Below are 56,358 nucleotides of genomic sequence, written 5' to 3' on the forward strand. Positions count from 1 at the left end.
CGGATGGCGCTGCCTGAACGCGAGGCAATGGAGTTCGACGTGGTCATCGTGGGCGCCGGTCCGGCCGGGCTCGCGACGGCCATCCGCCTCAAGCAACTGGCGCCTGACGTCAGCATCGTGGTGGTCGAGAAGGGCTCCGAGGTGGGCGCCCACATCCTGTCCGGTGCTGTGATCGATCCCTCGGGGCTCGACGGCCTGCTCCCCGGCTGGCGCCAGGACGAGGCGCGCCCGCTGAAGACCGCGGTCGAGCGCGACGAGTTCATGTTCCTGACCAAGAACAGCGGCGTGACCATGCCGAACGTGTTCTTCCCCAAGCTGATGTCGAACCACGGCAACTTCGTCGGTTCGCTCTCCAACGTGACGAAGTACCTCGGCGCCAAGGCCGAGGAACTCGGCGTCGAGATCTATCCGGGCTTTCCGGCCGCGGAAGTGCTTTACGACGCGGCCGGCGCCGTGGTCGGCGTGGCCACGGGCGATCTCGGCATCGGCAAATCCGGCGAGCCGCGCGACGACTACACCCGCGGCATGGAGCTTCGGGCCAAGTACACGGTCTTAGGCGAGGGCGCGCGCGGGTCGCTGACCAAGACGCTGATCGACCGGTTCAAGCTCAACGCCCACAGCGACCACCAGAAATACGGTCTCGGCGTCAAGGAACTCTGGCAGCTCGCCCCCGACAAGTTCCAGGCCGGCCTTGTACAGCACACCATGGGCTGGCCGCTGCCGAACAAGGCCGGCGGTGGCTCCTGGCTCTATCACTTCGACGACGGCCTGCTCTCGGTCGGTTTCGTGACGCACCTGAACTATGAGAACCCGACCCTGTCGCCGTTCGAAGAGTTCCAGCGCTTCAAGACCCACCCGATGATCCGCGAGACCTTCGACGGGGCCAAGCGCATCGGCTACGGCGCGCGCGCCATCATGGAGGGCGGCTGGCAGTCGGTCCCGAAGCTGGTCTTCCCAGGCGGGTGCCTCGTCGGCGATTCCGCCGGCTTCGTGAACGTGCCGCGCATCAAGGGCTCGCACAATGCGGTCCTCTCCGGCATGCAGGCGGCCGAGGCCCTGGCGCAGGCGCTCGAAGCCGGTCGGCACGGTGACGAGCTCGTCAGCTACGAGAACGGCTGGCGCGACAGCGCCATCGGCCAGGATCTGAAGCGCGTGCGGAACGTCAAGCCGCTCTGGTCGAAGTACGGCACCCTGATCGGCGTCGGCCTCGGCGGGCTCGACATGTGGTCGAACACGATCCTGGATGCCTCGCCCTTCGGAACGCTGCGCCACGGCAAGCCGGATCACGCCACGCTGAAGCCGCTCAGCGAGGTGAAGCCGATCGTCTATCCGAAGCCGGACGGCAAGCTGACCTTCGACCGGCTCTCCTCGGTCTACCTCTCGAACACCAACCACGAGGAGGACCAGCCGGCCCACCTCAAGGTTCGGAACCTGGAGCTGCAGAAGGCCTCCGAGCACGACGTCTACGGCGGGCCGTCGGCACGCTACTGCCCGGCCGGCGTCTACGAATGGGTGGAGGATGCCGGCGCCAGCGACGGCGTCCGCTACCAGATCAACGCCCAGAACTGCGTCCACTGCAAGACGTGCGACATCAAGGATCCGAACCAGAACATCAACTGGGAGACCCCGGAGGGACCGGGCGGACCGAACTACCCGAACATGTGAGGGGGGCCGCTTCGCGGCGCGATCACGGTCGGATGAGGGGGGATGGCGGGCGCAGGCGCCGCCATCCTTATGCCTTGCGAGGATGGCGGTAAGAGTCCAGTGTCCCGCCCCAATCGAGCCCGGCTGCCGAGATGGCCGGTGCGCAGGAGCCGTGATCGGTGCCCATGAACGGAACAGCCAAAACCAGTCGGACCGGCCGCCGGGTCCTCTCGGCGCTCGCCGTCTGCCTCGCGGCCTCGCCGGCGGCCTACGCGGCCCAACCCCGGGAATCCGCTCCGATCTCCGAGTACGAGCCGGCAGAATCGTTGGAGGGCAACTTCCTCTCGGCCTACATCGCCGGTGCCTCCAAGGACACCGCCGCGGCCGCGAGCTATTATCGCGAGGCGGTGAAGGCCGATCCGCGCAACGCCGAGCTCCTGGAGCGCGCCTTCGTGTCGCTGCTCGCCGACGGCTCCCTGCCGGACGCCTTCCGGGCCGCCGAGCGCCTGACCAGCCGCGACGGCACGAACGGCCTCGCCCAGCTCGCGCTCGGTGTGCGCCAGATCAAGGCCGGGCAGTTCGCCCAGGCGCGCCAGAACTTCGCGCGCAGCGGCCGGGGGGCCGCAGCCGACCTGACCGGAACGCTGCTCACCGCCTGGGCCTTCGCCGGGGCCAATGACGGCAAGCGCGCGCTGGAGACCATCAACAAGCTCAAGGGCGAGCGCTACTACAACACCTTCCGCGACTTCCATGCCGGGCTGATCGCCAGCCTCGTCGGCGATCAGGCAGAGGCCGAGCGTCGCCTGAAGGCCGCCTACGATGCCGATCGCAACACCCTGCGCATCGTCGATGCCTATGCGCGCTTCGAGGCCCAGGCCGGCCGTACCGACCTCGCGATCCAGGCCTACACCGAATTCGACAAGCTGCTGCCGCGCCATCCCATCGTGCGCGATGCGCTGACCAAGCTGAAGGAGGGCAAGCCTCTCAGCCGCCTCGTCAACTCGGCGCAGGAGGGTGCGGGCGAGGTTCTGTACGGCCTCGGCTCGGCCGGCTCGACCCAGGGTGACGAGCTTCCGGCAGTGGTCTACCTGCGTCTCGCCCTCTACCTCGCTCCCGAGCACGCCCTCGCGCGGCTCACCCTCGCCGACATCCTCGACCGGATGAAGCAGACCGAGCGGGCCAACGAGGCCTATTCGCAGATCCCCACCACCTCGCCCCTGCGCCTCAATGCCGACGTCCAGGTCGGACTGAACCTGGAGCAGATGGGCAAGGGCGACGAGGCCATCGCCCATCTCGATGCCGCGATGAAAGCGCATCCGGACGACATCGACATCGTCACGGCGCTCGGCAACGTTCAGCGCTCGCGCAAGAAGTACGAAGAGGCGGCGGAGACCTACAGCCGCGCCATCGCGCTGATCGGCGACAAGCCGGCGTCGAACTACTGGACGACGTTCTACTTCCGCGGCACCGCCTACGAGCGTGCCAAGCAATGGTCGAAGGCCGAGGCGGACCTGAAGAAGGCCCTGGAGCTGGTGCCCGCGAGCCAGCCCGGTGCCCGGGCCCAGGTGCTGAACTACCTGGCCTATTCCTGGGTCGACCAGAACATGAACATCGACGAGGCCTTCACGATGCTGAAGCAGGCCGTCGATGCGGCCCCGCGCGACGGCATGATCATCGACAGTCTGGGCTGGGCCTATTTCCGCCTCGGCCGCTGGGACGATGCGGTGCGTGAGCTGGAGAAGGCGATCGAGCTGAAGCCCGGCGACCCGACCATCAACGATCACCTCGGTGACGCCTACTGGCGCGCCGGACGTCGCCTGGAGGGCAAGTTCCAGTGGCAGCATGCCAAGGACCTGAACCCTGAGCCGGACGATCTCGAAAAGATCAATGCCAAGCTCAAGGACGGCCTGCTGGAACTCGACAAGCCTGCGGCCACCGCCGAGAACCCGCCCGAGAGCAAGGTGAACCCGGAACTGCCGAAGGGCGCGCCGGCTCCGAACGAGCCCCCGGGCGCTGCCGACAAGAAGAGCGGCGGCTGACGAGCCCGAAGGCTTGACGGACCGCGCGTCGCGGGGCCAGACCGGCCCCGCGATTGCCCGATCCGTGAGCCCCGAGTGTCCATGCCCCTCCTCGTCACCCGCGCTCCGGCGAAGATCAACCTCACCCTCCACGTCCTCGGCCGCAGGACCGGCGACGGCTACCACGAGCTCGAAAGTCTCGTGGTCTTCACCGGCGCCGGCGACACGCTCAGCCTGGAGCCCGGTCCCGACCTGGCGCTGACCGTATCGGGGCCGACCGCCGGCCCGGCCGGCCCCCTCGACGACAACCTTGTCATTCGGGCGGCGCGGAACCTCGCGCGCCTGCGGCCGGGTCTGCGCCATGGCACCTTCCATCTGGTGAAGCGCCTGCCCGTCGCCGCAGGCATCGGCGGCGGCTCCTCCGACGCTGCCGCGGCCCTGCGCCTTCTCGGGCGCCTGAACGCCATGCCCCCCGACGATCCGCAACTGATCGCGGCCGCCCGTGCCACCGGTGCCGATGTCCCGGTCTGTCTCGTCCCCCGCGCCCGCATGATGTCGGGCGCCGGCGAAGCCGTCGGACCCGTCCTCGATCTGACCCCGCTGCCGGCGGTCCTCATCAATCCGGGCGTCCCGGTCGAGACCGCGCCGGTGTTTCGCGCGCTCGGGCTCGCGGTCGGCGATCGCCACGGCACCGGCGCTCATCCCGTCATCGCCCCCGGTCTCGGGGCGGAGGCGCTCCTGCGCGCGATCACGCCCGCGCGCAACGACCTCGAGGCCCCGGCGCGCAGCATCGCCCCGGTGATCGACGGGGCGCTCGAGGCCTTGCGGGCCGCACCCGGATGCCGTCTGGCGCGGATGTCGGGGTCCGGCGCGACCGTGTTCGGACTTTTCGGGCATCGATCCGAGGCGGCTCGTGCCGCTCGTAGCATCGCGACAGTTCACCCGGACTGGTGGGTCAGCGCAGCAATGCTTCGCTAAGCATTCGCTCAATCGGTGGAATAGCAACTTTCCGTGCATCAAGGCCGACTTGAGCTGTCAGCTTTACGCTCGCTCAAGGTTTGAGTCTGCAGGATCGGCATGCGCGAGGAGCGGTGCATGCCCGACCAGAAAAACAACTCATGGGGAGAGGGTGAACTCCGAGAACTCCTGTGCCTGATGATGATCGGCTCCTGCATCTGGATCCTCGGCACCCAGCTCGGCTTCTTCACGGTTCTCATCGACGCGACCCGGACGCATCAGCTTCAGGACCTGCTGATGCTGACCCTCTGCATGAGCCTGGGCGTGGTCGTCGCGGCCATCCGCAAGTCCTTCAAGCTGCGCAAGGCGATGCAGGATCGCGACGGAGCCGAGGCCCATGCCGAGGCCGTCGCACGCCACGATGCGATGACGGGCCTCGCCAATCGGCGCCTGTTCCGGGAAACCCTCGAAGCCCGCATCCGCGTGGCCACCGGTCTGCCGCGGGTCGCCGTGATGCTGATCGACCTCGACCGCTTCAAGCCGGTGAACGACGTCCATGGCCACGCCGCGGGCGATGCGGTCCTCTGCGTCATTGCCGATCGTCTGCGGGCCCTCGCCCCGCCTCAGAGCCTCGTCGCGCGCCTCGGCGGCGATGAGTTCGCGCTCCTCCTCGATGACGGCAGCGACCCGGAAGTTCTGGCGCGCCTCGCACAGGGCGTCATCGCCGCGCTCTCCCAACCGATCGCCTGGACCCAGAGCCGTCTCGAGATCGGCGCCACCATCGGGATCGCGACGGCGACGGAGGAGAGCCGCACCGCGGAGGCGCTGCTGCACGCTGCCGACGTCGCCATGTACCAGGGCAAGCGGGATGGTCGCGGGACCTACCGGTTCTTCCATCTCGACATGGGCCAGGCCCTGAAGGCACGGGCCCGGCTCGAGGGCGAGTTGCGGATTGGCATCGAGAAGGGCGAGATCGAACCGTTCTACCAGCCGGTGGTGTCACTGCCTGGCCGCGACCTCATCGGGTTCGAGGTGCTGGCCCGCTGGAATCATCCCCGGTTGGGCATTCTGACCCCCGCCGATTTCATCGGCCTGGCCGAGGAGACCGGCCTGATCGCCGACCTCACCTGGTCGCTGATGCGCCGGGCCTGCCGGGACGCCCGGCTCTGGCCAGCCCATCTCCAGCTGGCGATCAACATATCGCCGCTTCAACTCCGCGATCCGCACCTGCCGGAACACATCCTCGGCATCCTGACCGAGATCGGATTCGCGCCGGAACGCCTGGAGATCGAGATCACGGAGACGGCCCTGGTCAACGATCTCGAAGCGGCGCGGACCGCCCTGAAGTCGCTCCAGAGCTTCGGCGTGCGCATCGCCCTCGACGATTTCGGGACCGGATATTCCAGCCTGTACCATCTGCGCGAGCTGCAGTTCGACAAGCTGAAGATCGACCGCAGCTACGTGGAATCGATGCGGCTGAGCAGCGAGCGCGCCAAGCTCGTCGATGCGATCATCGCCCTGGGCTCGAGCCTCGGCCTTCTCACCACGGCGGAGGGCATCGAGAGCGGGACCAGCGTCGATTGGCTGGCGGGCCAGGGCTGCACCTATGGTCAGGGCTACCTCTTCGGCCGGCCCATGAACAAGGCCACCACCGACGGTCTTCTCACACAATGGTCCGACGATGAGGGCCGGATCGTGATCGCGCCGTCTCTGTCCGAAACGTCGGAGCTCGCCGAGCGCGAACTCGTGGCCCTTGCTCCGCCGCCGGCCCTCCGCCAAGCGGCAGCCTGACCGTCCGCCGCGCCCGGAAGCTCAGTGCGCCCGGGCGATGCAGAAGTCGACGACCTGCAACAGCGCGTGTTTCATCGGGCTCGCCGGGAACGCCTTCAGGGAATCCCGGGCCCGGTCGCCGTACAGGCGTGCACGCGCCATGGTCTCCTCCAAGGCACCGTGACGCCGGAGGATGGCGCGCGCCGTCTCGAGATCGTTGTCGGTGACCTCGCCCAGTTCGAGCGTCCGCTTCCAGAAGGCGCGTTCGCTACCCGTGGCACGGCGCACCGCGAGGACGATGGGAAGCGTGATCTTGCCCTCGCGAAAATCGTCGCCGACATTCTTGCCCAGGGTATCGCTGGTGCCGCCGTAATCGAGCACGTCGTCGATGAGCTGGAAGGCGATCCCGAGGTTCATGCCGTAGGCGCGGCAGGCCGCCTGCTCGGCGGTGTCGCGCTCGGCCAGGACCGGTCCGACCTCGCAGGCGGCGGCGAACAGCTCCGCCGTCTTGGCACTGATCACCGCGAGATACTCGGCCTCGCTCGTCTCGGTGTTCTTCGCCGCCGTGAGCTGCATCACCTCGCCCTCGGCGATGATGGTGGCCGCCGCGGACAGGATATCGAGGGCCTTCAGCGATCCGACCTCGACCATCATGCGAAAGGCCTGGCCGAGCAGGAAATCGCCCACCAGGACGCTGGCCTCGTTCCCCCACTTGATGCGGGCCGCGACCTTGCCGCGACGCATGTCGCTGCCGTCGACCACATCGTCGTGCAGGAGAGTCGCGGTGTGCATGAACTCGACGCTGGCGGCGAGCTTCACCGCGCCGTCGCCGGCATAGTGGCAGAGATCAGCGGTCGCGAGGGTGAGGATCGGCCGGAGGCGCTTGCCGCCCGAGGAGATCAGGTGGTTGGCGACCTCGGGAATCATCTGGACGTCGGATCCGGTGCGGGACAGGATCGTCGCGTTGACGCGCTCCATCCCGCCTGACACCAGGGCGACGAGGTCGGCCAGGCTCGCCTCGGGATCGGGGCTTCTCTCTTCGATCGGAACTACGACGCCCAAGACCTCGAGGCCTCCCGCTTCCCTACGCCAACGCGGCGCGATCCAATCGACCACGTCCGTGACACCCCATCGCATGCGCTCGGAGGCGCTGCAACACGCACCATGCCGCAAGGTATAGATCCGCGGTCGGTGTCCGGTATGGCACCGGGGAGAGGATGTATGACCGAACTCATTCGCAGCAACGACGTCGTTCTGATCGGCTTTGCCCAGTCGATCCTGGAGGCCGCTGCCATTCCGGCCCTGGTGGCCGACCAGCACATGAGCCTTCTCGAAGGCTCCATCGGTGCCTTCGCACGGCGTCTGCTGGTGCCGCAGGATCAGGCGATGCAGGCGCGCCGCCTCCTCACCGATGCGGGTCTCGCCCACGAGCTGCGGGATGCCTGAGGCCGGTGCCGATCTCTGGCTCGGCGGGCGGCTTCGGCTGACCCAGCCGCCGCGCGGCGCGCACCGGGCCGGTACGGATGCGGTGCTCCTGGCGGCTCTCCTCCCGCCCGAACCCGGTGCCGTCGTCTGCGACGTCGGAGCGTCCAGCGGCGCCGTCGGCCTCGCGGTCGCCCTGCGCAGCCCCCGCTGTCGCGTGGTGCTGGTGGAGCGCGATCCGGAGCTGGCCGCCTACGCCCGCTGCAACGCGGAGGCGAACAGCTTGTCCGACCGGACAACGGTGATCGAGGCGGACGTGCTGGCGCCCGGGCTGCGTCGCCATGCCGATGGCCTGACGCCCGGCCTTGCCGACCTCCTCCTGACGAACCCGCCCTATTTCGAGCCCGGACGGCACCGGCCCTCCCCCGTGGCCGCCAAGGCCGGCGCGCACACGTTCTCGGACGGCGGGCTCGAAGACTGGATGCGCTGCTGCGTCGATCTTCTTCGCCCACAGGGTCGGATCGGCCTGATCCATCGGGCGGATCACCTCTCCGCCTGCCTCGATGCCCTCCGCGGCCGCTTCGGCGCGCTGGCGATCCGGCCGGTCCACGCCAAGCCGGATCAGCCGGCGATCCGCATCCTCGTCAGCGGCGTGAAGGGCAGCCGCGCACCACTCCGGCTCCTGCCGCCCGTCATCCTTCACAGCGATGACGGCAAGTTCACCCCGCACGCCGCGGCCCTCAACGAGGGCCGCGGCTGGGTCGATACCTCCGGCGAGTCCGCCTGAGGGCGGCCCTCAGTAGAACGTCCGGACCCGATACGGCCGATGCCAGCCGTGATGGCGGTGGCCCCAGCCGTGGTGCCAGCGCCAATGATGGCGGTGATGCCAGTGGCGACGGTGATGCCAGTGACGGCGATGGTGCCAGTGCCGGCGGTGATGCCAATGGCGCCGATGCCCATGCCACCGGGCCTGCGCCACCAGGGGCGCCTGCGCGCCGGCCTCGATACCTGCCACGGGCATCGGTGCAGCGCTCACCGTCGCTCCAAATCCTATCGCACCGGCCAACATGCCGAGTGCCAGGGCCATCCAACGCATCGCGCGCATGGTTGCGTCTCCTTCGCTGCTGCGCGGCCCCCTTCGGGAGGCTCGCCCGCCGCCACGATCCGGCGGCGTGAGGCGACAACGGCGACGCTGGCAAAAGGGTTCGTCCCGCCCCACCTCAGCGCTCAAGCCGCCCGGCCACCCGTGGTCGACGCGGGACACCTTGCCTGCCCTCCTGTTCGAGTCGAGATCGCATGCCTGTTTCCCTGCCGGGTCCCCTGCGCGCGCTGCTTCCCCGGCGCTGGCGCCGTGAAGGCTCCCGCGTCGCCGTCCTGCGCCTCAGCGGGGCGATCGGCGCCGTGTCGCCGTTCCGCGCCGGGTTGTCGATCGGCGGTCTCGCGAGCAGCCTCGAACGCGCCTTTGCGACGCCCGGCATCGCGGCCGTCGCGCTGGTCATCAATTCGCCGGGCGGTTCTCCGGCGCAGTCGCACCTGATCCATCAGCGCATCCGAGCCCTGGCGGCCGAGAAGAAACTCCCGGTCCTGGCCTTCGTGGAGGATGTCGCGGCGTCCGGCGGCTACATGATCGCCTGCGCGGCGGATGAGATTATCGCCGATCCCATGTCCCTGGTCGGATCGATCGGTGTCGTCTCGGCTGGGTTCGGTTTCGACCGACTGATCGAGCGAATCGGCATCGATCGCCGCGTGCACACCCAGGGCGAGGCCAAGGGCATGCTCGACCCGTTCCGTCCGGAGGATCCTGCCGACGTCGCGCGTCTCAAGGCGATTCAGGCGGATGTGCAGGCGCTGTTCACGGCGCTCGTCAGTGCCCGCCGTCCGAAGCTCGCGTCGAGCGGAGAGAACCTGTTCACCGGGGCGGTCTGGACCGGGCAGCAGGCCCTGCCGTTGGGCCTTGTCGACGGCCTGGGAGATGCCCGCTCGACCCTGCGGGCCCGCTATGGGGAGACGGTCGACCTCGTTTTCATCGCGGAGAAGAAGGGCTCTCTCGTGGCCCGCCTGTTGCGGCGCTCGGCACCCGGGAGCAGCGTCGCGGGCGAAGTCATGGCGGCGATTGAGGATCGCGCCGCCTTCGCCCGCTACGGCTTGTAGACACTCAATGCTTGCAGGCTTCGGTGCCGTAACCGGCATAGACCACCCGAACCTTGCGGGTGCAGGTCTCGGCCAGGGTGGGGGCCGGCACGGCCGCGACTTCGATCGGCGTCACGGCGGCGGGCATCGTGACCGCGTCCGAATACTCGGCCGTGGCGAGCGCGTTCGACGCGGTGATCACCAGCGGAGTGGCGACCAGGGATGCTGCGACGAGGGCGGCGAAGACTGTGACGGACGAGCGCATGACGCGATGTTCCAAATTGTCGACCGCCCTTGAGGACGGTGAGAACCCCTTGATTGCCTGATAAACTTGGCAGCAAGCGAGACCGTTCCACCGCTAAAACGAAACGTGGCCGAATTGTGTGTGCCGACGCACGCCCGGCCTGCCGTGCCGTCGCTTGACACGACCGGGCCGCCTCTTAAACGCTGGCCGCCCCTCCACGGACCGGAAAACCCATGTCGAGCGCCGTCGATCTCGCGCCCAAAACCTCGTTCCAGGGCCTGATCCTGACCCTGCAGCGATTCTGGGCGGCGCAGGGCTGCGTGATCCTGCAGCCCTACGACATGGAAGTCGGCGCCGGCACCTTCCATCCGGCCACGACTCTGCGGGCGCTCGGCCCGAAGCCCTGGAAGGCCGCCTACGTCCAGCCCTCGCGGCGTCCGAAGGACGGTCGCTACGGCGAGAACCCGAACCGGCTGCAGCACTACTACCAGTTCCAGGTCATCCTGAAGCCGAACCCGCCCAACCTGCAGGAGCTCTACCTCGCCTCCCTCGACGCCATCGGCGTCGACCTGACGCTGCACGACATCCGCTTCGTCGAGGACGACTGGGAGAGCCCGACCCTCGGGGCCTGGGGCCTCGGCTGGGAGTGCTGGTGCGACGGCATGGAGGTGAGCCAGTTCACCTATTTCCAGCAGGTCGCCGGCTTCGAATGCGCCCCCGTGGCGGGCGAGCTGACCTATGGGCTTGAGCGCCTGGCGATGTACGTCCAGGGCGTCGAGAACGTCTACGACCTGAACTTCAACGGCGGGACCGGCGAGGATCGGGTGTCGTACGGCGACGTCTTCCTCCAGTCCGAGCAGGAATATTCGCGCCACAACTTCGAGGCGGCGGACACCGCGATGCTGTTCCGCCAGTTCACCGACGCGGAGAAGGCCTGCCGCACCTACCTCGACGCCGGGGCGCCGGAGGACGAGACCGGCCGACACCGGATGGCGCAGCCGGCCTACGACCAGTGCATCAAGGCGAGCCACGTCTTCAACCTGCTCGACGCCCGCGGCGTCATCTCGGTGACCGAGCGCCAGAGCTACATCCTGCGGGTACGTGAACTCGCGAAGGCCTGTGGGGCGGCGTACCTGCGCACGGCGGGGGGCGGCGCGGCCTGATCCGCGTCACTGACCGCGCCCCACGACCCCGAACACCATCACCTGGACGCCGCCTGATCCCATGCCCGACCTCCTCCTCGAACTTCGCTCCGAAGAGATTCCCGCCCGCATGCAGCGGAAGGCGGCCGACGACCTGAAAAAGCTCGTCACCGACGCCCTCGTGGAGCGCGGCTTCCTCTACGAGGGGGCCAAGGCCTTCGCCACGCCGCGCCGCTTGGCGCTGCACGTGGCCGGCCTGCCGCCGCGCGGGCAGGACGTGCGCGAGGAGCGTAAAGGGCCCCGGGTCGGGGCACCGGAGGGTGCCGTCCAGGGCTTCCTGAAGAGCACGGGGCTCGCGAGCCTCGACCAGGCGACCGTCGTCACGGATCCGAAGAAGGGCGCGTTCTACGTCGCGTTGCTCGAGCGGCCCGGCCGCGAGACCCTCGACGTCCTTGCCGAGATCCTGCCGCAGATCATCCGCAGCTTCCCGTGGCCGAAATCGATGCGCTGGGGCCAGGCCTCGGCGCAGCCGGGCGCCCTGCGCTGGGTGCGTCCGCTGCAATCCATCGTCGCCACCTTCGGGCCGGAGACCGAGACGCCGGACGTGGTGCCGTTCGCGGTGGACGGCATCGTCGCCGGCACCACCACCTACGGCCACCGCTTCCTGGCGCCCGAGGCCATCGAGGTCCGGCGCTTCGACGACTACGTCCGGTCCCTGGAGCGCGCAAAGGTCGTGCTCGACATGGAGCGGCGCAAGGACATCATCCTGCACGATGCCCGCGACCTCGCCTTCGCGCGCGGCCTCGAACTCGTCGAGGACGAGGGGCTGCTGGAGGAGGTCGCCGGTCTCGTCGAGTGGCCCGTGGTGCTGCTGGGCTCCTTCGACGAAGCCTTTCTCGACATCCCGGCCGAGGCCATCCGCGCCACCATCCGAGCGAACCAGAAGTGCTTCGTGCTGCGTCAGGCCGGCACCGACATCCTTGCGCCGGCCTTCGTCCTGACGTCGAATCTGGTCGCCAGCGACGGCGGCCTCGCCATCACCGCCGGCAACGAGCGCGTGGTGCGCGCACGCCTGTCGGATGCCAAGTTCTTCTGGGAGACCGACAAGGCGACCCGCCTCGCGGACCGGCTTCCGAAGCTCGACACCATCGTGTTCCATGAGAAGCTGGGCACGCAGGGAGAGCGCGTTCAGCGCATCGCCGCCCTGGCCCGCGAGCTGGCGCCCCTGGTCGGCGCCGACCCGGATCAGGCCGAGCGTGCGGCGACCCTGGCCAAGGCCGACCTCGTCACCGAGATGGTCGGCGAGTTTCCCGAGCTGCAGGGCCTGATGGGTCGCAAATACGCGGCGCTCCAGGGAGAGACCGGGAGTGTCGCGGCGGCGATCGAGGACCACTACAAGCCGGTCGGTCCCTCCGACCGGGTGCCGACCGATCCCGTGGCTGTGGCCGTGGCGCTTGCCGACAAGTTCGACACCCTGGTCGGGTTCTGGTCCATCGACGAGAAGCCGACGGGCAGCAAGGACCCCTACGCCCTGCGCCGCGCGGCCCTCGGGGTGATCCGGCTGCTCATCGAGAACACCGTGAATCTGTCCCTCCTGCGTGACGGCTACCAGGCCGCCGCCGACGGCCATGCGAATTACGGCACTCCGCCGAAGACCGCCGCGCCTGCCAGCGCCGCGGACGCGGATGGCGCGAGCCTCCTCGCCTTCTTCGCCGATCGCCTGAAGGTCTACCTGCGCGACAAGGGTGCCCGCCACGACCTGATCGATGCGGTCTTCGCCCTGCCCGGCCAGGATGATCTGCTGATGGTGGTCCGCCGCATCGAGGCTCTGGGCACCTTCCTCGAAACCGACGACGGCCGGAACCTGCTGGCCGGCTACAAGCGCGCTGCCAACATCCTGCGCATCGAAGAGAAGAAGGACGGTCGCGCCTACGACGCGGCCCCGGATGCAGCCCTCGCCGCCCGCGGCGAGCCGGAGGAACGGGCCCTCGCCGAGGCCCTGGCGGCGGCGCGCGAGACGGCGTCGGCGGCCGTGGCTGCGGAGGATTTCGCCGGGGCCATGCAGGCGCTCTCGACCCTGCGCGTGCCGGTCGACGCGTTCTTCGAGCGGGTCACGGTGAATGCCGAGGATCCCGCCCTGCGCCAGAACCGCCTCGCGCTTCTCAACGCCCTGCGGGCTGCGACCCGCGAAGTCGCGGATTTCTCGCGCATCGAGGGCTGAGCGACGGCCTCTCGTTTCGGCCCTGGTCTACGTCCCGACCGCCCGGCTGACGGGATGATACCGCTCCACCCCGTCAACCTGTTTGGCGAGGGACCCGAGCCGCGAAACCCCGACCAAATGGCCGGGCGCGTCGATGCGCTCGCGGGAGACGAGGCCTAAACCCCCTACCCGTTTTCGCGGACGAGGGCGGGAGTCCGGTCGGCCGCTCCGCGAACGGATCCGTCGCCCGCGGCCGACGATCTGGCCCACATCACCCGACTCCGGCGCTCTCGCCGGGGCTCATGTGCAAGGTCTCAGGTGGACGTCGCAGGACATCGTCAACCGAAGATTCGCAATGCGGCAGATTTCGGTTGGGCGGCCTTCGAACAAGCGGAACGGTTTCTCGATGATCGCCGTTGGGGCTGCAGATTTTCCTGAAGGGAGATGTAGATGCGCAACCCCATCATCGCCGCCCTGACCCTGGCAACGCTGTTCGGCGCTTCGGCCGTTCAGGCCGAGACCACGGTCATCCGCCGCGACGCGCCCGACACCGTCGTGGTCGATCGCCCCTCCACCGAGAGCCGCACGGTCGAGCGCCGGGAGTCCGGCGACGGCTGCTCCTCCAAGACCGTGACCAAGGAGAACGATCTCGGCGACCGCAAGACGGTCACCAAGGAGAGCTGCGACTGAACCAGCCGTCCGGTTTCGGAGGCCTGCCGCGCCCGCTCCGGTCCCACCGGGGCGGGCTTTCGCGTCTCAGAGAGACTTCTCGTAGCGCCAGGCTTCCATGCCGTCCTCGTAGTAATCGGGGATGACGGCGAAGCGCAGGTAACCCCGGCGTTCGTAGAGCCGGATCCCGGCACCGTTGTCGGCGCGGACTTCGAGGCGCAGACGCGCGCAGCCATGGGCGCGCGCATCCGCTTCGGCGGCGTCGAGAACGAGGCTGCCGAGCCCGAGACCGGACCGCGCCGGGGAGACGGCGATGGAGGAGAGTCGGGCGCTGCGGCTGCCGCGCCGGCGCTCCAGCGTGGCCGACCCGACGAGGGTCGCCTGTCCCGCCTCGTCGCGGATGATCGCCGCCAGGAGCGACATGCTGGGCGAGCGGATGGCGTGGCGGATTGCACGCCGCTCGGCGCGGTCGCTGGCGAAGGCGGCGTGTTCAAGGGCCACCAGGGCGTCGAGATCGGCCAGCGTCGCCGGGCGGATCTCCACCCGCGGCGCCGTTTCAGACTTGATCGAGGACGCGCTCACCGGGCCGTCCAGGGATAGACCCAGGTTTCCGACAGGGCACGCCCCGAGGCCCGCAGGAACACGCGCAGGTCGGTCGCCTGACCCGGGGCCTCCAGGGTCACGTCGAAGGCCGCGCGCAGGCCCTGGATATGAGGGTTCGGCGCCACCGAGCTGTGCGTGATACGGCCCAGGGCGGTGCTTGCCACCACCTCCACCCGGCTCGGATCGGCGCGGTAGTAGTCGAGATCGCCGCCGGCGAAATCGACGAGGAAGCGCCGCGTCAGGCCGCCCTTCTCCTCCTCCGCCTTGGCGGTGCCACTGGCCAACGGGGCGACGCTGAAGGTGTTGATCACGCGCCCGCCCGGATGGAGCGGAGCCCCGCCGACGGCGCGAACCCGGTAGGACAGCGTGACCGGCGTGCCGGCCGGATAGGGGCTCGCCGGCCGCCAGCACGCGACGATGTTGTCGTTGGTCTCGGTGTCGGTGGGCAGCTCCATCAGCATCACCGCACCCTCGCCCCACGGGCCGTCCGGCTCGACGAAGTAGCCGGGCCGGCGGTCGTAAGAGGCTTCCAGGTCCTGGTAGGTCTCGAAGTTCCGATCGCGCTGCATCAGCCCGAAGCCCTTCGGGTCGCGGTCGACGAAGCTAGAGATGCGCCGGTCGCGCGGATTGTGGAGCGGACGCCACAGCCACTCCCCGCTGCCCGCCGCGATCTGGAGCCCGTCGGAATCGTGGAGCTCCGGCCGGTAGTCGTCGGCGTGGCGACGATCGTTCTCGCCGATGAAGAACATCGAGGTAAGCGGAGCAAGGCCCACCGTCGCGAGGTCGACCCGTGGGATCAGGGTGGCGCGCACCGCCACGCTGGTCGCGTCACCCGGCGTCACGGTGAACTGATAGGCACCGGTGAGCGACGGGCTGTCGAGGAGCGCGTAGATCGTCAGCGCGTCGTCGGCCTTGTCCGGTACGCCGACCCAGAACTCGCGGAAAACCGGAAATTCCTCGGGGCCGCCCTGCCCCTCGACGTTGACTGCCAGTCCCCGGGCCGAGAGGCCGTAGAGCTGATCGCGCCCGAGGAAGCGATAGTAGCTCGCCCCGAGGAAGACGATGAGCTCATCGAGCAGGTTCGGCTTGTTCAGCGGCGCATGGATGCGCAGGCCGGCGAAGCCGAGATCGACCGGCAAGGCCTTGTCCAGCTTCGTGCGCCCCATGTCGTAGAGGCTCGACTGGTAGGGAATCGGCGTCGCCACGCCACCGCGGACGAGGTTCACCGTCACCGGACGGGTGTAGAGGAAGCCGAGATGGAAGAGCTGGAGCCGGAACGGGCTCCCGTCGCCGAGAAACGCCTTGTCCGGCTTGAAGCGGATGTCGCGCCAGGCGTCGTAGTCGAGCTTGGCGATCGGCGCCGGCAGGGTCGGGACGCGGGCCTCGTAGGCAACCTTGGCAAGGTCCTGCGCCCGGCGCTCCACGTCGGCGAAGCCGAAGGGGGTCTCCGGACGCCCTTCGCGGCGTTGCGCCCGCGCCTCCACGGTCGCCGCGAGGAGGGTCGTGGCCGCGAGTCCCTGGACGATTCTGCGCCGGTTGGGTTCTGACATCGTCCTGCGATCCGGTGCGCCTTGAGAGAAAACCGTGCGCTTGATGGCCCGTCCGCACGACCTTGGGAAGGGCCCATCGTCTGCTGGGCGTCGGTGTCCGCGGCGTTTCTGCAACAGCCCGGGAAGACAACCCGGTTTCGGGTGAAAAATCGCGGTTTTCCCTTGTGGCGAGAACACCCTGACCGTATATGCGCCTTGCCCAATTTCGCACGTGCCTGTGGCCGCGTGTCGGTTGGTGGGCATCCGGCCAACTGCCGGACAGCCGCCAGGGGTCTTAAAGGATCGATGGTCGACAGGGTGGATTCCCTCCGGCCGGCATCCAGGTGGCAACACCGGACCCCGACAACAACCGGCAGCCGGAGGCGAAACCGGCGAACCCCGCTCTCCACGGGGGACGCAGCTTAAAGCAACGACGAACGGGCTTTTTTGGTCTCGTCGGCCCTCCAAAGGCCGGCACCGAAGAGGCTTGTTTCTCTTTGCCCGGCGTGCGGTGGGGACCCCCCTTCCAATCCAAGGCAGCTTCCGGGTGCTCTTGCGCCCGCGATGCCCTCGCGTGTCTCCAAAGCACGTGGCGCGTCGCGTCGCAGCGCCCCCAGACGCCGGACGGCATCCTGTCGTCCTGACATTCGACAGCGCGCCCCGCGAGGGCGCTCGCGAACCTGTGGGTTGGAACGAGCATGACCGATCGTATCCGCGATTTCCTGCGCGCACGCCGTGACATGGGCCAGGACGAGGGCCCGGTGATGGTGCTCGACCTCGATGTCGTGCGCGACAACTACACCGCCTTCGCCCGTGCGCTGCCCGACACCCGCGTGTTCTACGCGGTGAAGGCGAACCCGGCGCCGGAGGTGCTGCGGCTGCTCGCCGAGATGGGCTCCTGCTTCGACACCGCCTCGGTGGTCGAGGTCGAGATGGCGCTCGCCGCCGGGGCCACCGCCGACCGCGTCTCCTTCGGCAACACCATCAAGAAGGAGCGCTGCATCACCCGCGCGCTCAAGCTCGGCGTGCGTCTCTTCGCCGTCGACTGCCAGGCCGAGGTCGAGAAGATCGCCCGGGCCGCCGATTCGGCGGGCGTCGAGGCCGGCGACGTGCAGGTGTTCTGCCGCATCCTCTGCGACGGGGCCGGCGCCGAGTGGCCGCTGTCGCGCAAGTTCGGCTGCGTGCCGGAAATGGCCGTCGACGTGCTGGAGCACGCCTACCGCCAGGGCCTCACCGCCTACGGCGTCTCGTTCCATGTCGGTTCGCAGCAGGGCAATACCGGTGCCTGGGACGGCGCCCTCGCCTCCGCCGCCACGATCTTCGAGGACTGCGCCCAGCGCGGCATCACCCTGTCGATGGTCAACCTCGGCGGCGGCTTCCCGACCAAGTACCTCAAGGCGGTGCCGGGCGTGGAATCCTACGGCGACGCGATCTTCCGCGCCCTGACCAAGCACTTCGGCAACCACATGCCGGAGACGATCATCGAGCCCGGTCGCGGCATGGTCGGCAATGCCGGCGTGATCGAGGCCGAGGTGGTGCTGGTGTCGAAGAAGTCCGACGCCGAGGACGAGGTGCGCTGGGTCTACCTCGACATCGGCAAGTTCGGTGGGCTCGCCGAGACCATGGACGAGTCGATCCGCTACGCGATCCGCACCGAGCACGACGAGGACCGCATGGCCCCCTGCGTGCTCGCCGGCCCGACCTGCGACTCCGCGGACGTGCTGTACGAGAAGGTACCCTACCCGCTGCCCGTATCGCTCTCCATCGGCGACAAGGTGCTGATCGAGGGGGCCGGCGCCTACACCACCACCTACGCGGCGGTCGCCTTCAACGGCTTCCCGCCCCTGCAGCAATACGTGATCTAAACCTCTTCACGGTCATGACGCGAACGCCGGGCGTTTCCCTGAGGGACGCCCGGCGGTGGAACCCCACAGTCCCGCCCCGTGCAGGTCGACGGCCTCGGTCGCAGCCTGAACGGACTCGTCCTGTCGCCTGCCCAACGTTCGGGAAGGGTGCGGCCTTGGTCCAGATTCGTGATGAAGTGGCCGGCGACGTCGTCGCCCGCGAGCAGCTCCTTGACGCCTGCTTCGGCGAGGCTCGCCGCCTGAAGACGTCCGAGCGCCTGCGCGAAGGCCGGCTTCCGGCGGAGGGCCTCGCCCTCACCGCCGAGAAGGACGGTCGCGTCGTCGGCACCTGCCGTCTGTGGCATGTCGAGGCCGGCGCCCGGCGCCCGGCCCTGCTGCTGGGGCCGCTGGCGGTCGACCCGACGATCCAGGGGCTCGGCCTCGGATCGATCCTGATGCGGGCTGCCCTGCGTCGTGCGGACATCCTCGGCCACGGCGCTGTGCTGCTGATGGGCGATGCGCCCTACTATGCGCGCTTCGGCTTTTCGGCGGAACGCGCGGAGGGGCTGTTCATGCCCGGCCCGTTCGAGCGCGAGCGCTTCCTCGGGCTCGAGTTGCGTCGCGGTGCCCTGGCCGGAGCACGGGGTATCCTGCGGGCATCGGGTGCCTGGGATCAGGCGGCACCCATCCCCCTTGTGCCGGCGGTGGCCGAGAGCGGCGCAGGCTCCCGACGACGGGTCGCCTGACGGCCGTTCCGGCGAAACCGCGGGTCAGACGGCCGTGTGATGCTCGGTCTTGGTGGCGAGATCGCAGCGGCGCTGGAAGGCGGCATCATGGCGGCGCGTCACCGCGCGAAGCAGCGAGGCCGCCAGGGTGATGATGCCCGGATCGCGGTCGATGGGCTCGTCGACCGGAGCGGCGAGGCGCGAGGTGATGAGTGCGAGCATGGTAGAAGTCCGTGGCGTTGAGGGGACGGACTTTTCCGCGTCGGTGTTCGCTGTTGTTCTGTTGCAGTGCAATATCGGTGTGCGGGGCCGTCGTCGCAATGCGCTGCGGTGGGACCTCGCCCTGCGTACAGGGCATGCGCCGCTTCAAACTTCCGTAAGACTCGGTGCATGGCGCATGAGTCGATTGCCCCGGGGCGGTTGACCGCCGGAGCCGCAAACGCCACTGAGCCCGTCGCTTGTTCGTCATTTGCGCCGCCTAAGGCATGCGGTCGCCGTACGACCACCGACAACGACACGCGTATGAGAAGGACCCGACGCCCATGACCGAAGCCGCCACCGCCTGGCCCGTCCACGGCCGCATCACAGGCCCCATCGTAATGATCGGCTTCGGCTCCATCGGGCGCGGCACGCTCCCGCTGATCGAGCGCCACTTCGAATACGACAAGGCGCGCTTCACCGTCGTCGAGCCCTCCGACGCGCACAAGTCCCTGGCCGATCAGCACGGCCTGCGCTTCGAGCAGGTCGCTCTGACCAAGGAGAACTATCGCGAGGTGCTGACGCCGCTGCTCACCGAGGGCGGCGGCCAGGGCTTCTGCGTGAATCTCTCGGTCGACACCTCGTCGCGGGCGATCATGGAGCTCTGCCGCGAGCTCGGCGCCTTCTACATCGACACCGTCGCGGAGCCCTGGCCGGGCTTCTACTTCGACAAGAACAAGAGCCAGGGCGACCGCACCAACTACGCCCTGCGCCAGGAGATCCTGGACGCCCGTACCGCGAGCCCCGGCGGCACCACCGCCGTGTCGTGCTGCGGCGCCAATCCCGGCATGGTGTCGTGGTTCGTCAAGCAGGCGCTGCTGAACATCGCCGGCGATCTCGGCCTGAAGACCCCTGAGCCGAAGGACCGCGCCGGCTGGGCCGCCCTCATGCGCGAGGTCGGCGTGAAGGGCGTGCACATCGCCGAGCGCGACACCCAGCGTGCCAAGTCGGCCAAGCCCATGGGCGTCTTCGTCAACACCTGGTCGGTGGAAGGCTTCGTCTCCGAGGGCAACCAGCCGGCCGAGCTCGGCTGGGGCACCCACGAGACCTGGATGCCGGAGAACGGCCGCGAACAGGAGAAGGGCTCGCGCTGCGCGATCTACCTGCTCCAGCCCGGCGCCGACACCCGCGTGCGCTCGTGGACGCCGACGGCCCAGTCGCAATACGCCTTCCTCGTGACCCACAACGAGGCCGTCTCGATCTCCGACTACTATACCGTGCTGGAGGGCGAGCGCGCCGCCTACCGGCCGACCTGCCACTACGCCTATCACCCCGCGAACGACGCGGTGCTCTCGCTGCACGAGATGTTCGGCAACGGCGGCAAGGTCCAGGAGACGATCCACATCCTCGACGAGACCGAGATCGTCGACGGCATCGACGAGCTCGGCGTGCTTCTCTACGGCCATGCCAAGAACGCCTACTGGTACGGCTCGCAGCTCTCCATCGAGGAGACCCGCCGCATCGCGCCCTACCAGAACGCCACGGGCCTGCAGGTGACCTCGGCGGTGCTCGCCGGCATGGTCTGGGCCCTGGAGAACCCGGAGGCCGGTATCGTCGAGGCCGACGAGATGGACTTCCGTCGCTGCCTCGAAGTGCAGACCCCGTATCTCGGCCCCGTGATCGGCGTCTACACCGACTGGACGCCGCTGACCGGTCGCCCGGGCCTGTTCCCCGAGGACATCGACACCAGCGACCCCTGGCAGTTCCGCAACGTGCTCGTCCACGGCTGAGACACCACGCCGCCGCGTCCCCGGCACGGCTTCCGCGCCGGGGACGCGGCCGATGCATCCGAAGCCCGTTGTGTCCGGGACTCGCGGACGGCTACGATGGCGTTGCGCAGCGACGCGCCCCATCTTCGTCTCCAGCCAGGACTGTGCCGCCCGGTGCCCCATTTCGAAGATTTCTACGCCAACAAGCTGCGCGGTTCGCTCGGGGTCACCGATGCCGAATCGGTCCTCGACCTGCGCGAGACCAACCGTCCGACCGCGGAGGCTTCGCTGGCGGACATGCTGGAACGCAGTCGCTTCGGGAAGGGCAAGACGGTGGCGATCCGGCTGGCGCCTCCGCCGGAGGGCGGCGGCGAAACCCTGTTCCAACCGATCGGCCGCCTGCTGCTCGAGGCCAAGCGCAAGGGTCTGGTCGATCGATTGCAGACCCTCCCGGCCGGCGACGGTCTCGGGTTCTACGTGGCACTATCCGGCAAGGCTGCGCGTTCCTCCGACGGATAACGTCGCGCGACCCCGGGAAACGCCTTGCTCAACCTCGGACACAACACCATCGAGCGCGTCGCTCGGTTCGGCTACGGCGCCCGCGGCATCGTCTATTGCGTCGTCGGTGGCTTGGCAGTCCTCGCCGCCATCGGCCAGGGCGGCCGCGCCGGCGACAGCGAGAGCGCCCTCCGCTGGGTGCTCGCCGGACCGTTCGGCGTCGTGCTCGTCGGCCTGATCGCGGCCGGTCTGCTCGGGTTCGCGGTCTGGCGCTTCATCGAGAGCGTCACCGATGCCGACCGGCGCGGAACCTCGCTGAAGGGCGCGACCGTCCGGCTTGCCCATCTCCTGAGCGCCGCGATCTATACCGGCCTCGCCATCACCGCCGCGAGCCTCGCCCTCGGCCTCGGGCGCAAGGGCGGTGACGCCACGCAGGACTGGACGGCCTGGCTCCTGGCAAAGCCCTTCGGCCTGTGGCTCGTCGGCCTGATCGGCCTCGGCGTCATGGGGGGCGGCGTCGCCTTCCTGATCAAGGCGTTCAAGGGCGACGTCACCGATCGCCTGAAGCTCGACGCCGACCATTGTCGCTGGGCCAAGCCCGTCGGCCAGTTCGGTTACGCTGCCCGCGGCGTCGCCTTCCTGATCATCGGCGGGTTCTTCATCGCGGCGGCCTGGTATCAGGCCTCCTCGGAGGTGAAGGGCTTGGCCGGCGCCTTCGCGGCCCTGCGCGCGCAGCCCTATGGCTGGGTGCTGCTCGCCATCGTGGCGGCCGGGCATTTCGCCTTCGGCGCCTTCGGTCTGATCCAGGCGCGCTTCCGCCACATCGACGCGCCGGATATCGACCAGACCGACGACGCCGTCGCCGCCGCGATTCGCGCGGTGCACTGACGCCCCCCCGGACCAAAAGCGAACGCACGGGGATTGAGGCCCGAATCGCAGGAGGTGTTCAGAGGCCCATCGGCCGAGGCGGCGCGCCTGACAGAGGGAGAAGCCATCATGCACATTCGTCCGACGATCCTGGCCGGCCGCCTCGTTGCCCTCGGCCTCGGCCTCGCGTCCGCTCCGGCGCTCGCGCAGGGCATCTCCATCGGCCCCGGCGGCGTACAGGTCGATCCCGGTTACCGCCGCGGCTACGACGATCGTGGTCCGCCGCGCAGCGAACTGACCCGTGGCGAGGCCGCCCGCATCGCGCGGCGCGAGGGGCTGGTGGATGTGGACGGCGTCGACCGGCGCGGCCCGCGGATGATCGTCCGCGGTTCGGACCGGCGGGGCGACGACATCACCGTCGTGCTCGACAGCCGGTCCGGCGACGTGATCGACGTCCGCCGCTGAGCAGACAGACCGCGATACCATTCGCGTCGATCGAGGCCCGCCCGGCGATGTCGGGCCTTCGTCAGGCCTGGCTGCGGGCGAAGCGTTCGAGACCCTCGCGGGCCGTGCTCACGGGCCGCCATCCCAGGGTTGCCAGCCCCTCCGCGTGCGCGACGAGGCTGGTGGAGAGGCGGGCATAGGCGCGCTCCTGTCCTGCGAGCCGGCAGGCGAGTGCGAGCAGCGCGGACGGCGCGGGCAGGAGTCCGGCGCGCCGTCCGAAGCCGGCGCGCAGGGCCGTCACCATCTCGGCCGGGGTGAGCGGATCGGGCTCGGCCACGATGAGCGGCCGGCGCAAGGGACCGGGCGCTGCAAGCGCCACGGCGACCGCCTGGGCCAGCGATTCCACCGAGACGAGAGAGCGCCGCGCCCCGAGGCTCGCGAAGGGAAGCGGCGCGGCAGAGCGGGCCAGTTGCAGCAGGGTCGCGACATTGCCCGTCACGCCGGCGCCGTAAACCAGGACGGGGCGAAGGGCGACCCAGTCGAGCCCGGTCTCCGCCAGGGCTGCCTCGGCCGCGAGCTTGGAGCGCCCGTAAGCCTCGGTCGGGGCTGGCAGATCGGACTCCGTGACGAGTCCGGGCGCCGAGATCCCGGTTTGCGCCCGGATGGAGGACAGGAAGACGAAGCGCTGGACCCGGGCCCGGACGGCCGCCTCGGCGAGACGCAGGGTCGCCTCGGTGTTCGACGCGCGGAAATCGTCCTCGGGCGTGCCCGACATGGTCAGCGACAAGCCCGCGGAATGCACCACCGCGTCGACGCCCGCGAGGGCCGCTGCCATGTTCATCGGCCGGGTCAGGTCGCCGACGACGGCGCTGCTCGCGCCCTCCGGAACCTCCACCGGACGGCGGAGCAGGACGCGCACCCGGAACCCGTGCCGCGACAGGCTTTGCAGCAGGTGCCGCCCGATGAAGCCCGTGGCGCCGGTCAGTGCGATCAGCGGTCCACCCATGGGACGAACCCTCCTGACGGCAGCAGCGCCGTGACCTCGATCTCGACCTTCATCTCGGGACGCAACAGACCGGCGACGATGACGAGCGTGGCGGCGGGCCGGATCCCGGCCAGGACCCGGCCGCAGACCGCGAGAACCGCTTCGGCCTCCGTACGATCCGTGACGTAGTAGGTCGCCCGCACGATCTCCGCGAGCCCGGTCCCGGACTGTGCCAGGACGTCCCCGATGGTCCGCCAGCAGGCCTCGGCCTGCTCGGTGGCCGAGACCGGCAGCGTCATCGTGGCGTAGTCGTAGCCGGTGGTGCCGGCCACGAAGACGAAGCCGCCCTGCACCACGGCGCGCGAATAGCCGTAGGCCGCTTCGAACGGCGAGCCGGAGCTGATCAGGCGCCGTGCGCTCATCCGCGCCGGAGGGCTTCCAGGACCTTGGCCCCGGGCCGACCGGTGGCCGGCATGCCGAGGCTGCGCTCGACTTCCTTGATGGCGTCGCGGGTCTTGGAACCGACCTTGCCGTCGGGTTCACCCACATCGAAGCCGCGCTTGGTGAGGCGGGCCTGAAGGTCGCGGCGCTCGGCCCGCGACAGCGGCGGATCGTCGGTGGGCCAGTCGGCCTGGATGCCGCCCCGCCCGCGCAGACGGTCGGACAGCACCGCGATGGCGAGGCCGTAGGATTCGGCCGCGTTGTAGGAGTAGAGCGCGTCGAAGTTCTTCGTCACCAGGAAGGCCGGGCCGTCGATGCCGGCCGGAAGCAGGATGCCGGCCGGACCGTCGCCCGAGAGGGGACGGCCGTCGACGCGGGTGACGCCCAGCGAGGCCCAGTGGGCGATCGCCTTCTTGTTCTTGCGACCCGCCGCGCCGGCGTTGAAGCCGCGCGGCACCTTCACCTCGTAGCCCCAGGGCTGGCCGTTGTTCCACTTGGCCACCCGCAGGAAGTTCGCCGTGGAGGCCACGGCGTCCGGCACCGAATCAACCAGGTCGCGGCGCCCGTCGCCGTCGCCGTCGACGGCGAGGCGCTGATAGGTGGTGGGCATGAACTGCGTCTGCCCGAAGGCGCCGGCCCAGGACCCGTTCAGGCGGGAGGGATCGATATCGCCGCGCTCGATGATCTTCAGGGTGGCCATCAGCTCGCCCTTGAAGAACTCCTTCCGGCGATGGTTGGCACAGATCAGCGTGGCGAAGGACTGCACCAGCGGCATCTTGCCGAGGTTCTTCCCGAAGTTCGATTCGACGCCCCAGACCGCCGCGATGGTGTGTCGGTCGACACCGTAGCGCGCCTCGGCATTGGCCAGGGCCTGCGCGTGCTGGCGCATGGCGGCCTTGCCGTCGTCGACGCGCTCCTCGTCTACGAGGGCGGCCATGTAGTCCCAGATCGGCGTCTTGAACTCGGGCTGGGCCTGGCTGAGCTCGAGGACCTTCTCGTCGTAGGTGATCCCGGCGGTCGCGGCCCGGAAGGTCTGGGCCGAGATGCCCTGCGCGGCGGCCTGCGCCTGCAGGCTTCCGAGGCAGTCCTGGAAGTCGGCTTGGGCCGGGGCGCAGATCGCCAGGAGGGCCGCGGCCACTCCGCCGGAGAGGGTCGCCGTCTTGCCCGATCGGCCGAATGCCATCGTGTTCTCCGCCAGTGCGTTCGTCGAAACCGTGATCGCCGATTCAGGCGATACCAGGGTTAACGAACGGTTGAGGCCGGCACCGAATGACCGGAACGCCCGACGCACACATCCGACTGCCCCGTGCCCGACCCTCGGAATCGGGCGGGAGAGCCGGCGTCGATCGCGCTCAGGCGAACCCGCGCGCGGCGAGCTTCTCCTCGTAGGCGTCGATGGCCGGAGCGCGCTTCAGGGTCAGGCCGATCTCGTCGAGGCCGTTGAGGAGGCTCTCCTTGCGGCCGGAATCGATGTCGAAGTGCAGGGTGCCGCCGTCCGGACCCTTGATGGTCTGGGCCTCCAGATCCACCGACAGGGTCGCGTTGGAGCCGCGCTCCGCATCCTCGAACAGCTTCTCCAGATCCTCGGGGGAGACCGTGATCGCCAGGATGCCGTTCTTGGCGCAGTTGTTGAAGAAGATGTCGGCGAAGCTCGTGGAGATGACGCAGCGGATTCCGAAATCGGTCAGGGCCCAGGGCGCGTGCTCGCGCGACGAGCCGCAGCCGAAGTTGTCGCCGACCACGAGGATCCTGGCGTTGCGATAGGCCGGCTTGTTCAGCACGAAGTCCGGGTTCTCCGAGCCGTCGTCGCGGTAGCGCATCTCGGAGAACAGGCCCTTGCCGAGACCCGTGCGCTTGATCGTCTTGAGGTACTGCTTCGGAATGATCCGGTCGGTGTCGACGTTGATGATCCGCATGGGCGCCGCGACGCCCTCCAGGGTGGTGAACTTGTCCATGATGGTCGCCGTGGTCCGTGAACGTCGTGCGTGACGGCCGACCCGCTCGGGCGGGCGGCCGGTCGCTTCGGCACCGGTCTATCAGGCTGCGGAACGCGCCGGAAGCCGGGCGACCGGTCCCACGTCTCGCGATCGTCGCGCATCGCGCCTATGCTGGGGGTCGCGCACGACAGGGGGCAGCGATGGCCGAGACGACCAACCAGTTCAAGAAGGCGCCCAAGCGCAAGAAAGAGAAAGCGCGCTCGGTGACGGTGTCGCCCGAGATGCGCCAAGCCTACGCGGATCTGATCAAGCAGAAGGAAGAGCGCGAGGAATACGCAAAACACCTGCCCTCCGAAAAGGGCAGGTGAGCGAGACGAGCCGGCGAAGGTTGCTTCGCGCCCGCCCTCCGAGAAGGGCAGGCCATCGTTGAGACGGGAGCGACGCCGAACGCCTAGCGCTTTCCAGCCTCGATCACGTCCTCGACCGTGCGCAGGCCGGCGCGGGGCGCGTTGACGAGGCAGGCCATGTTGCCGGGGGCGTGCTGGTTCTTCCACATCTTGGTGTGGGCCTGGGGGATCTTCTCCCAGGGGAAGACCTCGCTCATGCACGGGTCGATGCGCTGGTCGAGGACGAACTGGTTGGCGGCGGAGGCCTGCTTCAGGTGGGCGAAGTGCGAGCCCTGGATGCGCTTCTGGCGCATCCAGACGTAGCGGGCGTCGAAGGTGATATTGAAGCCGGTGGTGCCGGCACAGAACACGATCATGCCGCCGCGCTTGGCCACCAGGGTCGAGACCGGGAAGGTCGACTCGCCCGGGTGCTCGAACACGATGTCGACGTCGTTGCCCTTGCCGGTGATGTCCCAGATCGCCTTGCCGAACTTGCGGGCTTCCTTGAGCCAGGTGTTGTACTCGGGCGAGTTGACCTTGGGCAGCTGGCCCCAGCAGTCGAACTCCTTGCGGTTGATCACGCCCTTGGCGCCGAGGCTCATGACGTAGTCGCGCTTGGTGTCGTCCGAGATCACCGCGATGGCGTTGGCACCCGAGGCCGCGCAGAGCTGCACGGCGAAGACGCCGAGGCCGCCCGAGGCGCCCCAGACGAGGACGTTCTGGCCCGGGCGCACGGTGTGCGGGGCGTGGCCGAACAGCATGCGGTAGGCGGTGGCAAGGGTGAGCGTGTAGCAGGCCGCCTCCTCCCAGGTCAGGTGCTTGGGGCGCACCATGAGCTGGCGCGACTGCACCCGGCAGAACTGGGCGAAGGAGCCGTCGCCGGTCTCATAGCCCCAGATGCGCTGGGAGGGTGAGAACATCGGGTCGCCGCCGTTGCACTCCTCGTCGTCGCCGTCGTCGCGGTTGCAGTGGACGATGACCTCGTCGCCGACCTTCCAGCGCTTCACCTTGGCGCCGACCTTCCAGACGATGCCGGAGGCATCCGAGCCGGCGATGTGGTACTCGCCCTTGTGCACGTCGAAGGGGGAGATCGGCTCGCCGAGGCCCGCCCAGACGCCGTTGTAGTTCACGCCGGCGGCCATGACGTAGACCAGCACCTCGTCGTCGCCGATGTCCCAGACGGGCAGCACCTCGAGCTGGTGCGACTGCTCGGGCGGTCCATGGCGCTCGCGCCGAATGGCCCAGGCGTACATCTTCGCCGGCACGTGCCCGAGGGGCGGCACTTCGCCCATCTCGTACAGGTCCTTCAGTTCCGTCGTGCTCGACGCAGCGCTCGCGGCCATCTTGGCTCTCCCCATCACTTCTTGTGCTGCTCGCTATATCGGCGAACCGAGAGCCGTCCAAGAGCCCGAACGGCCAAGAATCTTTTCGACTGAGGCCAAGAAACCTTCACGTCCCCAAGAACAAGCCGCCGCTTGAGCCGGCTCGATCCTGTATTCAATATTATCGTGACCGCGCGGGCCTTTAGCGCCCTTTGTACACAGGCTTGACTGCCTGCGGCCCGCCGCGTCTCGCTCGGCGCTCGGCCGTGGCCCCGCGGTCCGGGCCGGGCGCCGACTTGTACCAATGTCCAATCCTTCGCGGTGTCCTGGAGCCGCCCGACCCGCTCAGGGGCGCCGGTGTTGTCCACAGGTCGCTCGGCGCTCGCCCCGTGAAGCCAGAACGGCCGACCGGGAATCCCCGCGGGCGCCCCCGTGCGCGGCACGTTTGCGTGAGGTCGCGGCGTCGGCGAAAGCGCGAAGAGCGGGGCCGCCCCGGATGTTCTTTGGTGCTGATGACGTGGCGAACGCGCTTCGCTAGGGTGCGCCGCAAGTGATCGACAGCAGTCAAAAGCAATTTGAGATCACATCAAATTCAGTCTTGAGGGAGTGTTCCGGGATGAGCGGACAGGCAGCGGTCGCCGAGACCAAGCGCGACAAGCCGTGGATCATCCGCACCTATGCGGGTCATTCCAACGCCAAGGAGTCGAACGCGCTCTACCGCGGCAACCTGGCCAAGGGACAGACCGGCCTCTCGGTGGCCTTCGACCTGCCGACCCAGACCGGTTACGACCCCGACCACGAGCTCGCCCGGGGCGAGGTCGGCAAGGTCGGCGTCTCGATCGCGCATCTCGGCGACATGCGGACCCTGTTCGAGCAGATTCCGCTGCAGCAGATGAACACCTCGATGACGATCAACGCCACGGCGCCGTGGCTGCTGTCGCTCTATCTCGCGGTGGCCGAGGAGCAGGGCGCGCCGTTCGCGGGCCTGCAGGGCACCACCCAGAACGACATCATCAAGGAATACCTCTCGCGGGGCACCTACGTGTTCCCGCCCGCGCCGTCCCTCCGGCTGACCAAGGACGTGATCCTGTTCACGACCAAGGAAGTGCCGAAGTGGAATCCGATGAACGTCTGCTCCTACCACCTGCAGGAGGCCGGGGCGACGCCGGTGCAGGAGCTGTCCTACGCGTTGGCCATCGCCATCGCGGTGCTCGACACCGTGCGCGACGATCCCGATTTCGACGCGGCGAGCTTCGCCGACGTGTTCAGCCGGATCTCGTTCTTCGTGAATGCCGGCATGCGGTTCGTCACCGAGATCTGCAAGATGCGGGCGTTCTCCGAACTGTGGGATGAGATCGCCCAGGAGCGCTACGGCATCACCGATCCGAAGAAGCGCATCTTCCGCTACGGCGTCCAGGTGAATTCGCTCGGCCTGACGGAGCAGCAACCTGAGAACAACGTCCACCGCATCCTGATCGAGATGCTGGCCGTGACCCTGTCGAAGCGCGCCCGCGCCCGCGCCGTGCAGCTGCCGGCCTGGAACGAGGCGCTCGGCCTGCCGCGCCCCTGGGACCAGCAATGGTCGATGCGCATGCAGCAGATCCTCGCCTTCGAGACCGACCTGCTGGAATACGACGACATCTTCGACGGCTCGAAGGTCATCGACGCCAAGGTCGAGGCCCTGAAGGCCGAGACCCGCAAGGCCCTGGAGGAGATCGGCGGCATCGGCGGTGCCGTGGCGGCGGTGGAGACCGGTGCCCTCAAGCGCGCGCTGGTGGAATCCAACGCCAAGCGCATCTCCGCCATCGAGGCCGGCGACCAGGTCGTGGTGGGCGTCAACAAGTTCCAGGCCGGGGAGCCCTCCCCGCTCACCGCCGGCGAGGGCGCCATCTTCACCGTCTCCGAGACGGTCGAGATGGAGGCCGAGCAGCGCATCCGCGAGTGGCGTTCCAAGCGCGACGGCCAGGCGGTGGAGAAGGCCCTCGACGCGCTCGAGGCCGCGGCGCGCTCCGGCGCCAACATCATGCCGGTCTCGATCGCGGCGGCGAAGGCCGGCGTCACCACCGGCGAGTGGGGCGAACGCCTGCGCCAGGTCTTCGGCGAGTACCGCGCCCCCACCGGCGTCACCCTGGAGACGATCTCCTCGGGGGCGGCGCAGGACGCCAAGCTCCTGATCGCCGATCTCGGCGAGCGCCTCGGCGAGACCCCGAAGCTGGTGGTCGGCAAGCCCGGCCTCGACGGCCATTCCAACGGTGCCGAGCAGATCGCGCTCCGCGCCCGCGACGTCGGCTTCGACGTGACCTACGACGGCATTCGCCAGACCCCGGCCGAGATCGTGGCCAAGGCCAAGGCCACCGGCGCCCACGTGGTCGGGCTTTCGATCCTCTCCGGCAGCCACGTGCCGCTGGTGCGCGACGTCCGGGCGAAGATGCGCGAGGCCGACCTCGATCACATCCCGCTCGTGGTCGGCGGCATCATCTCGCCCGACGACGAGCTGGTGCTCAAGAACATGGGCGTCACGGCGGTCTACACCCCGAAGGACTACGTCCTCGACACCATCATGGTGGGCATCGCCAAGGTGGTGGAGCGCGCCCTCGACAAGCGCGCCGCCGAGCAGGCCGACGCCAAGGCCGGCATCGCCGGGGCGACGCCGCGCAGCGACACGACCGAGAAGGTGTTCTGACCCGCCGTACGCCCATCGCCCGCGCTCCCGACGGCGCGGGCGATGCGGTTCGGGCGAGCATGGCGCCGGCCGCGACCGCCTGCGTCGGTTGGGGTTGGGCGGTGCCCGGCCCTCAGGCCGGGCCCACGAAGCGGTCCCGCCCGGCGCCGAGGCTGCACAGGAAGGCGCAGGCCGCGATGGCGCAGAATAGGGCCGTCGAGGCCGCCCAATGGCCCGTCAGGTCGTGCGCCAGCCCGAAGCCGAGAGGCCCGAGGGAGGCCACTGTGTAGCCGACGCTCTGGGACGTCGCCGCGAGGCTGCCGGCCGTGGCCGGGTCGCGGGCGCGCAGGACGATGATGGTGAGGCCGAGGCCGAACAGGCCGCCGAGGCCGGCACCCAGCAGCATGCCGACCGGCAGCGCCCAGGCGAGCGGGCCATAGACCAGGGCGACGAGGGCCAGGGTGCAGAGGGCGAGAAGGCCCGCGGCGAAGCCGCGCTGGTCGCGGACCCGGGCCGCGAAGGAGGGCACCAGGAGTGCCGCCGGCGCCTGCCCGATGCTCATCAGCGAGGACACGAAGCCGGCTTCCACCGCGCTCAGCCCGCGATCGTGCAGCACCAGGGGCAGCCAGCCGAACATGATGTAGGCCAGGGACGATTGCAGGCCCATGAAGCCGGTGACCTGCCAGGCGAGCCGGTCGCGCCACAGGGAAATCCGCCGCGCTGCGCCGGGTGTGGTCTCGGGCGCCCGGGCGAAGGGCGCCCAGGCGAGGGTGGCCACGAGGGCGGGCACGGCCCAGAGGGCGAGCGCGGCGGGCCAGCCGCCGAGGCCGTCGGCAAGCGGGACCGACAGGCCCGCGCCCGCCGCGGCGCCGAGGCAGAGCACCATGGTGTAGAGGCCGGTGACGACACCCGTCAGGCCCGGAAAGTCGCGCTTGACCAGGCCCGGCAGCAGCACCCCCGAGAGGCCGATGCCCAGGGCGGCGAGGCAGGCCCCGACGAAGAGCGGCCCCAGCCCCCCGAGGCCGCGCAGGCCGGAGCCGAGGGCGACGACCGCCACGGCGAGGAGCACGCCGCGATCGGAGCCGAGGCGCCGCATCACCCAGGGGCCGACGGTGCAGGCGAGGCCGATACAGAGCACCGGAAGCGTGGTGAGCAGGGCGGCCCCGGCGGCGCTGAGCCCCGTCTCCGCCCGGATGCGCTCCAGGAGCGGGCCGACGGTCGTCAGGGCCGGGCGCATGTTGAAGGCGACCAGCATGATGCCGAGACCGAGGAGGATCGGCCGGGCCGTGACCGGCAGGGTGGTCTTCACGCGCTTCGCCGCCGTGCCGCCAGGAGGGTGAGGAAGGTCCCGACCCAGACCAGACCGAAGGGCAGGTCGCCGAGGCGGGCATAAAGGGTCCGTCCCGGGAGGCGCTCCGGAAGATCGGCGTCGAGGACGCCCTCCACGCCGAGGGGCAGGCTGGCGGTGATCCGGCCATGGGCGTCGATCACGGCCGAGATGCCGGTATTTGCGTCGCGGACCAGGGGCAGCCCCTCCTCCACGGCGCGCAGGCGCGCCTGGGCGAGGTGCTGGCGCGGCCCCGGCGTATCGCCGAACCAGGCGTCGTTGGTCAGGTTCAGGATCAGGCCCGGCACCGGCGGCGGACCGTTCGGGCTCGCCCCCGGAACGATGGCGCCCGGAAAGATCGCCTCGTAGCAGATCGTCGCCGCCACCGGCGGCAGGCCCGGCACGGTCATGATCCGCTGGGTCGCCCGGTCCCCCGCCGTGAAGCCTCCCGGAATCGAGACGAACTGCCGGATGTGCAGGGCCCGCAGGGTCGCGTCGAGGGGGGCCGGCAGGTACTCGCCGAAGGGCACGAGGTGCACCTTGTCGTAGATGTCGCCGAATTTCGGCCCGGCCGAGATCGTCAGGATGCTGTTGAAGAAGCGCGGCCGCTCGTCGCCCACCGGGACCTCGGCCCGGGCCGCGCCGGTGATGAGCTGCTTGCCCGGCGGAAAGGCGGCGGCAACCCGGGCCAGGGCCTCGGGATCGCGCTGGATCAGGAACGGGAAGGCGGATTCCGGCCAGATCACGTGGGTGACGTCGGCGATGCCGGTGCGGTCGGGCGCCGCGGCGCGGTCGCTGAGTTCGAGGTAGCGGTCGAGGATGTCCTGGCGGTTCTCCGGCCGGAACTTGGCGTCCTGGTTCAGGTTCGGCTGGACGAGGCGCAGGCGCACGCCCTGGACCAGCGGATCCGCGCCGGCCGGCACCCGCTGGGCGCCGTAGCCGGCGAGCCCGGCGAAGGCGAGGCCGGCGAGGGCGAGGGGAAGGTAGCGGCTGGACCAGCTGTGGGCGGTCGCCAGGGTCGCGGGGGCGGCCGCAACGAGGATCGCCAGGAAGGTCAGGCCGTAGAGCCCACCCACGGCCGCACCCTGCATCAGCCAGAGGTTCTGGCCCAGGGCCATGCCCAGGGTGTTCCAGGGAAAGCCGGTGAAGAGATGCCCGCGCAGCCACTCGCAGGCGGAGAGGCCGAGGGCGAAGCCGACGAGGCGCAGCGCACCCCGCGACCAGAGCAGGCGGGCCAGGGCGAAGCCGAAGGCGTAGAACAGCGCCAGCACCGCCGGCAGGCCGACGACGCCGAGCGGCAGGGCCCAGAGGAATTCCTCGGCCTCCACCAGGAAGGCGGAGCCGAGCCACCACAGGCCGGCGGTGAGATAGCCGAAGCCCCAGGCCCAGCCGATGACCGCGCTGGCCAGCACCGCACCGCGCGTGGCCCTGCGCCCCGTGGCGGCCCCGTCGACGAGCCAGACGGCGACGCTCAGGGAGACCACCAGGGCGGGAAACAGCCCGAAGGGCGGCATGGCGAGGGCGCCGAGGGCGCCGGAGGCCATCGCGATGGCGATGCGGCGCCAGCCGGCGCTGAGCATGACCCAGTGGGCCAGGGCGGCGAGCGGTCCCGTCGCCGGACCGCGCCCGGCGCGGTCCGCGGGGATCGAGGTCATGCCGGCTCCGTCACGCGGCGGGTGATTCGGATGCGGGCTTCGGCGCCGGCAGGGCCAGGGGCACCACGGCGGTGATGCGGGCATCGCCGCGATGGAGGCGCAGGCGCTTCACCCGGCGCGGATCGGCATCGAGCACCTCGAACTCGAGGTCGCCCGGCCCGCTGATGAGCTCGCCCCGGGAGGGCACCCGCCCGGCCAGGGTCACGATCAGGCCGCCGATGGTGTCGATCTCCTCGGCCATTTCCCCGACGGCCGCCACGAGGTCGACACCGCTGGCAGCCGAGACCTCGGCCAGGCCGGCCCGGGCATCGGCCACGAAGACGTCGCCCTCGCCGTCGACGCGCTGGACGAGATGTCCCTCGGCGACGTCGTGCTCGTCCTCGATGTCGCCCACCACCACCTCGATCAGGTCCTCGATGGAGATGAGGCCGTCGGTGCCGCCGTACTCGTCGATGACGAGGGCCATGTGGGTGCGCGTCGCCTGCATCCGCACCAGCAGATCGATGGCCGGCATCGAGGGCGGCACGAACAGCACGGGGCGCTGGATGCGGGTGGCGGCCAGGGTGGCCGACAGGTCGACATTGGCGAGGTTGAGGGTGCGCAGGGCCCGCGTGCCCCGGCGCGCCCGGGGCGGCAGCACGGGCGCGGCGTCGCCGTCGCTGGCGGGGGCCGCGGGCGGCGTGCGGCGGCTGCCCGCCTCGGCCCGGGCGGCGATATGATCGACGAAGTCGCGGATGTGGACCATGCCGCGGGGGTCGTCGAGGGTCTCGCCGTAGACAGGCAGGCGCGAATGCCCGGCCGTCCGGAACAGCTTCAGGAGATCGCCGAGGCTGGTCTCCATCGACACCGCGACGATGTCGGCCCGGGGGATCATCACGTCGTCGACCCGCACCTTGTGCAGGCCGAGGACGTTCTTGAGCATGGCACGTTCGAGGGGCGAGAACGCGTTCTCGCCGGTGTCGGGCTCGGCCAGCGCGTCCTCGATGTCGTCGCGCAGCGAATCGCGGGGACGAAGATGGAAGACGTGCAGGAGGCGGTCGTACCAGGGCTCGCGGGCCTGGCTCTCACCGTCGCCGGAACTGGGCGCGGCCTGGGCCGCGCCGCGACTTCGATCGTTTGTCATGTCTCTCTGATCTGGAGTGTCGGGCGGGTTCGCCGCTCGTGGTGCCGTTCACGCGGCCGGCGGTTCTGCCGGCGGGAGGTCGGGCGCATAGGGATCGGGAACGCCGAGGGTGCGGAGGGCCGCGACCTCGAGGGCCTCCATCGCGTCGGCATCCGCCTCGCCGGTCTCGTGGTCCTGACCGAGGAGGTGAAGGGTGCCATGGACGAGGAGATGGGCCAGATGGTCGCTGAGCGGCTTCGATTGCTCCGCACTTTCGCGCAGCATCGTGTCATACGCAAGAACCACGTCGCCGAGGGGCACCGGCATCCCCGCATGGGCGGGTTGCGCCGGCGCGGGGAAGGACAGCACGTTGGTGGGCTTGTCCTTGCCGCGCCAGGTCCGGTTGAGGTCCTGGACCACGGCGTCGGTCGCCAGCAGGATGCTGATCTCGACGGGTCCTTCGGGCGGCTCCGGGGCCACCGCCAGGCCGGCCTCGACGGCGCGAATCACGAAGGCTTCGAGCTCGGGCGCGACGCCCTCCCAGCGCGGGTCCTCGATGGCCACGTCGATCTCCGCCGCACAGGCGGGGGCCGTGCTCACGACAGCGGCCTCCGGCGCGAAACCGGACCGCGGTCGGCGTCGCCCTCCCCGTGGGACGCGGCCTCGTAGGCGGTGACGATGCGGCGGACGAGGTCGTGGCGTACCACGTCGACGTCCCGGAAGGTGATGCGCCCGATGCCCTCGACGCCGTCGAGGACGCGCACCGCCTCGACGAGGCCGGATTTCTGGCCCGGCGGCAGGTCGATCTGGCTCGGATCGCCGGTGATGATCATGCGGGAGTTCTCACCGAGGCGGGTGAGGAACATCTTCATCTGCATGGACGTGGTGTTCTGCGCCTCGTCGAGGAGCACCACGGCGTTGGTCAGGGTGCGGCCGCGCATGAAGGCGAGGGGTGCGATCTCAATCACGCCGGTCTGCAGGCCGCGGTCGACGTGGCGCGCCTCCATGAAGTCGTAGAGGGCGTCGTAGATCGGCCGCAGGTAGGGATCGACCTTCTCGCGCATGTCGCCGGGGAGGAAGCCGAGGCGCTCGCCGGCTTCCACGGCAGGGCGCGACAGGATCAGGCGCTCGACATGCCCCTGCTCCAGCAGCGACACGGCGTAGCCCACGGCGAGCCAGGTCTTGCCGGTGCCGGCCGGCCCCTCGGCGAAGACCAGTTCGTGGCTGCGCAGGGCCTTGATGTAGGCGTCCTGCGCCGCGTTGCGGGCGCGCACCGCACCGCGCTTGCGCGTGGCGAGCTGGTCGAACACGGGCCGGTCGGGCTCGGCGCTGACCTCCGCGGCCGGGAACAGGTTGCCCTGCTGGGTCGTCTCGTGGATCGCCCCGTCCACGTCGCCGAGGGTCAGGGGCAACCCGCTCGCCTTCACCCGGGCATAGAGCCGCTCGAACACCTTGCGGGCCTTCTCGGCCGCCTCGACGCTGCCCTTGACCACGAGGTGGTTGCCGAGCGCGGTGGCGGTCACGGCGAGGCGCCGCTCGATATGGGCGACATTCTGGTCGTACTGGCCGAAGACGAGGCTCGCGAGCCGATTGTCGTCGAAGGTCAGGGAGACCTCCTCGGTCTCGACCAGGCCCCCGATCCGCGCCGCCGGGCCGCGCCCGCGCAACGCGCCACCGCGTCCACTCGACCCTTCAGATCCTGGCACGCCGTCGTCCTTCATTCGTTGCAGGGAGGTCCGCACCGGCCGTCCGTGGCCGCGCCGCATCGCAGACGATCCCGAGATGGGCTCCCGCGGCGCGCCGGACAGTGGCGGATCGGCGCGGCGTATCGACCGACGGGGCCGGCATGGGCCGTCACGCCGCCGCCGCGGTGCCGCCGACGGCCTCGCCGAACAGGCTGTTGGAGCCGGCGCGGATCACCCGCACCGGCACCACCGTGCCGATGGTGGAGGTCGGCGCATCGAACTGGACCGGCAGGAGATGGGGGGTCTTGCCGGCGACCTGGCCGGGATGGCGGCCGGCCTTCTCGACCAGCACCTCGACCACGTGGCCGACCGCGGCCGCGTTGAAGGCATGGCGCTGCGCGTCGAGCAGGGCCTGGAGCGCGGCGAGGCGCTCGGACTTCACGGCTTCCGGAACGGCATCGGCGCTGTCGGCCGCCGGAGTGCCGGGGCGCGGGCTGTACTTGAAGGAGAAGGCGCTGGCGAAGCCGATCTCGCGCACCAGCCGCATCGTGTCCTCGAACTCGGCCTCGGTCTCGCCCGGGAAGCCCACGATGAAATCCGAGGACAGGGCGATGTCGGGCCGGGCCGTGCGCACCCGCTCGATCAGGCGGCGATAGGCGTCGCCGGTGTGCTTGCGATTCATCGCCTTGAGCACCCGGTCGGAGCCCGACTGCACCGGCAGGTGCAGGTAGGGCATCAGCGCCGGCAGGCTGCCATGGGCGGCGATGAGATCGTCGTCCATGTCGTTGGGATGGCTGGTGGTGTAGCGCAGGCGCAGGAGGCCGGGGATGCGCTCCAGGGCACGCATCAGCGCCGGCAGGGTCGCGCTGCCGCCGTCCGGACCGAGCCCGTGATAGGCGTTCACGTTCTGGCCGATCAGGGTGATCTCGCGGACGCCGCCGCGCACCAGCTTCTCGGCCTCGGCCCGGATCGCGTCCACGGAGCGCGAGACCTCGGCGCCGCGGGTATAGGGCACGACGCAGAAGGCGCAGAACTTGTCGCAACCCTCCTGCACGGTGAGGAACGCGGTCACCCCATGGGTGCGGCGGGCCGGCAGGTGGTCGAACTTGTCCTCGACGGGAAACTCGGTGTCGACCACGCGCTTCGTGGCCGAGCGCGCCAGCAGATCCGGCAGGCGGTGATAGTTCTGCGGGCCGACCACCACGTCGACGGTGGGCGCGCGGGCCAGGATCTCGGCGCCCTCGGCCTGGGCGACGCAGCCCGCGACGACGATCCGGGTCTCGTGCCCGGCCTCCGCCCGCTCACCCTTGAGCACCCGCAGGCGGCCGAGCTCGGAATAGACCTTGTCGGCCGCCTTCTCGCGGATGTGGCAGGTGTTGAGGATGACGACATCCGCCTCCTCCACCGCGTCCGTCGCCGCGTAGCCCTCGGCGCCCAGCACGTCCGCCATGCGGGCGGCGTCGTAGGCGTTCATCTGGCAGCCGTAGGATTTGACGTAGGCTTTCTTCAACAGTCCGATTCCGGTGACAGGATTTCCGCGCCGCGCATAGCACGGTTCGCCTGCGGCGTCGCGATCCCTCGCTCCGGCAATGTGCCATCCTCGACGTCGGGGCGCATCCGGTGACCCGGCCAGACCGGCCCCAGGGGCGGCCGGCCCGTGACGCCGCGCTGGAGGGCGGCGCGGACCGAGGCCTCCGCGAGGGCGGTTGCCCGCTTGCGGTCGGTGCCGGCCTCGACGGCGATCGGTGCGCCCCAGACCACGTGGATATCGATGGGACCGCCGTCGAAGAAGGCGGCGAGATGGGGCGCCAATTCCATGTCGCCGTACCAGGCGACGTCGGGCCGTTCCTTGCGAACGAGCGGCAGGCCGTTGCGGCGGGGATAGGTGATGGCCAGGGGCTGCAGCCGGATGCGGGCGGGCCCCTCCCCCGCGACCGCGGCCCGGGCGGCGCCGACCAGGGAGGAGCGGAAGGGCAGCAGCCGGGTGCCGTCCCCGGTGGTGCCCTCGGCGAAGAGCACGATGAGGTCGCCGCGGGCGAGGCGCTGCGCCACCGTGGCGTTGACGTTGGCGGTGTCGGCGCGGCGCGCCCGGTCGATGAACACCGTGCGCTGCAGCCGCGCCAGGGTCCCGATCACCGGCCAGCCGGCGATCTCGGATTTCGCCACGAAGGAGAGCGGCCGCAGGGAGCCGAGGACGATGATGTCGAGCCAGGAGACGTGGTTCGACAACACGAGCGCGGGTTCGCCGGCCTCCGGCGGCGTGCCGCTCTGGGTCACGCGCAGGCCGAACAGCGCCACGAACGCCCGGTGGAACAGCACGGGCATCCAGGCCGCGATGCGGCCGCGGCCGAAGCGGAGGCTGAGGAGGTGCGGCCCCACGATGACGAGGAACGCCACGGCGCAAAGCGCCAGGCGGCCATACGCGCCGAGGCGGGACATCGGCGGCCTAGCGCGCACCGGCTGGCGTCACGCCAGCACCGCCGTCATGGTGAGCGCCGTCGCCCGGGCGCCGTCGGCCCGGGTGTAGTACCCCGTCCGCTCGCCGACCTGCCGGAAGCCGTGGCGGGCGTAGAGCTTCAGCGCCGGCGCGTTGCCCTCGTCGACCTCGAGATGGACCGTCCGGATGCCGGACTGGACGAGGTGTTCGAGATGGGCGGCGATCAGCTTGTGCGAGAGGCCGCCCCCGCGCGCGGCCGGCGCCAGCACGACGGTGAGGATCTCGGCCTCGTCGGCCGCCCGTCGCGACAGGACGAAGCCCTGGATCGCGCCGTTCTTCCACAGGGCATGGGCCTCGGTGGAGCGCTCGCACAGCATGCGTTCGAACTCGTGCGCGTCCCAGGGGCGCGCGAAGGCGGTGGCGTGGATGCGCGCCAGGGCCCGCGCCTGGCCGGAATCCCGCAGCAGCGTGACGTAGGGTGCCGTGCCCCAGGCTTCCCACCAGGCGGACCAGACCTCGAAGGGCCAAAACGGCGTCAGCGAACGGGTCATCGGCGGGCGAGCCTCGCATGGTCTTGCGGCTGGGCGTCGGGACCGCGGAGATAGAGGGGACGCGCCAGCGCCTGGGCGGGGTCGGCCAGCATGCCGAGCGAGGCGACCCAGGCGATCTCGGCCGCTCCGGTGCCGGCCACCGCCGTGTTGAGCCCGCGCGCCTTCGCGGCCTGGGCGACCAGGGGCGCGCCGGAGCCGACCAGGGTGACGACGCCGTCGAGCATCGCCGCGGCTTCGACCACCGGAAGGTGGCTCGGCGGCACGACGATGCCGTCCGTCATGCTCATGGCCTGCAGGTAGACCGACCCGTGCCGGGCATCGATCGCGGCCACGATCAGGCCCTCGCCGTTCTGCGCGAGCAGCGGCGCCAGCAGGGCCGACAGGGTGGTGACGCCGACGACGGGGATGCCGGTGGCCAGGCCGATGGCCCGGGCCGCCGAGAGCCCGACCCGCAGGCCCGTGTAGCTTCCCGGCCCGACCGTGACCGCGACGCGGTCGAGGGCCTCAAAGCCGCCCTCGGCCCGGGCGACCACGCGCTCGATCATCGGCAGCAGCGCCTCGGCATGGCCGCGTCCGAGGATCATCGACTCGTGCGCGAGGAGATCGTCGGTCGAATCCGAGGCGATGCAGACGGAACAGGCGTCGAGCGCCGTGTCGATGGCGAGGATACGCAAACTCACTCCCGAACGTGCCACACGCCCGGATCGCGCAGGGGCGCCCGGGGCCACGAGTTTAAGACAAAAACGGCCGCTCCGTCAGGGCGGAGCGGCCATCGTGGAGAGATTCGGGCGAACCTGTTGCGGCTTTGCGTCGGCCCGCCGGAATTCGGACCGGTCAGATCGCCTGGACTTCGCGGATTTCCGGCAGGAAGTGGCGGAACAGGTTCTGCACGCCGTTGCGCAGGGTCGCGGTGGAGGACGGGCAGCCCGAGCAGGCGCCCTTCATCTCCAGGTAGACCACGCCCTCCTTGTAGCCCCGGAAGGTGATGTCGCCGCCGTCGCCGGCCACCGCCGGACGGACCCGGGTCTCGAGCAGGTCCTTGATGGTCTCGACCGTCTCGATGTCGGCCGGATCGAAGAACTCCTCGGCATCCTCGCTGCCGGCGACGTGGCCCTCGGCCAGGACCGGGGCTCCGGACTGGAAGTGCTCCATGATCGCGCCGAGGACGGCCGGCTTCACCTGCGGCCAGAGGTTGTCGTCCTCGGCCTTGGTGACCGAGATGAAGTCGTGACCGAGATAGACCCCGCTGACGCCGGGCACGTCGAACAGGCGGCTCGCCAGGGGCGAGCGGGCGGCGGCCTCGGAATCGCGCGCCTCGAAGGTGCCCTCGGGCAGGACGACGCGGCCCGGCAGGAACTTCAGGGTGGCGGGGTTCGGGGTGGCTTCGGTCTGGATGAACATGGTGGACAGGATCCTCGTCCGCTGCGCCGGTTCAAGGCCGGCCGGGAATGGCGGCGGACGTCGCCGCCGCTCTCCCCATGTGGACCGTGCGCGGGATTTTCTCAACCGCACCGGTTCGCGGGAGACGCGCCCGCGTGGATCGGCTGCCGGCTATTGGACAAGCGGCCGCACCTCGTGTATGGCCCGCCTCAATTCAAAACAGGATGCCGAAATCCTGACGCACGCGGTCCCATCCGGGGATCCCGGGCGCGCACCGGCAGGAACTTGACCATGAACATCATCCAGCAGCTCGAGCAGGAGCAGATCGCTTCGCTCGGCAAGACCATCCCCGATTTCCAGCCCGGCGACACGGTCACCGTGAACGTCAAGGTGAAGGAAGGCGAGCGCACCCGCGTGCAGGCCTACGAGGGCGTGTGCATCGCCCGCTCCGGCGGCGGCCTCAACGAGAGCTTCACCGTCCGCAAGATCTCCTACGGCGAGGGCGTCGAGCGCGTGTTCCCGCTCTACTCGCCGCTGATCGATTCGATCGCCGTCGTCCGCCGCGGCAAGGTGCGTCGCGCCAAGCTGTACTACCTGCGCGACCGTCGCGGTAAGTCCGCCCGTATCGTCGAGCGCGCCGATCGCCCCGCCGAGAAGGCCGCCAAGGCCGATGCCTCGAAGGCGAACAAGGATGCCCGGAAGGCCGAGAAGGCTGCCAAGAGCGCCGCGAAGACCGCCGCCGAGTAAGGCTGACGCGGCGCAAGAGTTGCGCTGAGTCAGATCTGGGCGGCGCCCCGCGCGCCCGTCCCTCGCATCATCAGGCCCGCTCGCGCGATCGAGCGGGCCTTTTTTACGATTCGACGATCAGGCCGCCGCGACCACCCGGCGCGCCGCGATCGTCCAACCGCCGGCCGCCCAGCCCTGCCGGGCGAGGCGCGCGACGAGATCGTTTCCGGTGATCCAGGCCAGGGCCTGCCGCGGCGGCATGGCCCGGGCGAAGTGGTAGCCCTGCACGGCCGGGCATCCGAGCTGGCGCAGCAGCTGGAACTGCGCCCGCGTCTCGACCCCCTCCGCCAGCACCTTGACCCCGAGGGTGCGGGCGAAGGCCAGGATGGCTTCCAGGAGCACCCGGTCCTGGGGCGTGTCGACGATCCGCTGGATGAAGCTCCGGTCGACCTTCAGGCTGTCGAAGCGCAGGTCGCGCAGCGATCCGATCGACGAATACGCCACCCCGAAATCATCGACGATGATGCCCACCCCCATGTCGACGAGGGCATCCACGTCCTTGCCGCCGCGCTCGTTCGAGTAGACCGCCTCCTCGGTGATCTCGAGGGCGATCCGGGTGGCGGACAGTCGGTGGGCGGCCAGTTCCGCCGCCACCATCTCGGCGAGCGGATAGGCCCCGAACTCGGTGGGCGAGACGTTGACCGAGACCACGGCCGCGCCGTGACCGCCGCCTTCGAGGAGCTGCGCCATGCGACAGGACTGCCTCAGGATGGTCCGGGTCAGGTCCTGCGAGCGCCGGGTCGCGGCGGCGGCCGCGATCGCGTCCGGTGGCGAGATCCAGCCCAAAGCGGGGTGCTTCCAGCGCAGGAGCGCCTCGAATCCGATGACCCGCCCGGTGCTGCAGTCCAGCTGCGGCTGGAACCAGGCCTGGATCGCTCTGCTCTCCAGCGCCTCGGGAAGATCCCGCTCGATGACGTGCCGCGCCGTCACCCGTGCGGCCATGGCCTCGCGGAAGGGCCGCCAGGTGCTGCGCCCCTCCGCCTTGGCGGCATAGAGGGCGAGATCCGCGTGGATCTGCAGGTCCGTCCGGGTCCTGCCGTCGCGGGGGTGGTGGGCGAGGCCCACGCTGGCACCCGCCTGCAGCGTCTGCCCGGAGGGCAGGAGAAGGCTCTCCAGGCCCGAGACCACCGCCTGCGCCAGGCACTCGCCTTCCGGATCGCCGGGACCGGCCGGAATCAGCGCCGCAAACTCGTCGCCACCCAGGCGGGCGACCACCGAACCCGGCCCGAGGATCCGGCGCAGCTGCGTCCCGGCCTCCACCAGGATCGTATCGCCGACACCATGCCCGAACCGATCGTTGATCCGCTTGAAGCGGTCCAGGTCGATCATCATGATCCAGAACGCCGTCGGGCCGGGCGGGGCCAGACGGGCCTCGAAGGCCTCCTGATAGGCGGCGCGGTTGACGAGCCCGGTCAGGGGATCGTGCGTGGCCGAATGCGCGAGGCAGCGCATCGCATGTCCGGCCGCGACGTTGGCCGCCTTCAGCGACTCCGTGAGCGCGACCGCCTCGTAGGTCAGGCGTTTCGTCCGCAGGTAGTGCCGTTCCTGCTCGTTGGCGCAGTGGAGCAGGAGCGCCGTCAGCAGGATGAGGTTCACGGCGACGATCTGTGCGCCGAACGAGCGGTCGAGGAGGAAGAGCAGGATCAGGATCGTGAGGTTCGGCAGCACGAACGCGACGGCCGGCGCCCGGGCGAACTTGTTCTGGATGATCGCGCCGGCATTGACGCTCAGGAAGGCGAGGCCGGTCGAGATCGTGTAGGCCTGTCCATGATAGGCGAGGCCGACGAGCGCCGCGGCCCAGCAGAGCCCCGACAGCAGGGCCCCGATCCAGCAAGAGGTCAGCACCCGGCCCGGCGCCGAGAGCGGCAGATCCGTCCGCAGCCAGACCCGGACGAGCAGGCCGCGGCCGGCATTGATCCCGGCATTCAGCGCGAGCAGGCCGAGGATCTGCGCATGAGGCACCAGGTGCCAGACCATGCCGGCCAGGGAGCACGACACGAAGAGATTCGCGACCAGGGTCGCGTTCACACCGCGCAGGACGTCGCTGACCTGATCGCGCTCGATGCTCACGTCGACAGGTGGCGGGGCGGTCATGGTCGATGCCGATCTCAATCCGTTCGTTGGGCCGGCAACCGGAGGCCGCCCTCGCGTCATTGATCGTCGACACAGATGAAGAGAGGGTAAGATTTTTCGCGGACAACGCTCTAATTGGCGTCAAATCCGCCTGTTTCTCCAATCATCAAAGACTTCTGCTGACAAAGCATCGTGCTGATCCAGCATCGGCCCGAAGAAGGTCTTGTGGCCACGGGCCCCGGTGACGGCGGTCTCCCGTCAGTCCCTCCCCCACTCCGACGCCGGCAAACCGAGAAGCCCGGCTCGCCGATGCGTTGCGGCGTCCACGAAAAAGCCCCGCCGGGTCCTGCGACCCGGCGGGGCTCTGAGGGTCGTCCGAGGACGACTGGTGGTCACTCAGGGATGACTTGGGGTCACCCCGAAACGACCTGGGCCTTACTCGGCGGCGATGCTGTGGGCCTGGCTGCCGTCGGTGTAGGTCTCGGACTGAAGACGCTTGCCCGGAGCCGCGCGACCCGGCAGCGGCGGCAGGGCACGGGCCTTCTCGAGGTCGATGCCCGCACCCTCGGCGACGCGGCGGCCGTAATCCTCATCGGCATGGAGGAAGTGCCAGACCATCCGCAGCTGGATGGCTTCCGGGCACTGCTTCATGTCGCCGACGAGGTTGGCGATCAGGTCGTCGCGCTCCCAATCCTGGAACGAGCGGTAGCGCACGCCCGCCTGGGTGTAGTCGTCCTCGGTGCGCGAGGTCTGGTAGCGGCCGAGGTTGCCCTGGACCGGCTGGTGGTAGTCACGCGCCGGCTTCGGGGCCTCGCGCAGGCCCTCGGCCAGGGTCGAGGGCTCGTAGTTGATGTGCTTGTTCGGACCCGTGCCGTCGACGCCGTAGGTCATCTGCCCGTCGCGCTGGTTCGAATAGACCTTCACGCCCGGCTGCGGCGCGTTGATCGGCAGCTGCAGGTAGTTGGCGCCGACGCGGTAGCGCTGCGTGTCCGAGTAGGACAGCGTCCGCCCCTGGAGCATCTTGTCGTCCGAGAAGTCGATGCCGTCCACGAGGACGCCGGTTCCGAAGGCCGACTGCTCGACTTCCGCGAAGAAGTTGTCCGGCACGCGGTCCAGCACCATGCGGCCGACGGGCAGAAGCGGGAAATCCTCCACCGGCCACAGCTTGGTATCGTCCAGGGGATCGAACGACAGGTGGTCATTCGGGCCGTCCGGCATGATCTGCACGCAGAACTCCCACTCGGGGAAGTTGCCGGCCTTGATGTTGTCGTACAGGTCGCGTGTCGCGTGGCCGACATCCTTGGCCTGGATCTCGGAAGCCTGCGCCGAGGTCAGGTTGCGGATGCCCTGCTTGGGCTCCCAGTGGAACTTGCAGAGCACGGCCTCGCCCTGGTCGTTGACCAGCTTGTAGGTGTTGACGCCCGAGCCCTCCATCTCGCGATAGTTGGCGGGAATGCCCCACGGCGACTTCAGGTGCGTGACCATGTGGATGGCTTCGGGGTGCTGGGCCACGAAGTCGAAGAAGCGCCACGCCTCCTGGCGGTTCGTCACCGGATCCGGCTTGAACGCGTGGATCATGTCGGGGAACTTGATCGCGTCGCGGATGAAGAAGACCTTGAGGTTGTTGCCCACGAGGTCCCAATTGCCGTCGACGGTCTTAAACTTCACCGCGAAGCCGCGCGGATCGCGCTCGGTCTCAGGGGACTCCTTGGCGCCGGCCACGGTGGAGAAGCGCACGAACATCGGCGTCTTCACTCCGGTCTCGTTCAGCACGCGGGCGCGGGTGTACTTGGAGGCCGGCTCGTTGCCGATCTTGCCGTAGGCCTCGAAATAGCCGTGCGCGCCGGCGCCACGGGCATGCACCACGCGCTCCGGAATCCGCTCACGGTCGAAATGGGTGATCTTCTCGATGAACTGGTAGTTCTCGAGGGTCGCCGGGCCGCGCTCGCCCACCGTCCGGGTGCTCTGGTTGTCGCGAACCGGATGGCCCTGACGGGTGGTGAGAATCGGGCGCTGATCGCTCATGCGGTGCTCTCTCGCTCGGAATCGATCGACGCGGCGATGGCCGCATCCAGATCTTGGCAGAAAACCAGACCTTCGCAGAAAGCCTGGAATGGTTCTGAGACAGCCTTATGACCCGCCGCGGGCGATTTGGCTAATGCATCGTGGCGAACGCAATGATAGGCATCGCCTATGAACATGTCCGGCCTGTCCCTGCGGGATCTCGAATACGTCGTCGCCGTGGCGGAGGAGATGCATTTCGGCCGGGCCGCCGAGCGCTGCAACGTGAGCCAGCCGACCCTGAGCGTCCAGGTCCGCAAGCTGGAGGATCTCCTCGGCCTCGCCCTGTTCGAGCGCGGCAACCGGCGGGTGATGCTGACGCCGGCCGGGCAGACCATCGTGCGGCAGGCCCGCATCGTGATGGCGGAGGCCCAGCGCCTCCTCGTGCTGGCGAGCGAGGGGCGCGGCGCGCCGCTCACCGGCCGCCTCGTCCTGGCGGCGATCCAGACCCTGGGGCCCTACCTGTTTCCGCTGATCCTGCGCACCCTGCGCCAGGAATTCCCCCTCCTGGCGCTCGCCCTGAGCGAGGCGCGCACGGCCGAGATTCTGGAGGGCCTGCGCAACGGCCGCATCGATGCCGCGCTCGTGTCCCTGCCGGTCCCGGCCTCGGGCCTGACCGTGTCGCCCCTCTTCGTCGAGCCGTTCCAGCTCGCCTGCCCGGCCGAGCATCCCCTCGCCCGGGGCGGCGCCCTGCGGGCCACCGACATTGCCGGCCCCGACCTCCTCCTGCTCGACGAGGGCAATTGCCTGCGCGACCAGACCGTGGCGGCCTGCGGGGCCGGCTCGGCCGCCGGGCGCCACGCCACCAGCCTGGAGACCCTGCGCTCGATGGTGGCGGCGGGGGCGGGCTACACCCTGCTCCCGGCCCTGGCGGTCCCCTCCGGACCCGATCCCAGCGGCCTCACCGTGACGCGCAGCTTCGACGTCGATGGGCCGGGGCGCACCGTGGCCCTGGCCTGGCGCACCAGCGATCCGCGCGCCGACGGCCTCGCCCATCTGGCCGCCTTCTTCCGGGCCCATGCGCCGGCGGGCACCGCGGCCTGCCGGGACGACGGCATGCCCCGTCCGCGCGCGGGGCGCCGTGACAGCGTGAGCGATCCGGTGTAGCGCCCGGCGCGACGGGCGTTCCGGCCCGGCCAGTTCCCGGCATCCCCTTCCGGGCAGCCCCCTCCCGGCATCCACTCCCCGGTATCCATCCACTCCCCGGTATCCATCCGCTCCCCGGTATTCATCCACTCCCCGGTATCATCGTGTTCGCACTGCGCTTCCTCGGCCGTTGGGCGGCTCTTCTCGCGGCCTCCGGCCTCCTGGCCTACGCCCTCGACCACGCGCACTTCCCGGCGGCCCTCCTGCTCGGGCCGATGGTGGCGGCCATCGCGTTCGGGGTCGGGGGCGCGAACCTGTCGGTGCCGAAGTTCGGCTTCCAGGCCGCCCAGGCGATGATCGGCTGCCTCGTGGCCCACACGGTGACGGGCGAGATCGTCGCCACCGTGGTGGATGACGGCTTCCTCATCCTCGCCGTGGTGCTGGTCACCGTCCTGGTCGGCGGGGCGGTCGGCTGGGCCCTGACCCGCCTGCGCATCCTGCCGGGCTCGACCGCCGCCTGGGGTTCGTCGCCCGGCGGCGCCGCCGCCATGGTGGCGATGTCCGAGGAATACGGTGCCGACCCGCGCCTCGTCGCCTTCATGCAATACGTGCGCGTGGTCGCCGTGGTGCTCTCGGCCTCGATCATGGCGCGCCTGCTCACCAACGTCTCCGACGTGGTCCCGGCCGCCGATCCCGTCTCGGTGGCTCCGCTCGCGCTCCTGGCGACCCTCGCGGTCGCCGCCTGCGGCGCGGGCCTCGCCAAGCTCCTGCACCTGCCGGCCTTCGCCCTGACCGGGCCGATGCTGCTCGGCGCCGCCCTGCACGCCTCCGGCCTGGTCTCCATGGCGCTGCCGATGCCGCTCCTCGACCTCGCCTACGCCACCATCGGCTGGTATGTCGGCCTGCGCTTCCGGCGCGAGACCCTGCGCGAGACGCTCGGCGCCATGCCGGGCATCGTCATCGCCACGCTGGGGGTCATCGCGCTCTGCGGCGGCTGGGCCTACGGCCTGACCTTCCTGCTGCCCATCGACTTCCTCACCGCCTATCTCGCGACGAGCCCGGGCGGGCTCGATTCGGTGGCCATCATCGCGGTCGGCTCCAAGGTCGACGTGTCCTTCGTGCTGGCGGTGCAGACGCTGCGGCTGTTCGTGGTGCTGGTGACGGGCCCGATCGTGGCGAAGTGGATCGCCCGCGGCGCCCCCGCGGCGCCCTGAGCGGGCGTCCGGACATGCGCGCCCTCTACCTCGCCTTCCTGAATTCCTGGCGCGGCCTCGTGCACGGCGCCCGGACCGAGCGGGCGGTGCGCCTCGAACTCGTGCTCCTGGCCCTCGGGCTGCCCCTGGCGCTGCTCCTCGGGTCGGGCCTGTGGGTCCGGGTCGCCCTGGTGGCGAGCCTGCTCCTGATGCTCGCGGCCGAGTTCCTGAACACCGCGGTGGAGAAGCTCTGCGACCACCTGCACCCGGGCCGGCACCCCAAGATCGGCATCGTCAAGGATCTCGCCTCGGCCGGGACCTTCTCCGCGCAGGGGATCGCCGCCCTGGTCTGGATCGCAGCCCTGTTCGAGCGGCTGTCGGATCTCCCCTGACGGGCTTCGCGAAAGACGTTCGTCGACGACATCCGCAGGTCGCGAGATGAAGCGCCGGGCCCTGCGGCCTGGACAGGGATGCTGCCGTCCGTCAACGCTGGATGCCCGGTCGATCCCTGACGGAACGACTTGAAGCATCCGAGGTGCGTTCATGGCGGTCGCCACACTCCTGAGACAAACACTGTTCGGCCTGGGCGGTCTCCTTCTGCTGATGCATCCCGCGGCTGCGGCCGACACGTCGAAAGCGGACACCTCGAAGGCGGCTTTGCCGAAGATCGCCGTGATCGCGACCGGCGGCACCATCGCGATGAAGCTCGACCCCACCACCCATGCGCCGGTGCCGGCGCTGTCGGGCGAGGACCTCGTCGCGGCGGTCCCGAAGCTCAGGGACATCGCCGCGATCGCCGTGACCGAGTTCAGCAACGTCCCGAGCGACTACATGGGACCGGACCGCTGGCCCGGCCTGTCCCGCAAGGTCGACGAGATCCTGGCCGATCCCGCGATCCGCGGCGCCATCGTCCTGCACGGCACCGATACGCTGGACCAGACCGCCTACTTCCTCGACCTCACCGTCAAGAGCGACAAGCCGATCGTGCTGGTGGGCGCCCAGCGCAACGCCTCCGACTGGGATTCGGACGGGTCGCGCAACCTCCTCAACGCCACCCGGCAGATCCTCGCCGACGGGTCCACCGGCATGGGCGTGACGGTGACGCTCAACCACCACATCAACGCCGCCCGCGAGGTGCGCAAGACGCACACGAGCAACGTCGAGACCTTCAATTCCGGCGATGCGGGCTTCCTCGGCTACGTCGACGAGGATCGGGTGGTGTTCAGTCGCAAGTCCCTGCGCCGCCAGACGCTGCCCCTGCCCGACCGCATGCCGCGGGTCGACCTCGTGGCGATGTATGCGGGTGCCGACGGCAGCCAGGTGCGCCATGCGGCCGAGACCGGCGCGGAGGCCATCGTTGTCGAGGCCTATGGCTGGGGCAACATGAACGCCGAGATGCACGACGCCATCGCGGAGGTCATCGGCAAGGGCGTGCCGGTCATCGTGGCCACCAAGGTCCCTAACGGCCGCGCGCTGCCGGTGTACGGCTTCAAGGGCGGCGGCAACACGCTGCTGAAGGCCGGCGCCGTCTTCGCCGACGACCTGACGCCGGACAAGGCGCGGATCCTGGCCCTGATCGCGCTGCCGAAGACCAAGGACCGCGCGGCCCTGCAGGCCCTGTTCGACAAGTAGTAGGCCCTATCGACGAGAGATCCTGCCCGCCCGCCACGGATGGCGCCCGCGCCCCCGTCGCGGGACGGGGCTCGGCCCGCGACAGCGCCTCGCTCGCTTCTCGCGCGCCGAGCGCCTATGTGCGGGGCGAGTTCCCCTCGCACCGCATCGCTGCCGGAGCCCGTGTCTCCTTGACCGACTACATCCGCAAGATCCTCACCGCCCGCGTCTACGACGTCGCGATCGAGAGCCCCCTCGACCCGATGCCGCGCATGTCGGTGCGCCTGGCCCGCCCGGTGCTCCTGAAGCGCGAGGACCTGCAGCCGGTCTTCTCGTTCAAGCTGCGCGGCGCCTACAACAAGATGTCGGGCCTGGCGCCCGAGCTGCTGGCCAAGGGCGTCGTCTGCGCCTCGGCCGGCAACCATGCCCAGGGCGTCGCCCTGGCGGCCGCCCGCCTCAACGTCCGCGCGGTGATCGTGATGCCGCGCACCACCCCGGCGATCAAGGTCGATGCCTGCCGCGCCCGCGGCGCCGAGGTCATCCTGTTCGGCGATGCCTTCGACGAGGCCCTGGGCCATGCCCGGGAGCTGGAGGCGCGCGACGGCCTGACCTTCCTGCATCCCTTCGACGATCCCGACGTCATCGCCGGCCAGGGCACCATCGGGATGGAGATCCTCACCCAGCATTCCGGGCCGATCGAGGCGATCTTCGTGCCCGTCGGCGGCGGCGGCCTCGCGGCCGGCATCGCCACCTTCGTGAAATACCTGCGGCCCGAGACCAAGGTCATCGGCGTCGAGCCGGACGACGCCGCCTGCATGGCCGCGGCCCTGGCGGCCGGCGAGCGCGTGGTGTTGCCGACCGTCGGGCTGTTCGCCGACGGCGTCGCCGTGCGCGAGGCCGGCGCCGAGACCTTCCGCCTCTGCCGCGCGTTTCTCGACGAGGTCATCACCGTCGACACCGATGCCATGTGCGCGGCGGTGAAGGACATCTTCGACGACACCCGCGCCATCTCGGAGCCCTCGGGCGCCCTGGCGCTGGCCGGCGCGAAGGCCTACGCCGCCCGGCAGGACGGCGGCACCGGCACCCTGGTGGCGATCTCCAGCGGCGCAAACCTCAACTTCGACCGCCTGCGCCACATCGCCGAGCGCGCCGAGCTCGGCGAGCAGCGCGAGGTCCTGCTCGGCGTGACCATCCCGGAGCGGCCGGGCGCCTACCGCGCCTTCATCCAGACCCTCGGGCCCCGGGCGATCACCGAGTTCAACTACCGCTACGCGGCGGGTGCCGACGCGCAGATCTTCGTCGGCATCAACCTCGCCGGCGGCCTGCGGGAGAAGCACGCCCTCATCGACTCGCTGAAGGCTGCCGGCTACCGCACCGTCGACATGAGCGACAACGAGATGGCCAAGGTCCATATCCGCTACATGGTGGGCGGGCGCGCCACCGGCCTCGCCGACGAGCGGCTTTACCGCTTCCAGTTCCCCGAGCGGCCGGGGGCGTTGATGAAGTTCCTCGATGCCCTGGGCGACGGCTTCGCCATCACGCTGTTCCACTATCGCAACCACGGCGCCGATTACGGCCGCGTCCTCGCCGGCATCGATGTGCCGCCGGCCGAGCGCGCCCGCTTCGACGCGGCGATCGAGGCCCTGCACTACCCGTGCGTCGACGAGACCGACAACCCGGCCTACCGGATGTTCCTCGACGATGGGCACGGCATGGGGGGCGTCGCGGCCTGACGTCGACGCGCTGCGCGACGCAGCAATCACGGATTGCGGGAGGACGGGGCGTTTCAATGCCCGCTCGTTCGCGCGCCGGTGCGGCGGCAACAAATGATAAGGTTCGGCGGCTGCTCCGTCGCCGGCCCATATTCTGAATACCACCCGAAGACGCGCCGGACGAAAGTTTTAATTCAACTTTCTCCCTTAGCAACGATGTCCGCACTTCCTCTTCGGGCGTAACCAATGCCGCGTTTGACCAGCCTCAACTTTCGTCTGCCCGCGATCACCGTCGGCCTGGCCCTCGTCAGCGCCACGGTGATGGGCGGGCTGAGCTGGTACAGCGCCCGCTCCGGCCTCGTCGACGCGGCCCGGGAACGCCTCCAGTTCGCCGCCTCGGCCCGGAAGGCCGGCATCGAGCTGATCGCCGAGCGGATCGGCGGCGACCTCGTCACCGTCGCGGGCAACCCGCAGGTCGGCGGCAATTTCGGCGACCTGGCCGAAGCCCTCGACCCCGCCAAGGCCGACTTCGCCGGGCTCGTCCGAACCTACACGGGCGGCGCAAACCTCGAGGCGCGCCTCGGTGCCGAGGCTCCGGGCACCATGTACGGGCGCCGCCACGCCAAGGTGCAGGAAGTCGCCCGCAAGCTGCTCGAGCGCCCGGGCTACGCCGATCTCGTCTTCGTGTCGGAGGACGGGCGCGTCGTCTATACCACCACCAAGGGCGCCGATTTCGGCCGCGCGCTGTCCGAGCCCGAGCTGGCCTCGACCGGCCTCGCCCGCCTGGTGGCGCGCCTCAAGGGCGCCGAATCCGACGCGACGCTCTACGAGGACTATGCCGCCTACCCGGCGGAGGCCGTCCCGTCGGCCTTCATCGGCCGGTCCATCGCCCGCCGCGCCAACGTCGCCATGAGCACCGGCCAGGAGGCCGCGCGCATCGGATTCGTCCTCCTGCGCCTGACCCCCGCCCTGTTCGACCGCACCCTCTCGGACCGGGCCGGCCTCGGCGAGACCGGCCAGATCCTCGCGGTGGGCGCCGACGGCGCCCTGCGGACCAACCCGCCCCTGTCCCCGGCCGTCACGGCCGGCAAGCCCGCGACCGCCCTCGGCCTCGACCAGGCGGATCTCGCGAGCGAGCGCCCCTTCACCTACGCGAACGGCGCCGGCCAACGGATGGTCGCGACCGCCAAGGTCTCGGTGCTCGGTGCGCCCTGGACGATTCTGGCCGAGCAGGCCGAGGACGAGACCCTGGCGGCGGTGGGCGCCCTCACCCGCGCCCTGGCGGTGACGGCGCTGGCCGTCCTGGCCGCCACGGCGATCCTCGGCCTCCTCTTCGCCCGCACCATCGTGGGTCCCCTCGGCGCGCTGACCCGGGCCCTGCAGGCGCTGGCCCGCCGCGAATCCCTCGCCGAGGTGCCGGGCAGCCGGCGCGCCGACGAGATCGGCGACATCGCCCGGGCCGTCGTCACCATCCGCGACATCTCCCTGGAGGAGGCCGCGCAGCAGCTGAAGACCACCGAGGCCGCCCGCCTGCGCGAGGAGACCGAGCGGCGGGCCCTGCTGCGTGACCTCGCGGACCGCTTCGAGCGCTCCGTCGGCGGCATCGTCGGCACGGTCTCGCAGGCCTCCGGCGACCTGCAGGGCGCCGCCACCGGCATGACCGAGGCGGTGGCCGGCACGGCGCGTCGCTCCACCTCCGTGGCGGCGACCGCGCAGGAGACCGCGGGCAACGTCAACGCCGTGGCGGTGGCGGCCGAGGAGCTCGGCGCCACGGTCGGCGAGATCGGCCGCCAGGTCGAGCAGGCCTCGACCATGTCGTCCCAGGCCGTCGACGAGGCCGGCCGCACCGCCGCCACCATGCAGACCCTGTCCGAGGCCGCGACCCGGATCGGCGACGTGGTCGGCCTGGTCTCGCAGATCGCCAGCCAGACCAACCTGCTGGCGCTCAACGCCACCATCGAGGCGGCCCGGGCCGGCGAGGCGGGGCGCGGCTTCGCGGTCGTCGCCGCGGAGGTGAAGAACCTCGCCGAGCAGACCAGCCGGGCCACCACGGAGATCGCCGAGCAGGTCGATGCCATCCGCTCGGCCACCACCGGCGCCACGGGCGCGATCCGCAGCATCGTCACGCGGATCGAGGGCATGAGCTTCGTCACCAGCAGCATCGCCGCCGCGGTGGAGGAGCAGGGCGTGACGACCCAGGAGATCGTGCGCAACATGGGCCAGGCCTCCGCGGGCACGGGGGCCATGAGCCAGGATATCGAGGCGGTGGCCCGCTCGGCCGCAGAAGCGGGCGCGACGGCGGACCAGGTGCAGCGCGCCTCCGCGGACCTCTCCCGGCAGTCCGAGCAGCTGCGCGCGGAAGTCGCGAGCTTCCTCGCCACCGTCCGGGCCGCCTGATCGCGGCCGCAGGCGAGGCATCGCGTGTACGTCACCCCCGCGGCCTGACCGCAGGACGGGATGACAGGCGCCGGCGGCGTCCGCCCGCCATGTGCCTGGCGGGGTTGACCCCCCGGCGGGCTTGGCTCCAATGCCCCGGCTCAACCGGGACGCCTCGCCGATGCCGCCACTCTTCGCCCTGCCCTTCCCCGCCATCGATCCGGTGGCGGTGGCGATCGGGCCGATCACCATCAAGTGGTACGCCCTCGCCTACATCGTCGGCCTGCTGGGCGGCTGGTACTATGCCCGCCGGCTGGTGGCGGCGGACCGCTACTGGGGCGTGGTCCGGCGCCCGAGCCTGAACGACATCGACGACCTCATCGTCTGGGTGGCGCTGGGCGTCGTCCTCGGCGGACGCATCGGCTACGTGCTGTTCTACAACCTGCCGCTCTACCTCGCCGACCCCATCGAGATCCTGGCCATCCGCAACGGCGGCATGTCGTTCCACGGCGGCTTCCTCGGCGCGGTGCTCGCCATGGTGCTGTTCGCCCGCTCCCGGAAGCTCCAGGCCCTCACGCTCCTCGACCTCGCCGCCGTTGTGGTGCCGATCGGGCTGTTCTTCGGGCGGATCGCCAACTTCGTGAACGGCGAGCTCTGGGGCCGCATCGCCCCGGATTTCCCCTACGCCATCGTGTTTCCCACCGGCGGCCCCCTGCCCCGGTACCCGAGCCAGCTCTACGAGGCGGCCACCGAGGGCGCCCTCCTGTTCGTGGTGATGATGATCGCGGTGCGGGCCCGCGGCTTCCGCAAGCCCGGGCTGATGGGCGGCATCTTCGTCCTCGGCTACGCCATCGCGCGCACGTTCTGCGAGTTCTTCCGCGAGCCCGACCGCCAGCTCGGCTACCTGTTCGGCACCGAGGGCTGGTCGACTGGGGGCATCACCATGGGGATGGTGCTCTGCGTGCCGATGGCGCTCGTCGGCATCACCGCCATCGTCCTGGCCCTGCGCGGCACCACCCGTCCGCGCGTGGCGATCGAGGACGTCGCCGCTTCGCCCGCGAAGGTCGATCCGGCGTGACGAGCCCACTCTTCGCCGCGCTCCGCGACGAGATCCTGGCCTCGGGTCCGATCGGGCTCGATCGCTACATGGGCCTCTGCCTCGGCCATCCGGTGCACGGCTACTACCGCACCCGCGACCCCCTCGGGTCCCGCGGCGACTTCGTCACCGCCCCCGAGATCAGCCAGATGTTCGGCGAGCTCATCGGGATCTGGATCGCGGCGAGCTGGAGCGCGATGGGCGCGCCGGCCGACCTCGCCCTGGTGGAACTCGGCCCGGGCCGCGGCACCCTGATGCAGGATGCCCTGCGGGCGCTGAGCCGCGCCGCCCCGGATCTGCGCCCGGCCCTGCACCTGGTGGAGACCAGCCCGGTGCTGCGGGCCGAGCAGGAGTCCCGGCTCTCGGCCGCCGCCCCGACCTGGCACGCGTCGATCGAGACCCTGCCGTCCGGCCCGACCCTCGTGATCGCCAACGAGTTCTTCGACGCCCTCCCGGTCCGCCAGTTCCAGCGCGCCGAGCGCGGCTGGTTCGAGCGCCTCGTCGGCCTCTCGGCGGACGGCAATGCCCTCGCATTCGGGCTGGCGGCGGAGCCGGACACGCGCATCAGCGCGAGCGGCCCCACCGGCGTCCTGATGACCCTGCCGGGCGCCGCCCTCGAGGCCGTGCGCAGCCTCGCCCGCCGCGTCGTCGCCGACCGGGGCGCGGTCCTCCTCGTCGATTACGGCCATGTCCGGCCGGGCTTCGGCGATTCGCTCCAGGCTCTGCGCGGCCACGCCTTCGTTTCGCCGCTGGCCACCCCCGGCGAGGCCGACCTCACCACCCACGTGGATTTCGCCGCCCTCGGCCGGGCCGCCTTCGGTGAGGGCGCGATCCTGCACGGGCCCGTGGACCAGCGCGACTTCCTCCTGGCCCTCGGCCTGCGCGCGCGCGCCGAGCGATTGGGACGGGACGCGAGCCCGGTGCAGCGCGATGCGATCTTGGCGGCGGCGACCCGCCTCACCGACCCCGCGCGGCGCGGCATGGGCAGCCTGTTCAAGGCGATGGCATTTTCCGACGCGACCCTGACGGCGCTGCCCGCGCTCCCGGCGTCGGGGCGCTGATCGGATCAATCAGCCGGCCGGGTTTAATGGGCGCGGCGCGCGAACCACAGCGTTCCCAGGCCCAGCGCCAAGGCGCCGAGCGGGAACAGCAGCAGGGTCAGGGTGTGGGCGTCCATTACCGGAGTTCCCGCAAAAAACCTCTTGCCGCCCAATGTAGGGCTCCGCTGACGCAGATGCAAAGCAGGGAGAGCACCGGTGTGAGCCAGGGTTGATCGGGTGGAGCCGCCGATGCGGCGCGTTGGGAGAACAGCGGCGCGAGGCCGCCCACGGCGAGGACGGCGATGGCCACTCCGTTCACGTAGGTGGCCGTCAGCTTCGCGCGTTCGTTCGCGATCAGGAGGGTCCTGGGATCAGGCGGTTCGACCATGGCACCTCGAACAACGGGGTCTGGGCACGATGCGCCGACCCCGGCGGGGCATGATTCGGCGCCGTCTGCATTGGCGATAAGGATATTATTCCTACATGCACGGCAAGCCGATGTCAAGGGCGAAGCCCCGCCGGACCCGCGAAACTTGACTTGCCCCCGCCATCGGACTAACCGCCTCCCTATTCATTCGACGGTCTGATCGTCATCACGAACGCCGACCGGCCCCACGAGGCCGGAGGTCAACGCCCGACAGCGCGATGCGCCCTCGGGCGAGCTTCGCGTTGGGGACAGGGCGTCGGCCCCGTCCAAGCCGTCGTCGCGAGTCCCGATGCCCAACGCCGCCGCGAACACGACCCTGCGCATCGAGGATGCGGTGAACGACACCTGCCCGTG

Annotated in this window: 50 protein-coding genes and 1 pseudogene (1 of these 51 only partly in view); 28 read left to right on the top strand and 23 right to left on the bottom strand. The window is 70.0% G+C overall.

The annotated features are described in order from the left end of the window. Positions 1-3: 3 nt before the first annotated feature. The 4 genes from AC0IY1_RS17330 to AC0IY1_RS17345 all read left to right on the top strand — a co-directional run bounded on the left by AC0IY1_RS17330 (position 4) and on the right by AC0IY1_RS17345 (position 6,410). Complete coding sequence (locus tag AC0IY1_RS17330) at positions 4-1,665, top strand: electron transfer flavoprotein-ubiquinone oxidoreductase (protein ID WP_471771174.1); 1,662 nt, start codon at positions 4-6, stop codon at positions 1,663-1,665. 164 nt (positions 1,666-1,829) lie between these two features. Next, positions 1,830-3,683, top strand: a complete 1,854-nt coding sequence (locus tag AC0IY1_RS17335; protein ID WP_471771177.1) for a tetratricopeptide repeat protein — start codon at positions 1,830-1,832, stop codon at positions 3,681-3,683. 81 nt (positions 3,684-3,764) lie between these two features. After that, on the top strand, positions 3,765-4,640 hold the full coding sequence (locus tag AC0IY1_RS17340) for a 4-(cytidine 5'-diphospho)-2-C-methyl-D-erythritol kinase (protein ID WP_471771180.1): 876 nt from the start codon (positions 3,765-3,767) through the stop codon (positions 4,638-4,640). 117 nt (positions 4,641-4,757) lie between these two features. Continuing rightward, on the top strand, positions 4,758-6,410 hold the full coding sequence (locus AC0IY1_RS17345; RefSeq protein ID WP_471771183.1) for a putative bifunctional diguanylate cyclase/phosphodiesterase: 1,653 nt from the start codon (positions 4,758-4,760) through the stop codon (positions 6,408-6,410). Between the two features lie 21 nt (positions 6,411-6,431). Here AC0IY1_RS17345 and AC0IY1_RS17350 read toward each other — a convergent pair whose 3' ends face one another. Further along, complete coding sequence (locus tag AC0IY1_RS17350) at positions 6,432-7,451, bottom strand: polyprenyl synthetase family protein (RefSeq protein WP_055957882.1); 1,020 nt, start codon at positions 7,449-7,451, stop codon at positions 6,432-6,434. Between the two features lie 159 nt (positions 7,452-7,610). Between AC0IY1_RS17350 and AC0IY1_RS17355 the strand changes: the two genes are divergently transcribed. The 3 genes from AC0IY1_RS17355 (at position 7,611) to AC0IY1_RS17365 (ending at position 9,962) form a co-directional block, all read left to right on the top strand. Continuing rightward, complete coding sequence (locus tag AC0IY1_RS17355; protein WP_055957879.1) at positions 7,611-7,835, top strand: putative signal transducing protein; 225 nt, start codon at positions 7,611-7,613, stop codon at positions 7,833-7,835. Beyond that, complete coding sequence (locus tag AC0IY1_RS17360) at positions 7,828-8,598, top strand: tRNA1(Val) (adenine(37)-N6)-methyltransferase (RefSeq protein ID WP_471771186.1); 771 nt, start codon at positions 7,828-7,830, stop codon at positions 8,596-8,598. The genes AC0IY1_RS17355 and AC0IY1_RS17360 overlap by 8 nt, the downstream gene beginning before the upstream one ends. Positions 8,599-9,107: 509 nt before the next feature. Then, the gene (locus AC0IY1_RS17365) at positions 9,108-9,962 is read left to right on the top strand and encodes a S49 family peptidase (RefSeq protein WP_055957873.1); all 855 of its coding nucleotides are present in this window, start codon (positions 9,108-9,110) and stop codon (positions 9,960-9,962) included. A 4-nt stretch (positions 9,963-9,966) separates the two neighbouring features. Here the strand turns inward: AC0IY1_RS17365 and AC0IY1_RS17370 are convergent, their stop codons facing one another. Beyond that, positions 9,967-10,206, bottom strand: coding sequence for a hypothetical protein (locus AC0IY1_RS17370; RefSeq protein ID WP_471771189.1), 240 nt, complete (start codon positions 10,204-10,206; stop codon positions 9,967-9,969). Between the two features lie 212 nt (positions 10,207-10,418). Here AC0IY1_RS17370 and AC0IY1_RS17375 point away from each other — a divergent pair, with 212 nt between their 5' ends. The 3 genes from AC0IY1_RS17375 (at position 10,419) to AC0IY1_RS17385 (ending at position 14,217) form a co-directional block, all read left to right on the top strand. After that, positions 10,419-11,348, top strand: a complete 930-nt coding sequence (locus tag AC0IY1_RS17375; RefSeq protein WP_103709685.1) for a glycine--tRNA ligase subunit alpha — start codon at positions 10,419-10,421, stop codon at positions 11,346-11,348. A 61-nt stretch (positions 11,349-11,409) separates the two neighbouring features. Then, positions 11,410-13,548, top strand: coding sequence for a glycine--tRNA ligase subunit beta (glyS, locus tag AC0IY1_RS17380; protein ID WP_471771192.1), 2,139 nt, complete (start codon positions 11,410-11,412; stop codon positions 13,546-13,548). A 429-nt stretch (positions 13,549-13,977) separates the two neighbouring features. After that, complete coding sequence (locus AC0IY1_RS17385) at positions 13,978-14,217, top strand: hypothetical protein (protein WP_055958157.1); 240 nt, start codon at positions 13,978-13,980, stop codon at positions 14,215-14,217. Positions 14,218-14,283: 66 nt separating this feature from the next. On the opposite strand, the gene AC0IY1_RS17390 is transcribed toward AC0IY1_RS17385, so the two are convergent. Then, positions 14,284-14,778, bottom strand: coding sequence for a GNAT family N-acetyltransferase (locus tag AC0IY1_RS17390; RefSeq protein WP_471771195.1), 495 nt, complete (start codon positions 14,776-14,778; stop codon positions 14,284-14,286). Beyond that, entirely contained in the window at positions 14,775-16,349 is a 1,575-nt protein-coding gene (locus tag AC0IY1_RS17395) for an OpgD/OpgG family glucan biosynthesis protein (RefSeq protein WP_471771198.1), read from the bottom strand. Before AC0IY1_RS17395 ends, AC0IY1_RS17390 begins: the two co-directional genes overlap by 4 nt. A 677-nt stretch (positions 16,350-17,026) precedes the next feature. On the opposite strand from AC0IY1_RS17395, the gene AC0IY1_RS17400 reads away from it, so the two are divergent. Together AC0IY1_RS17400 and AC0IY1_RS17405 are read left to right on the top strand one after the other, a co-directional pair. Continuing rightward, complete coding sequence (locus tag AC0IY1_RS17400; RefSeq protein WP_055957857.1) at positions 17,027-18,193, top strand: type III PLP-dependent enzyme; 1,167 nt, start codon at positions 17,027-17,029, stop codon at positions 18,191-18,193. 155 nt (positions 18,194-18,348) lie between these two features. After that, complete coding sequence (locus AC0IY1_RS17405) at positions 18,349-18,918, top strand: GNAT family N-acetyltransferase (protein ID WP_055957854.1); 570 nt, start codon at positions 18,349-18,351, stop codon at positions 18,916-18,918. A gap of 24 nt (positions 18,919-18,942) precedes the next feature. Here AC0IY1_RS17405 and AC0IY1_RS17410 read toward each other — a convergent pair whose 3' ends face one another. Next, the gene (locus AC0IY1_RS17410) at positions 18,943-19,119 is read right to left on the bottom strand and encodes a hypothetical protein (protein WP_200930240.1); all 177 of its coding nucleotides are present in this window, start codon (positions 19,117-19,119) and stop codon (positions 18,943-18,945) included. 320 nt (positions 19,120-19,439) lie between these two features. Between AC0IY1_RS17410 and AC0IY1_RS17415 the strand changes: the two genes are divergently transcribed. The 4 genes from AC0IY1_RS17415 (at position 19,440) to AC0IY1_RS17430 (ending at position 22,694) form a co-directional block, all read left to right on the top strand. Continuing rightward, positions 19,440-20,885, top strand: a complete 1,446-nt coding sequence (locus tag AC0IY1_RS17415) for a homospermidine synthase (RefSeq protein ID WP_055957851.1) — start codon at positions 19,440-19,442, stop codon at positions 20,883-20,885. Between the two features lie 153 nt (positions 20,886-21,038). After that, a complete protein-coding gene (locus AC0IY1_RS17420; protein ID WP_055957848.1) occupies positions 21,039-21,383 on the top strand; it encodes a hypothetical protein in 345 nt (114 codons plus the stop codon). A gap of 24 nt (positions 21,384-21,407) precedes the next feature. After that, a complete protein-coding gene (locus AC0IY1_RS17425; RefSeq protein ID WP_055957845.1) occupies positions 21,408-22,250 on the top strand; it encodes a DUF1206 domain-containing protein in 843 nt (280 codons plus the stop codon). A 108-nt stretch (positions 22,251-22,358) separates the two neighbouring features. Further along, positions 22,359-22,694 (top strand): PepSY domain-containing protein, encoded by a 336-nt coding sequence (locus AC0IY1_RS17430; RefSeq protein WP_471771202.1) that lies wholly within the window; start codon positions 22,359-22,361, stop codon positions 22,692-22,694. A gap of 61 nt (positions 22,695-22,755) precedes the next feature. Here the strand turns inward: AC0IY1_RS17430 and AC0IY1_RS17435 are convergent, their stop codons facing one another. The 4 genes from AC0IY1_RS17435 to leuD all read right to left on the bottom strand — a co-directional run bounded on the left by AC0IY1_RS17435 (position 22,756) and on the right by leuD (position 26,054). Continuing rightward, on the bottom strand, positions 22,756-23,679 hold the full coding sequence (locus AC0IY1_RS17435) for an NAD-dependent epimerase/dehydratase family protein (protein ID WP_471771203.1): 924 nt from the start codon (positions 23,677-23,679) through the stop codon (positions 22,756-22,758). After that, positions 23,664-24,080 carry a RidA family protein gene (locus tag AC0IY1_RS17440; RefSeq protein WP_471771204.1) on the bottom strand — a complete coding sequence of 139 codons (417 nt, stop codon included), beginning with the start codon at positions 24,078-24,080 and terminating at the stop codon, positions 23,664-23,666. The genes AC0IY1_RS17435 and AC0IY1_RS17440 overlap by 16 nt, the downstream gene beginning before the upstream one ends. Further along, positions 24,077-25,282: a lytic murein transglycosylase gene (locus AC0IY1_RS17445; RefSeq protein ID WP_103709694.1), complete on the bottom strand. Its 1,206-nt coding sequence runs from the start codon at positions 25,280-25,282 to the stop codon at positions 24,077-24,079. Before AC0IY1_RS17445 ends, AC0IY1_RS17440 begins: the two co-directional genes overlap by 4 nt. A 169-nt stretch (positions 25,283-25,451) precedes the next feature. Next, entirely contained in the window at positions 25,452-26,054 is a 603-nt protein-coding gene (gene leuD / locus AC0IY1_RS17450; RefSeq protein WP_471771206.1) for a 3-isopropylmalate dehydratase small subunit, read from the bottom strand. Between the two features lie 182 nt (positions 26,055-26,236). On the opposite strand from leuD, the gene AC0IY1_RS17455 reads away from it, so the two are divergent. Beyond that, positions 26,237-26,404, top strand: coding sequence for a hypothetical protein (locus AC0IY1_RS17455; protein ID WP_181017318.1), 168 nt, complete (start codon positions 26,237-26,239; stop codon positions 26,402-26,404). An 83-nt stretch (positions 26,405-26,487) separates the two neighbouring features. Here the strand turns inward: AC0IY1_RS17455 and ccrA are convergent, their stop codons facing one another. After that, complete coding sequence (gene ccrA / locus AC0IY1_RS17460) at positions 26,488-27,765, bottom strand: crotonyl-CoA carboxylase/reductase (RefSeq protein WP_055957829.1); 1,278 nt, start codon at positions 27,763-27,765, stop codon at positions 26,488-26,490. 595 nt (positions 27,766-28,360) lie between these two features. On the opposite strand from ccrA, the gene AC0IY1_RS17465 reads away from it, so the two are divergent. Beyond that, a complete protein-coding gene (locus tag AC0IY1_RS17465; protein WP_471771208.1) occupies positions 28,361-30,427 on the top strand; it encodes a protein meaA in 2,067 nt (688 codons plus the stop codon). Between the two features lie 112 nt (positions 30,428-30,539). Here the strand turns inward: AC0IY1_RS17465 and AC0IY1_RS17470 are convergent, their stop codons facing one another. From AC0IY1_RS17470 to AC0IY1_RS17515, 10 genes are all read right to left on the bottom strand, one after another. Continuing rightward, positions 30,540-31,715, bottom strand: a complete 1,176-nt coding sequence (locus tag AC0IY1_RS17470) for an MFS transporter (protein ID WP_471771211.1) — start codon at positions 31,713-31,715, stop codon at positions 30,540-30,542. Beyond that, complete coding sequence (gene lnt, locus AC0IY1_RS17475) at positions 31,712-33,388, bottom strand: apolipoprotein N-acyltransferase (protein ID WP_471771213.1); 1,677 nt, start codon at positions 33,386-33,388, stop codon at positions 31,712-31,714. Before lnt ends, AC0IY1_RS17470 begins: the two co-directional genes overlap by 4 nt. A 10-nt stretch (positions 33,389-33,398) precedes the next feature. Next, positions 33,399-34,511 (bottom strand): hemolysin family protein, encoded by a 1,113-nt coding sequence (locus AC0IY1_RS17480; protein ID WP_471771216.1) that lies wholly within the window; start codon positions 34,509-34,511, stop codon positions 33,399-33,401. Positions 34,512-34,559: 48 nt separating this feature from the next. After that, a complete protein-coding gene (ybeY, locus tag AC0IY1_RS17485; protein WP_055957818.1) occupies positions 34,560-35,090 on the bottom strand; it encodes an rRNA maturation RNase YbeY in 531 nt (176 codons plus the stop codon). Beyond that, positions 35,087-36,211, bottom strand: coding sequence for a PhoH family protein (locus AC0IY1_RS17490; RefSeq protein WP_471771218.1), 1,125 nt, complete (start codon positions 36,209-36,211; stop codon positions 35,087-35,089). The genes ybeY and AC0IY1_RS17490 overlap by 4 nt, the downstream gene beginning before the upstream one ends. 133 nt (positions 36,212-36,344) lie before the next feature. Continuing rightward, positions 36,345-37,685: a tRNA (N6-isopentenyl adenosine(37)-C2)-methylthiotransferase MiaB gene (gene miaB, locus AC0IY1_RS17495; RefSeq protein ID WP_471771220.1), complete on the bottom strand. Its 1,341-nt coding sequence runs from the start codon at positions 37,683-37,685 to the stop codon at positions 36,345-36,347. Next, on the bottom strand, positions 37,682-38,614 hold the full coding sequence (locus AC0IY1_RS17500; protein WP_471771222.1) for a lysophospholipid acyltransferase family protein: 933 nt from the start codon (positions 38,612-38,614) through the stop codon (positions 37,682-37,684). The genes miaB and AC0IY1_RS17500 overlap by 4 nt, the downstream gene beginning before the upstream one ends. Positions 38,615-38,641: 27 nt before the next feature. Continuing rightward, positions 38,642-39,163, bottom strand: a complete 522-nt coding sequence (locus AC0IY1_RS17505; RefSeq protein ID WP_471771224.1) for a GNAT family N-acetyltransferase — start codon at positions 39,161-39,163, stop codon at positions 38,642-38,644. Continuing rightward, entirely contained in the window at positions 39,160-39,837 is a 678-nt protein-coding gene (tsaB, locus tag AC0IY1_RS17510) for a tRNA (adenosine(37)-N6)-threonylcarbamoyltransferase complex dimerization subunit type 1 TsaB (protein WP_103709701.1), read from the bottom strand. The genes AC0IY1_RS17505 and tsaB overlap by 4 nt, the downstream gene beginning before the upstream one ends. A gap of 160 nt (positions 39,838-39,997) precedes the next feature. Continuing rightward, positions 39,998-40,564, bottom strand: a complete 567-nt coding sequence (locus AC0IY1_RS17515) for a NifU family protein (protein ID WP_471771226.1) — start codon at positions 40,562-40,564, stop codon at positions 39,998-40,000. Positions 40,565-40,834: 270 nt separating this feature from the next. Between AC0IY1_RS17515 and rplS the strand changes: the two genes are divergently transcribed. Continuing rightward, positions 40,835-41,290, top strand: coding sequence for a 50S ribosomal protein L19 (gene rplS, locus AC0IY1_RS17520; protein WP_055957797.1), 456 nt, complete (start codon positions 40,835-40,837; stop codon positions 41,288-41,290). Between the two features lie 117 nt (positions 41,291-41,407). Here the strand turns inward: rplS and AC0IY1_RS17525 are convergent, their stop codons facing one another. Continuing rightward, a complete protein-coding gene (locus tag AC0IY1_RS17525; protein WP_471771228.1) occupies positions 41,408-43,423 on the bottom strand; it encodes a putative bifunctional diguanylate cyclase/phosphodiesterase in 2,016 nt (671 codons plus the stop codon). A gap of 414 nt (positions 43,424-43,837) precedes the next feature. Next, positions 43,838-45,427 (bottom strand): catalase, encoded by a 1,590-nt coding sequence (locus tag AC0IY1_RS17530; protein WP_103709703.1) that lies wholly within the window; start codon positions 45,425-45,427, stop codon positions 43,838-43,840. A 168-nt stretch (positions 45,428-45,595) separates the two neighbouring features. Between AC0IY1_RS17530 and AC0IY1_RS17535 the strand changes: the two genes are divergently transcribed. The 8 genes and pseudogenes from AC0IY1_RS17535 to AC0IY1_RS17570 all read left to right on the top strand — a co-directional run bounded on the left by AC0IY1_RS17535 (position 45,596) and on the right by AC0IY1_RS17570 (position 55,598). Beyond that, positions 45,596-46,570 carry a LysR substrate-binding domain-containing protein gene (locus AC0IY1_RS17535; protein WP_103709704.1) on the top strand — a complete coding sequence of 325 codons (975 nt, stop codon included), beginning with the start codon at positions 45,596-45,598 and terminating at the stop codon, positions 46,568-46,570. 143 nt (positions 46,571-46,713) lie between these two features. After that, positions 46,714-47,763: an AbrB family transcriptional regulator gene (locus tag AC0IY1_RS17540; RefSeq protein WP_103709705.1), complete on the top strand. Its 1,050-nt coding sequence runs from the start codon at positions 46,714-46,716 to the stop codon at positions 47,761-47,763. Positions 47,764-47,777: 14 nt separating this feature from the next. Further along, on the top strand, positions 47,778-48,134 hold the full coding sequence (locus tag AC0IY1_RS17545; protein ID WP_103709740.1) for a diacylglycerol kinase: 357 nt from the start codon (positions 47,778-47,780) through the stop codon (positions 48,132-48,134). Positions 48,135-48,345: 211 nt separating this feature from the next. Next, a complete protein-coding gene (locus AC0IY1_RS17550) occupies positions 48,346-49,374 on the top strand; it encodes an asparaginase (protein ID WP_471771285.1) in 1,029 nt (342 codons plus the stop codon). Positions 49,375-49,460: 86 nt separating this feature from the next. Continuing rightward, positions 49,461-51,086, top strand: a pseudogene (gene ilvA, locus AC0IY1_RS17555) (threonine ammonia-lyase, biosynthetic); the annotation flags it as partial. Between the two features lie 225 nt (positions 51,087-51,311). Continuing rightward, positions 51,312-53,462, top strand: coding sequence for a methyl-accepting chemotaxis protein (locus tag AC0IY1_RS17560; RefSeq protein ID WP_471771232.1), 2,151 nt, complete (start codon positions 51,312-51,314; stop codon positions 53,460-53,462). A gap of 160 nt (positions 53,463-53,622) precedes the next feature. Continuing rightward, positions 53,623-54,519, top strand: coding sequence for a prolipoprotein diacylglyceryl transferase (gene lgt, locus AC0IY1_RS17565; RefSeq protein ID WP_471771235.1), 897 nt, complete (start codon positions 53,623-53,625; stop codon positions 54,517-54,519). Then, positions 54,516-55,598: a class I SAM-dependent methyltransferase gene (locus tag AC0IY1_RS17570; protein WP_471771238.1), complete on the top strand. Its 1,083-nt coding sequence runs from the start codon at positions 54,516-54,518 to the stop codon at positions 55,596-55,598. The genes lgt and AC0IY1_RS17570 overlap by 4 nt, the downstream gene beginning before the upstream one ends. 115 nt (positions 55,599-55,713) lie before the next feature. Here AC0IY1_RS17570 and AC0IY1_RS17575 read toward each other — a convergent pair whose 3' ends face one another. Continuing rightward, positions 55,714-55,965 (bottom strand): hypothetical protein, encoded by a 252-nt coding sequence (locus AC0IY1_RS17575; protein ID WP_082513250.1) that lies wholly within the window; start codon positions 55,963-55,965, stop codon positions 55,714-55,716. A 328-nt stretch (positions 55,966-56,293) separates the two neighbouring features. Here AC0IY1_RS17575 and AC0IY1_RS17580 point away from each other — a divergent pair, with 328 nt between their 5' ends. After that, positions 56,294-56,358, top strand: the 5' portion of a protein-coding gene (locus AC0IY1_RS17580; RefSeq protein WP_471771240.1) for a glutathione S-transferase. Its footprint extends 160 nt past the window's final position; 65 of the gene's 225 nt are visible here — the first part of the coding sequence; the start codon lies at positions 56,294-56,296; its stop codon lies beyond the right edge, outside the window.

It is taken from the genome of Methylobacterium sp. AC690, from assembly GCF_979256535.1.

Bases quoted from the DNA above. Each gene is read 5' to 3' on its own strand.
- AC0IY1_RS17545 (WP_103709740.1), top strand. From the start codon at position 47,778: ATGCGCGCCCTCTACCTCGCCTTCCTGAATTCCTGGCGCGGCCTCGTG.
- AC0IY1_RS17500 (WP_471771222.1), bottom strand. From the start codon at position 38,614: ATGTCCCGCCTCGGCGCGTATGGCCGCCTGGCGCTTTGCGCCGTGGCG.
- AC0IY1_RS17445 (WP_103709694.1), bottom strand. From the start codon at position 25,282: ATGGCATTCGGCCGATCGGGCAAGACGGCGACCCTCTCCGGCGGAGTG.
- AC0IY1_RS17360 (WP_471771186.1), top strand. From the start codon at position 7,828: ATGCCTGAGGCCGGTGCCGATCTCTGGCTCGGCGGGCGGCTTCGGCTG.
- AC0IY1_RS17515 (WP_471771226.1), bottom strand. From the start codon at position 40,564: ATGTTCATCCAGACCGAAGCCACCCCGAACCCCGCCACCCTGAAGTTC.
- AC0IY1_RS17365 (WP_055957873.1), top strand. From the start codon at position 9,108: ATGCCTGTTTCCCTGCCGGGTCCCCTGCGCGCGCTGCTTCCCCGGCGC.
- AC0IY1_RS17375 (WP_103709685.1), top strand. From the start codon at position 10,419: ATGTCGAGCGCCGTCGATCTCGCGCCCAAAACCTCGTTCCAGGGCCTG.
- AC0IY1_RS17400 (WP_055957857.1), top strand. From the start codon at position 17,027: ATGACCGATCGTATCCGCGATTTCCTGCGCGCACGCCGTGACATGGGC.
- AC0IY1_RS17330 (WP_471771174.1), top strand. From the start codon at position 4: ATGGCGCTGCCTGAACGCGAGGCAATGGAGTTCGACGTGGTCATCGTG.
- AC0IY1_RS17335 (WP_471771177.1), top strand. From the start codon at position 1,830: ATGAACGGAACAGCCAAAACCAGTCGGACCGGCCGCCGGGTCCTCTCG.
- AC0IY1_RS17560 (WP_471771232.1), top strand. From the start codon at position 51,312: ATGCCGCGTTTGACCAGCCTCAACTTTCGTCTGCCCGCGATCACCGTC.
- AC0IY1_RS17550 (WP_471771285.1), top strand. From the start codon at position 48,346: ATGCATCCCGCGGCTGCGGCCGACACGTCGAAAGCGGACACCTCGAAG.
- AC0IY1_RS17465 (WP_471771208.1), top strand. From the start codon at position 28,361: ATGAGCGGACAGGCAGCGGTCGCCGAGACCAAGCGCGACAAGCCGTGG.
- AC0IY1_RS17525 (WP_471771228.1), bottom strand. From the start codon at position 43,423: ATGACCGCCCCGCCACCTGTCGACGTGAGCATCGAGCGCGATCAGGTC.
- rplS (WP_055957797.1), top strand. From the start codon at position 40,835: ATGAACATCATCCAGCAGCTCGAGCAGGAGCAGATCGCTTCGCTCGGC.
- AC0IY1_RS17345 (WP_471771183.1), top strand. From the start codon at position 4,758: ATGCCCGACCAGAAAAACAACTCATGGGGAGAGGGTGAACTCCGAGAA.
- AC0IY1_RS17535 (WP_103709704.1), top strand. From the start codon at position 45,596: ATGAACATGTCCGGCCTGTCCCTGCGGGATCTCGAATACGTCGTCGCC.
- AC0IY1_RS17455 (WP_181017318.1), top strand. From the start codon at position 26,237: ATGGCCGAGACGACCAACCAGTTCAAGAAGGCGCCCAAGCGCAAGAAA.
- AC0IY1_RS17415 (WP_055957851.1), top strand. From the start codon at position 19,440: ATGACCGAAGCCGCCACCGCCTGGCCCGTCCACGGCCGCATCACAGGC.
- AC0IY1_RS17340 (WP_471771180.1), top strand. From the start codon at position 3,765: ATGCCCCTCCTCGTCACCCGCGCTCCGGCGAAGATCAACCTCACCCTC.
- AC0IY1_RS17395 (WP_471771198.1), bottom strand. From the start codon at position 16,349: ATGTCAGAACCCAACCGGCGCAGAATCGTCCAGGGACTCGCGGCCACG.
- AC0IY1_RS17430 (WP_471771202.1), top strand. From the start codon at position 22,359: ATGCACATTCGTCCGACGATCCTGGCCGGCCGCCTCGTTGCCCTCGGC.
- AC0IY1_RS17490 (WP_471771218.1), bottom strand. From the start codon at position 36,211: ATGAAGGACGACGGCGTGCCAGGATCTGAAGGGTCGAGTGGACGCGGT.
- ccrA (WP_055957829.1), bottom strand. From the start codon at position 27,765: ATGGCCGCGAGCGCTGCGTCGAGCACGACGGAACTGAAGGACCTGTAC.
- leuD (WP_471771206.1), bottom strand. From the start codon at position 26,054: ATGGACAAGTTCACCACCCTGGAGGGCGTCGCGGCGCCCATGCGGATC.
- AC0IY1_RS17410 (WP_200930240.1), bottom strand. From the start codon at position 19,119: ATGCTCGCACTCATCACCTCGCGCCTCGCCGCTCCGGTCGACGAGCCC.
- AC0IY1_RS17440 (WP_471771204.1), bottom strand. From the start codon at position 24,080: ATGAGCGCACGGCGCCTGATCAGCTCCGGCTCGCCGTTCGAAGCGGCC.
- AC0IY1_RS17385 (WP_055958157.1), top strand. From the start codon at position 13,978: ATGCGCAACCCCATCATCGCCGCCCTGACCCTGGCAACGCTGTTCGGC.
- lgt (WP_471771235.1), top strand. From the start codon at position 53,623: ATGCCGCCACTCTTCGCCCTGCCCTTCCCCGCCATCGATCCGGTGGCG.
- AC0IY1_RS17480 (WP_471771216.1), bottom strand. From the start codon at position 34,511: ATGACAAACGATCGAAGTCGCGGCGCGGCCCAGGCCGCGCCCAGTTCC.
- AC0IY1_RS17370 (WP_471771189.1), bottom strand. From the start codon at position 10,206: ATGCGCTCGTCCGTCACAGTCTTCGCCGCCCTCGTCGCAGCATCCCTG.
- AC0IY1_RS17505 (WP_471771224.1), bottom strand. From the start codon at position 39,163: ATGACCCGTTCGCTGACGCCGTTTTGGCCCTTCGAGGTCTGGTCCGCC.
- AC0IY1_RS17530 (WP_103709703.1), bottom strand. From the start codon at position 45,427: ATGAGCGATCAGCGCCCGATTCTCACCACCCGTCAGGGCCATCCGGTT.
- AC0IY1_RS17575 (WP_082513250.1), bottom strand. From the start codon at position 55,965: ATGGTCGAACCGCCTGATCCCAGGACCCTCCTGATCGCGAACGAACGC.
- glyS (WP_471771192.1), top strand. From the start codon at position 11,410: ATGCCCGACCTCCTCCTCGAACTTCGCTCCGAAGAGATTCCCGCCCGC.
- lnt (WP_471771213.1), bottom strand. From the start codon at position 33,388: ATGACCTCGATCCCCGCGGACCGCGCCGGGCGCGGTCCGGCGACGGGA.
- AC0IY1_RS17355 (WP_055957879.1), top strand. From the start codon at position 7,611: ATGACCGAACTCATTCGCAGCAACGACGTCGTTCTGATCGGCTTTGCC.
- AC0IY1_RS17435 (WP_471771203.1), bottom strand. From the start codon at position 23,679: ATGGGTGGACCGCTGATCGCACTGACCGGCGCCACGGGCTTCATCGGG.